Consider the following 54883-nt stretch of genomic DNA (forward strand, 5'->3'; position numbering starts at 1 on the left):
AGCGTTAGAATATGGCTTTTATGACCAAGCTCATTTTACAAAAGTCTTTAAAAATCACCGAAACATGACGCCGCTTCATTTTAGAAAAAGATATCATGTATATTCACATTACAAATAGCGATTGATAATTTCTTCAGCCTCTATATTCTTTGCTAAAATATTTAATGAATCAAAATTCAAATCTTCTGTAATTTCATGCGTTATAACGATTACGTCCATACCAGCATCTATTGCAGCTTGTGCACCATTTGTCGTGTCCTCTATTGCTAAACACTTTTCTGGATCTACTTTAAGATCATGTGCTGCATGAATATATAATTCTGGATTTGGCTTAACAAACGCAACATCTTCACGCCCTTTAATAACTTCGACATATTTATCTAATTCTAATCTTTGTACATTAGGCATAATATGCGCTTTATAACTACTAGTTGCGATACCCATTTTCTTATGATTTTGAATACCATAATCAATTAAATCTTTAACTACTGGTTTAATCGGTAAAGATTTCGTACCTTCATAATGATCTTCAAACATCTCTTCTAAAGCCTGTTTTGAACCTAAAGCGTTCAATATTTTATCATTTAATGCTTCTGATACTGATCCGATAGAAGCTTTATATTCATCTAAACTTATCTTTTCGTTATTCTTTTGTTCAATATGTTTATTTAAAGTGTTAAATAAATTAATTTCTGTATCTATTATTGTACCGTCAAAATCAAATATGATTGCATCGTACATGTTCATACACTCCATTCTAAAAAATAAGAGACTAGGACTATTCTTAATCCCGGTCTCTTATTCTGATTATAAATCTTCTGATTTAAGTGTCAATTCTAAACGATCGATAATGTTCTCTAATTGAATTAAACTAAGTGATTTTTCCTGTACAATGCTCTCTCTATTTGTTGCTAAATATTGCACGATATCATGTAATGGGATAATTGAGCCTTTTTGTGTCCCATTCTCTTCAATAATAAATAAGCCATCTGACTCATTTAAGTTTAATTCATCTTGTTTAACATTAGATAAATCATTCTTAAAATATACTGAACCATGAGGAAAATCTTGATGCTTTCTTTCTTCTAAAGAAATCACTGCATCATGTATATTCTCTTGATTTAAGCCATTGTAAAATTGATTAATAATTTGAGTACGATTATCGTGATCGTTGAATAATTTTAGGTTTGTTAACATAGTCATTCACCTCATCCCGTTGCTTATATTTTAACATCTTAAACTGAATATTTAGAGTATTTTATTATTACATTTTCAAGTCATTTATTACATATTTTTTTCGGTATTCACGAAAGCGTCAAAAATTGCGCCGTTTCCATATTGTAATTAATTTCAAAAAATAATAATGTTAAATAGAAGTTACATATTTATTGAAATAGAGGTTGAGAACATGAACAAAAGTTTTAATCCATTGAGACGGTTACATTTTTATGCGGCTTTCTTTATAACTCCTTTATTATTGACACTCTCACTTACTGGTATCGGTTATTTATTTTATACAAATGTAGAAAATAATATTTACCACGATGAATTTTTTAAAGATAGCACTACGAAAGGTCATCAATCATTAGATGATGCTATTCAAGAAATTAGAGATGTGTATAAAGGATACGACATTCAAAAAATTAGTATTATGGATGAGCCATACAATAACAGAGTTACAATCGGGAATGAAGATGGTGATTCACGCTATATTTTCTTGGATGAACATAACCAAAGAGTTGCAAATCAAAACGCTAAATATACATATTCCAATGTATTAAGAGAAACACATAGTTCTTTATTTGTTGGTGGTAGTTTTGTAAATTATTTAGTTGAGTTAGCAGCATGTTGGACAATTTTTATGATTATATCAGGTATTTATTTAACTTTTAAATCAAAAGCATTGAAACCAACTAAAAAGAAATCATCATTCTTATTTAATAGACGATTACACGCAATTATAGGACTTGTTATTGCAATTCCTATATTCATAATCGTTCTAACAGGCTTACCATGGTCAGCACTTATGGGTAAACAAATTAACCAATTTGCTGAAGATTATCCAAAGTTTGGCTATACAGCATTACAAGCTAACCCACCTGAATCAGAAGATAATGAATTACCATGGGCAACGCGTACTAAGGAGAAGCCTTCATCTAAAAAAGATCCACATGCCCAACATCACGGTTCTATGAGTAATGTGATTGGTGCAGATGGACAACAAAGTTTAGAAAATATTATCGCAAGTGCTGAAGAAAATGGTATTAAAAAGCCATTCTCTATCGTTTACCCTGCTGATGAAAAAGGTGTATTCACTGTTTCGAAAAGTAGTAATACAGGTGTTACAGGACTTGACGTTGCACCAAAAGAAGAAACAACAGCATATTTCGATCAATACTCAGGTAAACTATTAGATAAAGTAGATTATGATGATTATGGTATTATCGGTAAATGGTTCAGTTTCGGTATACCGTTACATGAAGGTCACCTATTTGGAACTGCAAATAAAATCATTAACCTATTAGTTTGTTTAGCCTTTATTAGTGGTATTACATTTGGTTTCTTATCATGGATGAAACGAAAGAAATCTAACTCATTTAGCGCACCAATAAGAACTAGTAATCAAGTTCCAATTGGACTTATTGTATTCTTAGTTATATTAGGAATCGTAATGCCATTATTCGGATTATCACTAATTCCAGTCGCTATTATTGAATTCTTCTTATGGAGACGTCATAATAGATTAAATACAGTGTAAATAAAAAGCATATCACGCATCTGAAATTAAATTCAGATGAAGCGTGATATGCTTATTTTATACAAATATTTAAATGCATTCATATATTCATTAAACTCAGCTATTAGCCTCGTCATAATCATTACAAACTGCTTCAAGTAAGTGTCTTAAATCATGATCATCCATATCATCTGGAACTCTAACTTTTATAAGATGATTTTTATCAGTAATAACATGAAAATAATGATGGTCATTTTCATATCCTTTTCCTAGTATTTGCATGAATAACATCCCCTTAGATATATATCAAACACTCATATACTAATAGTATCATACTTATTTAATTAATTTTAATATTTGAATTTCATAATAAATTATTTACAAGTTAGGTTCAGGATGTACATAAGACGAATATGCGCCTGCTTCTTTTAATTGATGTTCAACTAAATCACATATATCATGTGCTTCATCTAATGTTAAATCTTTATCTACAATGATCGTTACATCAAGAAATACACTATTACCATGATAACGCCCTTTTATAGATGGTACGTCTAATACGCCTTCTATATTTTCAATTTCTTCTATATAATTATTTAAATCTTTTTCATGAAAACCATCACTCAAAGTGAATATCGATTCTTTAAAAATCGTAAAACCTGTATAAACAATAATAAAGCCAAGAATGACAGCAAGAATAATATCAATTATAGGTAGACCAAACTGTGTAAATATAAGGCCAATACCGGTACCGATGCTGACTAACGCATCAGACAAATTATCTTTTGCTGCTGATTTAAGTGATGTACTTTTAGTCTTAATCGCTAACTTCCAATTAAATAAATATACTAAAATCATAATAATACCACTTATAAAACTGACCCATATTGTCAGTGTGCTAGGTTCACTATAGTCACCTTGAACTAACTGAGGAATGTTGTTAGAAATAACTTCTATCCCGACAAACATAATGATAAAAGATACAATTAAAGTTGTAATATTTTCAGTCTTCATATGTCCATAAGGATGATTCTTATCTGCAGGTTTGACTGAAATCTTCAGCCCTATCAGTACTGCCACAGAAACAAATATATCAGTTAAGTTGTTTAAACTATCCGCTTTTAATGCAGCTGAATTATAAGTTGTCCCTACTACATATTTCAAAATAGAAAGAATAATATAAGTAACCAAACTTATATATGCGCCACGTTGTGCAATTCTCAAATTATTTGCCATTTCTAACACTCCAATTTTTTCACTGAAATATGATTATATAACAAAATTTGAGACAAGTTAATGAATTAGTTATCGTAAAATAATATAAATTATTTCGCATATTTACGTTTTAGGCACACCTATATTTCAAGTACATATTCTCTTATAATATAATATTTATGTATCTAAAAATTTTTAATATAGTTCTTATGATATGTTTTACTATAGACCGCCTTGGTTACACTTCGACCGACTTTTGTAACGCCCTAGATTATTTCCTACGATTTGTCAACTACTACGTAGTAAAAAATATTTAAAATTGGCATCACTAAATAAGCCTTTATTATTTAATAATTTTTTCAATATGTTATGATTTAGATGAATATATTATCCGTGTGGAGACAAGTGATAATCATATTCTTTATTATTTATTACGAGATAATGAATGGTTTTAAGTAGTTTGTTAATGCAAGCTACTGATGCAGTCTTGTGGCCTTTGCCATTAGGCTGCTTTTTTAATTTGTAATAATAGTCGATAATATGATTTTTAAATAACCTTTGACCCAACAGAAAATTTTTAATGATTAAGTAAAATAATGATCTAGCATGTTTGTTTCCACGTTTGTTTATTTTATCTTTAAAATGCGTTTTACCAGACTGATATCTTTTTATATCAATACCTACATATGCATTCAATTGCTTATGAGAATCAAAGGATTTGATATCACCTAATTCGCCAATAATCATTATGGCAGTTAAATCACCAATGCCAGGAATAGATTTAATTATTTTAAATTCTTCAAATTCTTCAGCTAACATTAATAATCTTTGTTTTATAGAAGCATGCCGTTTCATTAGGCTTAATAAATCTTCAATCACATAAACTAATTTATCTGTTAAAAATGAATCTTTAGAAACAGAAGGATAACTGACCATAGAGAACTCTACGAGTTTATTTGCATATTGTGCTTTCTTTTTCTCTGATAGATTTTTTTCTGTACAACTATTAATTATCTTTTTTAGTTCTTCTATATCATTAGAATCAACAAAGTCCGGATGTGGGAACTTACTAGCTACTTGTAAAGCCAATTTTGAATATCTGTCCTTAAATAGGTTTTGTAATTCTGGAAAAGTCATATCTAGTAACTGAATCAATTGGTTTTTTAAGTAATTTTGTTGATTGTTAATTTCTTCATAGTATCTTGTCAGCTCTCTAATTTTTACATACTTTTCTTCCAATAAATTTCTAGAAGGTTTTTTGTTTATATTTTTAGCTAAAACAGCAAGTTTATGTGCATCAGATTTATCTGTTTTCCAGTTTCTTAAAGAATTAGTTAGTAATTTTGCCTCTAGAGGGTTAATTACACAAAACGAAATCTTATTAACGGTACAAAATTTCTCCAATACTTTTGAATATATACCAGTAGCTTCAAACAAGAAATATACTCCTGAGAAATTCTTTATATATTTCTTTAGTGAATCAAAACCATTATTATCATGGGTAATTTCAAATTCTTTAACAAATTCATTGTTTGAATAATGTGCAATAAAACTCTTTCCTTTTCCAACATCTATTCCAAAATATTCGATAAAAACCACTCCTAATCTTCTAATTTAAGAAGTTTTAACTTCACTGAACCTTACTTAGTTCATTTTCCTGTACACGATCTCAGTGGACCCAACATACTAAAATCGAATTCATAAGGAGAGTGAAGTTCTCCAGTTTTTATTACGGATTCTTTGACCCTAAAATCTATTCGGAGTACTTCTCTCTTCTACTATTTCATATTCTTAAAATAACTACCAACGGTAAGATAAAGAATATAAAAAAGTAGCGAAGCTCATCTGCCGTCGTAGATTACTTCGCTACTAATCTTAGTATGTTTTTCTAACCAAACTAAAATACAAAACTAAAAATACCCAACAAAGTTAGTTAACTTTGTTGGGTTCGATGACCTTCATACTTATAAAATACTTAATCCGCTTGCTTTAATATCTTTAGCGAATCCTTGTACTGTATCTACAGATAATTCATTAATATCTCTTCCGATGTTTGGTACTTTTGCTACTACATCTTTTGGACATGTAATGATATCTACGCCAATTTCGTCTGCTTGAATAACATTAAATAATTCACGGCAACTTGCCCATAATAATTTAACGCCTTCTTTACTATGACAAACTTTTTCTGATTCTTTCATTAATGGTAGTGGATCTACACCTGTATCAGCAATTCTACCTGCGAATACTGAAACATACGTTTCAACACCTGGTTTTATTGCTTCTACTATTTCTTTAACTTGTTCAATTGTATAAACAGCAGTGACATTAACTTTAACATCACTTTCTGATAATTTTTTAATTAAAGGAATCATTGATTCACCTTGTGTATTTACAACAGGAATTTTAACAAATACGTTTTCACCGTATTGTTTTAAGATTTCTGCTTCTTTAGCCATTGTTTCTATATCATCTGCAAATACTTCAAATGAAATTGAAGCATCTGGTATTGCTTTAACGACTTCTTCAGCAAATGTTTTATAATCCGTTACACCTGCTTTTTTCATTAAACTTGGATTTGTTGTAAAACCATCAACTTCTTTATTCTGATAGGCTTGTTTCATTTCTTCAATGTCCGCACCATCAGCAAAAACTTGTACTTTAAGATTACTCATGAATTTCATTCCTTTCTACATGTTGTGCATTTATCGTACCATAATTTGCAATCGCTTACTAAATTATTTGTTTAAAACGACAATATCCGAGTTATTATAAATGTATTTTGAAGTGCTTTATGGCATAATAAGAATAAATATAAATCAAATAATATTTTTTAAGTAATATAAATTGCTTAGGTGGTGTATTTTGATGGCTGATAATATAGAAACAATAAAGCATTTCAAACTATATACGACTGGTTCATTTTTAGGTGACGAAGCAGTCATCAATAATAGTCCTACGAGCCGAGTTGAACGGTACTATATTTTTTCCTACTATTTAGAAATTAATGATTTCAAAATACTCATAAATACAGGCTTTTCCGAACATGTTAAACCAAGTACGGATTTAAAAACTTTAAAATTATTTCGTAGACAAGACTATAAAGTGTACGAAACTTTACCAAGTCAATTGTTGAAAGATCAGATACATCCAGATGAGATCGATTATTGTATCATTACTAATTTTTCAAGTCATCATCTCGGTTATTTAAACGCGTTTAAAAATGCGACTATCATAACTTCAAGTGAAGCTTATCATGATTTTATTACACAACAATTTTCCAACAACAATAACCTTCAATTAAGCTTTCATGTTATGCCAGATAACTTTAAAGAACGCATTGAATTTGTAGAAGATTTTGTACAAACTGAGCACCCTATTTTGGGTAAAGGATATAAAGTCTTCAATCAAGATGCCTTAGTTAGTTTTGATTTGCCAGGAGCCATGCCAGGTCAATTTGGCTTAATGATGACATTCTCTAATTTAAAGATTTTTATGTGTAGCGATGCCGCATGGTGCCGTTCAAATATTCAAAAGAATGACCTTCCTACTAAAAGATTGTTGCGCAATGCATACAACGGCGAACTTTTCATTGAAACCCATTTAAAACTTATTGATTTAAAAGAAAATGCGAATACCTCTCTTTTCATCATTCCTAGTCATTGTAAAAAAATGGACGACTTTGAAGAAGTAATGAAATTATTAGATGCAATAAAATAATTTATATGATAACATAAACGATTATACGGAATTTTTGGAGGGCATCATGGATAAAGCTAAACGCTATTTTTATATATCAATTATACTTATTATTATTAGTTTATTTTTAAGTGCACAAAACCCACTTTTAGAAACGATGTTTGGATCTTTAGTTTCACTCGTACTAATAAGTAGTATATTAAACGGTATTTTATTATTAATTGCTGTCTTTACAATTGATAAGTCAATTAAATATCAAACTGGTAAACACTCAACACTATCAAAATTGAATAAACTATTACCAATTGTATTATTCATCGTCATTTTATATCATATTGTCGTTATAATAAGATTTTTCGGAATAATTTAAGGGAAACATAATGTTTCCTTTTTTTAATGAGGAGGTTTATTAAATGGTATATATAGCAATATTTTTAGGCGGTGCTATAGGTGGAGGGTTAAGATATTTAGTTTCGTTAATGATCACTAATGATGCTTTCCCGTTCTCCACATTAACAGTTAACGTAATCGGTGCACTTTTAATGGGTATATTCTCTACATATTTCATTAGCTATTTCAAAGCACATCCAAATCTTAAAAAATTAATAACATCAGGCTTCTTAGGTGCTTTAACAACATATTCATCTTTAAGTTTAGAAACAGTTGAGTTACTAGAACGTGGACATATATTCCTTGCAGGCACTTATTTACTCGTTAGTTTACTTCTCGGTTTCATATTTATTGCAATAGGTTATAGGAAAGGAAATGACCAAGCATGACGTTATTATATATTATGATAAGTTCAGGTATAGGTGCTCTTTGCAGAAATTTTGTGAATGAATTCTTCACTAAACTGTATACAAATCACTTCCCGGTAGCTACTCTAACTGTTAACGTAATCGGAAGCCTTATAATTGGATTTGCTGCACAATATTTAAATGATGATAGTTATTCATATGCAATAATTGCAATAGGCTTTTGCGGTGGATTTACAACATTCTCTACTCACTTTTTAGAAATATATGAACGATACATATTAAAATCATATAAAATGATGACTATTTATATCGTATCTACAGTCATACTATCAATCGGAGCATGTTATTTAGGTTATCACTTATAAAGGCTCTTACGTAAAAGGTTCATTTATATCTATGACAAAATTAAAAGGACTGATAAGAATAAATTTTTCTTATCAGTCCTTTTGTGATTATTATTGACCAGTAAAGACTTCTGGGTCTGGTCCGATTCTTTCGTCTTTATTTAAAGCATTTAATCTTGAAAGTTGATCTTCTGATAACTCAAAATCAAATACGTTTAAGTTTTCTTCGATTCTGGATGGTGTTACTGATTTAGGAATAACAACAATATTTTCATCAATATTCCATCTTATAATAACTTGAGCTGGTGTTTTACCTAACTCATTTGCAACTTCTTTTACAACTTTGTCTTCTAATATTTGTCCATTCATTAAAGGAGACCATGATTGTGCAACAATTTTTTGTGCTTCTAAATAAGTTCTTAATTCTTTTTGAGTTAAGTATGGGTGACATTCTATTTGATTAATAACTGGTTTAATAGAAGCTTCTTGTAATAATGATTCTAAATGATGTACGTGGAAGTTACTTACACCAATGTTTTTAATTTTGCCTTCATTATATAAGTCTTCCATAGCTTTCCATGTTTCTGTGATAAGGTCTTTATCTTGGGCAGGCCAATGAATTAAATATAGATCTACATAATCTAGACCTAATCTTTCTAAAGATGCTTCATATGCTGATTGAACATTCTCTCTTCCATAATCAGTCATCCAAAGTTTAGTTGTAATAAATAAATCTTCTCTATTTAATCCTGTTGCTTCTAATCCTTCTTTGATACCTTGTCCAACTTTTTCTTCATTGTGATAAGTTTGAGCTGTATCTATATGTCTATAACCACTAATAATAGCGTGTTTAACCGCTTCTCTACATTCATCGTTATTTTCTACTCTGAATGTTCCTAACCCTAAAGCTGGTATAGAATTGCCATTGTAAAACTCAATTATTTTCTGTGTCATTTTACTGCCTCCTAATTTTAGACGATACTTAAATTAAAATTGAAACAACTTTAGTTTCTAAATATGGTTCAATACCTTCTGAACCACCTTCTCTACCAAATCCACTTTCCTTCATTCCACCGAATGGAATATGAGCTGCACTTGGTCCGCCATCGTTCCAACCGATTACACCATAATCTAAGTTCTCATACAACTTTATACCATTACTATAGTTTTCAGTAAAGAAATATGCTGCCAAACCAAATGGTGTATCGTTTGCTTTTATAATCACTTCATCTAAATCTTTATAAGTTTGAATTGGTGCTACTGGTCCGAACGTTTCTTCTACCATGATTTTCATATCGTCTGAAACGTCAGATAGTACAGTTGGTGTGATAAAATAACCACCATCTTTATAACTATCTCCTCCAGTAATCACACGCGCGCCTTTACTTGTTGCATCTTCAATATGAGATTTAATTTTTTCAAAACCATCTGCATTAATAACAGGACCTATATCTGTTGATTCATCTTGTCCATCGCCTACTTTTAATTTACTAACTTCTGCTCTAAGCGCATCTTCAAATGCGTCTTTAATAGATTCATGTACGTAAATTCTATTTGCACATACACATGTCTGTCCTGCATTTCTAAATTTAGAAGCAATTGTTCCTTGAACTGCTTTATCTAAATCTGCATCTTCGTGAACAATCAATGGTGCATGACCACCTAATTCAAGTGTTACTTTCTTCAATGTTGAACTTGATTGTTCCATTAATTGCTTACCTACAGGTGTTGAACCTGTATAAGTAATTTTTGAAATTAAAGGATGCTTTGTGAAAATTGCACCGACGTCTTTACCTGAACCATTTACATATTGGATAACACTTTGATCAAACCCTGCTTCATGTGCAAGATCAACTAATTTCATAGTTGTAAGAGGTGTATCTTGTGCTGGCTTACATATAAATGTACACCCTGCTGCTAATGCTGGTGCTGCTTTTCTAGTCATCATTGCTGCTGGGAAGTTCCATGGTGTTATACTCGCGACAACGCCAACAGGTGCACGTGTAACAATAAGTCGTTTGTTATCAACATGTTCTGGAATGGTTCTTCCATAAGTACGTTTCGCTTCTTCAGCAAACCATAATATATAATCTGTCGCATATTTAACTTCGCCTAAAGCTTCTTTTAATGGTTTTCCACTCTCTTTTGTCATAATTAAAGCAATTTCTTCTTTATTTTCAAGAATCAATTCATACCATTTATATAACAATGCACTACATTCGTGAGCTGGTTTCTTTTTGTATGTTTGAAAAGCATCATGTGCATGTTCAATCTTGCTGTTAATATCTTCTTCCGTATTGTTTTTAATCGTTTCGATTACTTCACCAGTTGCAGGATTTTTAACTTCAAAATTTTCTTTTACCATACTTATAACCACCTTTTTTAGTATAAAAATAGCGCTACATAAAATGCAGCGCTTAGTTATTACGGGTTAAACTTTTCAATTTCATCCATAATTCTCTCAAGGTCTTCCACACTATATTGGAATCTACCATGGAATACAAATTTATTAAAGAAATGTTGAAGTTGTTTTTCACCAACTAACACTTTAATGTTAGGGTCTTGTGAATAATTACTGATAGTTGCTTCACTTACTTCATTTGGATGGAAATAAATAATTGGTGTCGGTGTATATTTAAGTTCTAACTGTCTTTGTAATTCTTCAGTTGTATTATCAACTTCTTTAACTTCATCAGTATATGAATGGAATGCTGCAGTTTTATTATTTGATTGTTTTTCAAGTAATAATGTTTGTTCTTTGTTTGGGTTTAAATCCAATGTTTCAAAGACTTGTCCTAATACTGGAAAATCACTAAACTGCTGTTCTGTAATACCGTGATAGATATGACCACTTACTAAATTAGAGTCAATTACATATATACCCGTTCTTGTTAAGACTAAATGATCAATTTGTCGAACTTTACCTAATGGATCTTTAGGTAAGAAGATATTTGCCATAATATGCATATCTTCAGGTCTAATTCTACGTTCATTAACAAGTTGGTCTCTTAACTCTAACAAGTGTCTATCAGTTATATATTCCCCTTCATTCTTAGAAAATAACTTTAATGAGTCAATTTCTCTTTCTTTTTGTGAAATTGCTTCTTGATGAGTTTCTTCTTGTTTCGTTAGAACCTTTTTATTTTCAACTCTTTCATGATCTAACTTTTCTTTATGTTCAGATTTAAGCGTCTCATTTTCTTTTTTATGAGCTTCTTGAATCTTATTCAAAGATTTTTGTTTCTGTTTTAATGAAACAAAGAATAATATAATAAATAGTATCGCAATAACGATCGCTGCGATTAATCCATAATGAATCGGTTCTAATTGACTCATAATTGTAGATCGCTCCCTTTCATATGTATTAATTCCATTATAGTAAAAATTACAAATAAATTCAGTATATATCATGAAATATATTGATAATATAACGTAATTTCTTATACTTCATACATTTGAGTAGTTAAACCACACTTTAATAGTAAATATTTTATAAAAATTCAGTTCATTATGAACAACTTGACTTAAACTTGTTCATAACGGGGCTCTTGTGAACACTTTCGCCCAAACTTGTTCATAACGAGGGTCTTGCGAACACTTCTGGCTAAACTTGTTCATAACGGGGGCGTTAGTTACAAAAGTCGCCTGAAGTGTTAATACTGATATCCTTATTTGCACTTCTTACCAAAACTGCTAATAACAACCCTACTTCCACCAAACCTAAAATAAAAACTCTGCATATATCCCGCAAGATTATATACAGAGCTTCATCATTTATTTTAATAAGTCTTTTAATAAATCTACTTTATCTAATTGTTCCCATGGTAATTGAACATCTGTTCTACCGAAGTGACCGTATGCTGCTGTCTTTTTGTAGATTGGTTGTCTTAAGTTCAACATTTGAATAATACCAGCTGGTCTTAAATCAAATACTTCTCTTATTTTTTCTACTAATACAGTTTCTTCTACTTTACCTGTACCAAAAGTATCTATTGAAATGGATACTGGTTGTGCTACGCCAATTGCATATGCTAATTGGACTTCACATTTATCTGCTAATCCACTTGCTACTATATTCTTAGCTACATATCTTGCTGCGTATGCTCCTGATCTATCTACTTTAGTAGGATCTTTACCACTGAAACATCCTCCGCCATGTCTTGCATAACCACCGTATGTATCTACGATGATTTTTCTACCTGTTAATCCAGCATCTCCTTGTGGTCCGCCGATTACGAATCTACCTGTTGGATTAATAAAGAATTTAGTTTCTTCATCTAATAATTCTGTAGGTACGATTGGATAGATAACATGATCTTTAATATCTTGTTGAATTTTTTCTAATTCAATTTTTTCATGATGTTGTGAAGAAATAACGATTGTATCAACTCTTACCGGTTTATCATTTTCGTCATATTCAACTGTTACTTGTGTCTTACCATCTGGACGTAAATATTCTAAAGTACCGTCTTTACGTACATCTGTTAACCTCTTCGCAAGTTGATGAGCTAAATAACCTGGCAAAGGCATGTATGTTTCAGTTTCATTTGTAGCAAAACCAAACATAAGACCTTGGTCACCTGCACCAATTGATTCTATTTCTCTATCTGATAAATCATCTCTATCTTCTAATGCGCAATCTACACCTTGTGCGATATCTGGTGATTGTTCATCAATAGCAGTTAAAATCGCCATCGTTTGGAAATCATAACCGTACTTCGCTCTTGTGTATCCTATATCTTTTACTGTTTGTCTAACTACTTTAGGGATATCTACATATGTTGAAGTAGAAATTTCACCTGCAATTAAAGCCATACCAGTTGTTACTGTTGTTTCACAAGCGACTCTTGCTTTAGGATCGCCTTTTAATAATTCATCCAAGATCGCATCGGAAATTTGGTCCGCAATTTTATCTGGATGCCCTTCTGTTACTGATTCTGATGTGAAGAGTCTTCTATTCTTTGACATAAAAAATCTCCTTTAAATAAAGTTGTACGGTCTCTTCCTCAGCGCAAATAAAAAGTGCCTTCTCTCAATAAAGATGTAGAGAGAAGGCACACTCGTCCATTCGCTCTTATCGTTCAGACAATATTGGTCTGCAAACGGTTTGGCACCTTTCTTTCATTAGAAAGAGGTTGCTGGGTTTCATTGGGTCCATGTCCCTCCACCACTCAGGATAAGAGAATCCGTCAGAAATGATAATACTAAAGTTTTCATAATATGTCAATGGAACGAAACACATTCAAATTTCTAAAAAAATTTTATAACAAATTTACTCATTAGTATAGACTATATATTTTAATGTGTTATACTAATTCCATGAAAATGCTTACAATATTAATATTAGACATGGGGGTCGTCATTTATGGCAATGCAGTCAATTACCGAATCAATCGAACTTTCAAACCTTTTAAAGAAGGACACTACACTACAACAACTTTCTAGAACTGAATTGTACAATCACATTCTAGAAGCAGGAGAAGGCGTATTAACAGAATCTGGCGCAATCAGAATGGAAACTGGTAAATACACAGGTCGCTCTCCTAAAGACAAATTTATCGTTAAAGAGGAAGATACTGAACAAGATATTGATTGGGGAACAATCAACCAACCTATCTCAGAAAGTAACTTTTTAAATTTATATGATCAAGTTATTGACTACTTAAACCAAAAATCACAACTTTATGTCTTTAATGGATATGCAGGTGCAGATGAATCATCACGTTTAGATTTACGTGTTATTAATGAGCTACCTTGGCATAATTTATTTGCACAGAACATGTTTATTCGCCCAGAAACTAAAGAAGAAGCACTTAATATCATCCCTAATTTCACTGTTATTAGTGCACCAGGATTTAAAGCTGATCCAGAAAAAGACGGCACAAATTCTGAAACATTCATTATTACTTCGTTCAAACACCGTGTCATACTAATTGGTGGTACTGAATACGCTGGTGAAATGAAAAAAGGTATATTCTCAGTTATGAACTACTTATTACCTAAAAAAGGTATTATGAGTATGCACTGTTCAGCAAACGTAGGTTATAACAAAGATGTAGCTTTATTCTTTGGTCTATCTGGTACAGGTAAAACAACTTTATCTGCAGATCCTAATAGAAAATTAATCGGAGACGATGAACATGGTTGGAACGAAAATGGTGTCTTCAATATTGAAGGTGGTTGCTACGCTAAAACAGTAAGTCTTAGCCGTGAAAAAGAACCACAAATTTACGATGCTATCCGTTATGGAACAGTTTTAGAAAATATTACCGTAAATCCTAATGGTTCAGTAGATTATGACGACACTTCATTAACTGAAAATACAAGAGCTGCATACCCAATTGATTTTATCGATAATATTATTACACCATCAATAGCTGGTCACCCAAATACTATTATCTTCTTAACTGCAGATGCATTTGGCGTATTACCACCTATTTCTAAATTAGATAAATCACAAGCTATGTACCATTTCTTAAGTGGTTTCACTTCTAAGTTAGCAGGTACAGAAAGAGGCGTAACAAGTCCTCAACCAGTATTCTCAACATGTTTCGGTTCACCTTTCTTACCATTACATGCGACTGAATACGCTGAATTACTTGGTAAATTAATCGATGAACATAATGTAGACGTTTATCTTGTAAACACTGGTTGGACTGGTGGCGAATACGGTGTAGGTTCAAGAATGGACTTGAAACATACACGTTCAATGATTCGTCGTGCAATTAGTGGAGAAATTAAGAATTCAGAATTTGTTAAAGATGAAATCTTTGGTCTTAATATTCCGAAATATGTACCAGGTGTACCTTCAGAAATATTATATCCACGTAATTCTTGGGTATCTTCTGAAGCATATGACGAAAAAGCAAAATTACTTGCTAAGAACTTCAAAGAAAACTTCAGTAAATTCGGTGAGTCTTCTGAGCATATTCAAGAAGAAGGCGGATTCACATATAATCGCTTATAAAATACTTAAAGAGCTTGGGCCTTATTGGTCCAAGCTCTTTTCACATTTATACATCCATTCTTTAATTTGTAACAATGTTTGCTTTTCTATTTCTGGCCTTAAAACATGGCCTTCTCCACATAAATAGATTGTTTGATGATCTACCGCTTCTTGCTTTAAATGTTCTTCTAGATGATATGCCATATTAATATTAACTTGCTTATCTTCATCTCCATGAACGATTAATATAGGTGGACTATCTTTATGAATAGATTGCAATGCATTTCTACGTGCATACGCTTCATATTGTTTTTTAGGATGTCCAACCATTCTTTTTAACATCCCTCTTAGATCAATTCGTTCTTCATACATCATCAATAAATCTGAAACCCCACCCCATATAATATAACTCGTTGCTTTCACTTTTTGATACGTAAGTAAGCCTTGAATACCACCTCTAGAGAATCCAAGCATATGAACAGGAACATTTGGGTAATGTGACTTTAATATTTCGATACCTTTTATAACATCATGAAGGTCATCACCACAAAATTCATCTCTACCTTCACTACCGTTACTACCTCTGTAATAAGGTGCAAAGACAAGTGTATACTTATCTTTAAATTGCGCCATACGACCTGGTCTCACTCTACCTACTTGTCCTTTACCACCACGTAAATATACAACGATGCGATTAACACGTTTATTAGGTGTCATCAACATGCCTCTAACTTTCAATCCATCCACTTCATATATCACTTCTTCAGTTAGATGATGATTAAAGAAAACTGGCATTTTTTTCTTACTGTAGAAATCCAAGTTTATACACCCTTTCAACGCATTTTAATATTGCTGTATCTTTTAAAAGAAAACTCTTCTCTTCTTCAGGTATATCATTGATTTCTTTAGCAATAACGGGTCCATAAGTTTCGAAATATGCCTTATTGCTATCCATTGATTCTACTTCAATAAAATAGACATCTTTATTAAACGGGATTGTATCATGTACAGTATATGAAGCTATAAACGTTATATTTTTAGCAATCGCGCCTGTTTCTTCATATAATTCACGCTGAACAGCCTCTTTATTCGTTTCATTTGGTTCAACTTTCCCACCTGGAAATTCAATACCTCTTATCTTATGATGCGTTAACACATATTCATTATTAAAAATAGGAATACCTAGAACATGTTTCGCATTTTGTTGATCTGTTGGACATTTATATGCTAAATCAACATCCAATCCATTTGGATCTTTGTAGCGCATGATACACGACCTCTTTCTTCATTTATGATAAACTGTATATACATATTATTAGGAAGGTAGAAGATATTGAAAAAGTTAACCTTAACGACCTTAGTATTAACAATTACTCTTATTCTAGCAAGTTGTAGTCCGGAAGGTCAAAATAAATTTGATGATAGTAGCGATGCTATCGAAGCTTTTCAAAAAAATATTAAAAAGGTAGATTCACATTCGATTAAATCTAGTAACGAAACAACAGTTGATTTTCAAGATAAAAAAACAACGCTTAAACAACTGTCACATGGCCGAACAAACCACCATGATAAACTTGCATTTAATGTCGAACAAGAAAGTAATACAAAACAATTTCCAGTGCATAATAAAAGTGTTTGGATTGATTCAAACGAAATCAAATCCTCTCCTAAATCTAAATATTTAAATTATCATGCAAAGAATGCCGAAATAGATTATTATCAAAAAATTGGACAAGATTGGTTCGATTTAACGACTTTTAATCAAAGTTTACTTAAACCTATTGAAGACGATGTCACTTTAGAAAACGATACCCTTTCATATGAAGGTACAGGAAAAGTTATGTCATATCTCTATCAACTAGGGTTTAGTCAATCACCACTGGCAGATCAAGCATCTTTAAGCAATATTAACGACTTAAAAATTAAAAGTGGTAAGTTTAAACTTACATTCCAAAAAGACAAAACATTACCAAAAACGTTAACCTTTAACATTAAAGCAACAGGAAAAATTAAAAATGAAACGATTAACATCCATATGAAACAGACAACAGATTTCTATAAATTCAATTCCACTGATGTTAAACCATACCAGAACTTAACGAAAAACAATTATAAATAGGAGCATTGCTATGAAAAAAGTATTTATTAAATTAATACGCCTTTATCAACGATATATATCCCCACTGACACCACCAACATGCAGGTTCCAACCTACATGTTCTAACTATGCTGTTGAAGCTATTTCAGAATATGGGGTTATAAAAGGGACATGGTTAGGTACGAAACGTATCTTAAAATGCCATCCATTTCATCCAGGCGGCTACGATCCTGTCCCACCTAAAAAAGATTCATAAAATTCATTAAAAGGCATATGCGCTAAAAACTTAGCACATATGCCTTTTATTTTGTTAATTTATCTTTATCAACTATTGGTGGTACATATTTAATGAGATGACCATTAGTCTTTGCGTTATCAACAACGAAATCTTCTGTGAAATAATAATCACTTGGCGTCACATCACTCGGATAAGAACTATGCTGTGCTAAGTATGCAGTGAAGTAACTACTAAGTCCAAATTCATACATTCCACCTATGACATATTTAAGTTGATGTTCGCGGCAATATTCTATAATATCAAGTGCTTTATCTATACCTCCAACACGTGATGGTTTAATCACAACACCATCGATAAGATGTTGCTGATTAAATTGAATAATTTGCTCTAAATTCAGAGCACTTTCATCAATAAATACCGGTAACTCAAGCGTATTAACATGCTCTATATAGTCCTCATATTTAGAAAATGGCTGCTCAATATATATAAATTGTTCATCTTTAAATGTATTTAATAAAGACACATGTTCATGATTTAACACACCATTTGCATCAATCGCTCTTTGTATTTGTGGATAATGTTCTGTTAAAAATTCTATATCTTGATTAACTTCTTCATGCCATTTTAATTTAATTCTCGTTGGTAATTCACCATTATATTGTTTGAAATATTGTTCAATATTTTGATTAATTGTTGCACCATATGCTACTTCAATCGGCTTTAACTCAAGGAATTTTTGAAAGAATATCATAGACATAACACTACGTGCATTCGGGTATTCACTGAGTTCATCTATTAATTCACAACATAATGGATAGCTATTGAAATCAACAAATTCATGTTTTTCAAACCATTTTATTAAAGTTTCTTCAACTTTATTTATTGTCTCGAAATGATACCAGTCACTATTAAACGCATTGCATTCACCATAATACGTAGACCCATTCATGTCTTGCCATTCTACAATTAATGCTTCTCGTTCAATTAATTCTACTAAAGGTGTTCGTATCGGTACTCTGAAAGGTGCTTTGAATCTATAGAAATGCAAACTATTTTTTCTCATTCATGACCCACGCCTTTACTTTATATCTTGAAAGTTTACCTGTTGAAGTTCTTGGTATTTCGTTTATTTTATAAAAGTATTTTGGGTGTTTATACTTTGCTAAGTTTGAATTGAGTATATTTTTAAATGTATCATCTTGGATAGTCTGTTCCGCTTCATACACTAATGCAGGTACTTGCCCCCACTTTTCATCATCAACTGGTACAACAACACAATTTTGAACGCCCGGATGATTCAATATCACATGTTCAATTTCAAATGGATAAATATTTTCTCCACCACTAATGATTAAATCTTTTCTTCTATCATAAATATATACATAACCAGCATCATCTATTGACCCAACATCACCGGTTTTAAAATAACCATCTTCAAATGTATCTGAATTCTGACTACCTGTTAAATAACCATTCATCACACTTCCACCATATACAGCGACTTCCCCATGTCCTTCTTCATTTTGATTTAAAATTTTGAGGCTTACATTTGAAGGTACTTTCCCTACTGTGCTTGGTGCTTCACGTAACATCTCTGGACTAGCTGTCACAAACTGAGAGCATGTTTCAGTCATACCAAACGAATTATATATCGGTAATTGATAGTCTAACGCTTTATTAATCATCGTTTCAGATAACTTTGCGCCGCCTAACAATATTTTTTCTAATTGATATGGTTGTGTTAACTCATCTTGCATCAACCATTGTAATGTTTGAGGCACTAATGAAATATGTGTGATGTTATCATTTTTAATTAAATGCATTACGCGATTTACATCAAATTTCGGTTCTAAAATAAGTGTAAAACCTTCTAATAAACTACGTATTAACACACTTAAACCTGAAATGTGGTAAATCGGTAAGACGGACAACCATCTCGTTGATTCATCATAGCCGAGACTTTCTTTGCAACCCATTGCACTAAAATAATGATTTGAAAAAGTTTGTGGTACAGCTTTTGCAGGACCAGTTGTACCAGAAGTAAACATAATCGTCGCAATATCATCCATATCAAACGTAAAATCATAATCCTCATCTTTACTGTCTTCCAAATAAATCTCCTCAATATCAATACAATTTTGCTTGATATTTAAAGGTTTATACGTAAAGACCGTTTGAACGCCAATACTGTCCAATTGTTGTTCAATTTCAACTGGTGTTAACTTTGTATTAATCATAACCACTTCTACATTTGCTAACCAAGCTGCAATGATAAGTGATGCATGTTTAATATCATTCTTGATATATAATCCAACTCTTTTCAATTGAAGTTGTTTAATGTAATGTGCTTTATTTTTAGAATCATTAATTAGTTGTTCATAAGTTAATTCAACATCACCTTGTTGAATTGCAATTTTATGTGGTGCACGTAACACCTGTTGTTCAATCCAATGTTTCATCGTTTGGACCTCCTTATACCATTATTCATTATAACGATATTTTTGAATTTAAACATAAAAAATGCTTTATAATATCAAAAAACCTAGGCGATCAATTCACCTAGGTTTCCATCATATTAGATTTCTTCTTTTTCTCTTCTTTGCGTAACAAATCGTTCAAGTAATAAGAAGACAAGTCCTATAATTGTTAAGAATGGCGAGACTAAAGCTAGATCCTTAACTTCTAATTGACTCACTACGATACCACCGATGAATGCACCAAGCGCATTACCGATGTTAAATGCAGATTGGTTCATCGTACTAGCAAGCATTGGTGCATCTTGCGAAATGACCATACTTTTAAATTGTAATGATGGGCTCATACTAAAGCCAATCAAACCAAATACAAAAATACCGACAACCATTAGCAAGCTATAGTTTTGAATAAAGTACATCATAAAGATATATATTGGGAAGACGATAAATATCGTATTCAGTGCTTTATTTAAATTCCAGTCTGCTAATTTTCCACCAAGAATATTACCAAATGTTACACCAACACCGAATATTATAAGGACAAATGAAATCCAGCGTTCTTCTATATGTGAAACATTAATTAATATTTGAGAAATATACGTGAAATAAGCAAATACACTACTGAATCCGAATAGTGTTACACCTAGTGTCAGCCAAAAGTTTAACATCTTTTAATATACTCAATTCATTTTTAATTGAAATCGGTTGTGTATCTTTTTGATTAGGTACAAATCGAATAATACCTATTAACGTTAATAGTCCTAGAAAACTAATAATAATAAATGTCATTTTCCAGCCAAATATTTGCCCTACAAATGTTCCAAATGGTACACCAATGATGTTACTCAATGTCAATCCCATAAACATTAACGCCATTGCACTTGCTCTTTTGTGAGGCGGTACCATACTTGCTGCTAGTATTGAACCTATCCCAAAGAATGAACCGTGTGCTAAAGCGGCAATAATTCTACTTAACATAAGTGAACCATAATTAGGTGCAATACCACCTATCCCGTTACCTATTATAAAAATAGCCATTAATAAGACGAGTAAATTTTTTCGAGGTAATTTATAAGTCGCTAACACTACAATCGGTCCGCCAATTGCAACACTCAATGCATAACCTGTAATCAATTGACCTGCGTCGGATACGGTTACATCAAGATCTCTTGCAATATTAGGTAACAAACCCATGATTACAAATTCAGTCATACCTATCGCAAAAGCACCAAGGCTTAGTATCCAAATCGCTAAAGGATATTTTTTCATGTCTCAACGCTCCTTTAATCTTATTATTTTAATCAGATTTATCCATATTAGTACTTTTGCTATGTAATTACAAGAGTTTTTTTGAATTTTGTATATAAAAAACCTGAGAAATTAAATTCTCAGATTTTTAAACGTTTTCATTATTGAGTTTGTATCCAACCTATTCCAATCGTGCCATATCCTGTATGGACAGATGCTACTGGAACTAACGGTTCGACATATACATTAACATCTTTATTTAAAGTTAAAATGCGCTCTTTCCATACATGTGCTTCTTGCTCATTTCCTGCATGTAACACACCAATGTTTGTAACACCTTTATCAATAATTTCTTTAATATGTGTGATTAAATAAGCTTCTATTTTCTTATTGCCTCTAGACTTAAGTTCTAAGTCGATTGTACTATTCTCTAATTTCAATAGTAATTTAATATGAAGTAAACTACTTAATAAATATTTGCTGTTCGATACTCTTCCACTATTCTTTATTTGTTGTAAGTTTCGTGGCAACAAATATAATTCACTTGTATGCTTAACTTCTTCTAACTTATTAACGATTTCTTCAAATGAATAGTCCTCGTCATAAAGTTTTCTACCATACTCGACTAATTCTTTTTGAGGAAAGCTACCTGTACCACTATCAATTACATGAATTTCCATAGGGAACGATTGTGCAGTTGATAGCGATGATGCGTATGTGCCAGATAAAGTACTAGAAGGATGAACCGCAATAACATGCGTATAACCTCCTTCTTGTATTTGCTCATACGTCTCAATAAAATCTTGAGGTGTAGGTTGAGCCGTTTTAGCACCATTACCATTTTCTTTTAACATATCAAAAAATAACTTTGAACTTTCAAATTCTGAATCCTTATAAGGTTTGTCATTAATAATTGTAGATAAAGAAACGACAAATAAATCTTTATCATCCATATTTTGATCAATATAAGTTGTTGTATCAATTAACCACGCTAATTTCATTACTTCCTCCATTGTATATACAATAAATGCATTCACTTTATAACTAAGTATTTTTAACCTAACTTAATTAATAACATATAATCAATATTGAAACAATTAAAAACAGAACTGATAAGTTAAAGCAATCATATAATAAATACCGCAAATATCATTCTAGTATAATAAATAGACAAATATATAGAAAACACAATACCTTTACACCAATGAATAGAATTTCAATACTATAATGTTTCTTGAAATTTATTATTAAAATATACTATTACAAAGATAAATACGTTTATTAAATAATGATAATACGCTATACGTATTTAATCTTCATATGCTATCATTTTAATATTGATAACGAGTTAGGAGTCATAACAATGAGCTTATTAAAAACAGAACTACAAGAGAAAGATTATCCAATCATACATTTAAAATTATAATTTAAATTCACGTCATATTTAATTATCTCTTAAATATCATAAATCCAACAACCATATCTATGAGCATGCTTATAGAACCCGTAGGCGCCTCAATATTAGCAATATTTATCTTGAAAGAATACTTAGGATACGTACAAATACTAGGTATCATTATCGTACTCGTAGGCGTGTATTTCTTCCTAAAAGCACAGAAAACTGAAGTGACGTGAACATATTTAAAGGCTAGGACTTATGTAAAAAGTCCTAGCCTTTGTTTTGCCCATATATCGTAACAAGGTTACAATTAAGTATATTAATATCTACCTAAATATAAAGGAATGGTACACATGTCCAAATACACTTTAGACAGTACATTTTTATACATGGCTCTTATGACTTTGCCATTAATTTTTATAATGCCTGTAATGTTTAGTGTTCCACTTGTTTTATTAATTTTCAGCATTAAAAAGAAAGAAGACTGACATGGTTTTTATAAATACGCCTGTTCACTAGCGTTATATGATTAGAAAGGGTGAAATAAAATTGAAAGCTAAAAAAATGGATAAAATGTTGTTTCAATCTAAATTCCCTGAAGTTGAGGTCTTACTTGAATCTGAAACATCAACAAAGATTGATAAAGAGTATGTTATAGGTTCAATATTTGTGACAATACAAGAAATTATATTAGTGCAGCATAAAGCGAATTTAACTTTTCAAATCCCATGGTCAGAGGTTGTTTCTTTAGATACAATAGAAAACTTTATTTCAAATAAATTAATTTTAGATTATGGCGAAAATCGAATGTTAACTTTTTCTTTTACATCGAGTGATCCAGTTCATGCAATTCAAGTATTTTACAAAACTTTAAATCTAGTAAGAGAGATTAATCATTTTAACAATGATGAGATAAAAGCACTTCAATATAAAAATGAGCAATTGCTTAAAGAAAATTTTCAATTAAGAAATGAAATCATTAAATTAAACGAAGAGAATCGCGCGCTTCTTGATAATATGCATAATCAAAAATCTTATACACCACCCTACCGTGCGTCAAGAAGGACGTATAATCGTTCGAATAATTCAATGGATTTAAGTTATACAAAAGTACGAAAATTAACAGATTCTTTTATCGTTCTAGATTTCGAAACGACAGGTTTAAAATATAACGAAAACGAAATTATTCAGTGCGGCATTATTGAATATGAAGATGGAAAAATCATTAATGAATATAATGAATACTTCAAACCAAGTAAACCAATAAGTAAAAGAATAGAAAAAATCACAGGTATTACAAATGAGTTTTTAGAAGATAAACCTAGTTTAGGATAGGATAAATTAGTGGAATTATATAATATCATTAGAAGAAGAACGATAGTTACACATAACGCACCATTCGATATGAAGTTCTTACTCTACCAACTCCAAATCAATAATATTGAACATGAGAAATTGAGAGTTATCGACACACTCACTTTTTCAAGAAAACTAATCAGAGAAACACCTAATCATAAATTGCAAACATTAAAAGAACATTTCAATTTAGACGATGGCGAATCACATAACGCAATTAATGATTGTAGAGCTACAGGGAACTTACTATTACTATTGATGAGTAGACAGTGATTATAACAGTAGTAGTATATAAGAAGTGTTTTGGAATTAAAATAAAGTCTTATTGAATTCCGATACTTTAAATTTAATTTCTTTAAGTTTCGCCTTATAAGTTATTGATAAGTCGTCAAATTTTTTTGAAGTAACAATATCTTTAGAATAAACAGTGGATTGTTTGTGTGTTCTAACATAGCAAACTTCTTTATCGATGCTATGCAGACCTGGACATTCAAGCAATCCAATATTTACATCATAAACAGGATGTAAATTCATTTTATTAGATACAGTAGATATTGGTAACATCGTTAAATCACATTCAAAGTAATCTTTTTCAGCACCAATGATTAATACTGGCCGTAACTTATACCCTTTTTTATTTGTATTTAAATCAAAATATGGAAAACTTGCATATACTATTTTATTAATTAAATCACGAGGAGTATTAACTAAATCCAAGATGAACTTCCTCCTCATTTAAATCTTCAAATTCATCTATGTACATATCATAAACATGATCGTATAGCCTAACGCATTTAGCATCTTCGATTATATCCTCTGGTGTTATTTCTCTATTCCCTATCTCATTATTGTTTAAGTTAATTCTACTTTTTTTCCAACATTGATGTGAACCCAAATATTTGAACTAAACAAATCAAAATATTGGGGTGCATTCTAATGAGGAAAAAATATGAATTTAAATTCAAACTAAAACTTGTAAAAGAATATTTAGAAGGACATCAAAGTTATAGAACAATTGCTTTAAAATATGGTATTTCAAGTTGGTCTGTCCTTCGGATTTGGGTCAATCAATATAAAGAGTTTGGAGAAGAAGGTTTAGAAATAAAAAGTAGAAATACTGTTTATACTAGCGAATTTAAATTATCTGTTTTAAAATTTAGACAAGAAAATATGTTGTCTTATCAAGATACTGCGAATCACTTTAGAATTATTAATCCTATTATCATTGCCAATTGGCAACATCAATTTGATGAAAAGTGTCGTCTTGATATAGATAATAAACAAAAGGGACGATCTCACACTATGACTAAAAAACGATCTGAATCAGATAATAAAAATTTACCTTTAAATGAAAATGAACGTGAAGAACTTGAAAGACTTAGAAATGAAAATGAGACGTTAAAGGCAGGTATAGCTTATCAAAAAAAGTTACAAGCCTTGACCGACATTTACGGAAGCAAAAATCAGAAATAGTAAAGGTCATTAAGGAACTAAATGAAACATATAATATACGATTAAGTATCTTATTTAAAGTCGCTCAAATAGCTAAATCTGTATACTATTATTGGATAAATAAATTTAGTAAAGCTGATAAAGATGAAACATTGATTCAAGTAATAAAAGAAATATGTGAAGAATCAAACCATACCTATGGTTATCGTCGTGTTACACAAGCACTAAGAAATAGAGGTCTTATCGTAAATCATAAAAAAGTACTAAGAATTATGAAAGAACATAATCTAACTTGTACAAAGTTCACACATAGAGGTCGTAAGTATCGTTCCTTTAAAGGTAAAGTTGGTAAAGTAGCTCAAAATATATTAAATCGTAGATTTAAAACAAGTCTCCCATTTCAAAAAGTCGTAACAGATATTACAGAGTTCAAATTAATGAATGGTCAGAAATTATATTTATCACCTTTTATGGACTTATATAGTTCAGAGATTATCAGCTTTAAAATCTCAAGTCGTCCTACATTAGATATAGTCATCAATCCATTAAAAGAAATGATAAAGCGTCGTCCAAACCTAGATCATCGTTTAACGATTCATTCAGATCAAGGCTGGCATTATCAACATTCACAATACACTAGATTATTAAAAGACCATAAAATATTTCAGAGTATGTCTAGAAAAGGTAATTGTCTAGATAATTCAGTTATGGAAAACTTTTTTGGGTTACTTAAACAAGAAATGTATTATGGCCAAGAATTTAAAGATTTTCAGGACCTTGAACAAGCTATTCATCGATATATCGATTTTTATAATAACGAAAGAATCAAATCAAAATTAAAAGGCTTATCTCCCAAAAATTACAGGAGACAAACCTTTGAAATAATATACTAATTAAGGTTTAGATTTTTGGGTTCAGTACACATTTTTCATGATGGGATAGTTCTCTTAGATACCAACCAGAATACATGCCATATTGAGAGATAACATTATTAATTACATATTTTTCAGTATCATTTAATTTATCAGTATCGCTTGGTTCATACATTTCATCTAAATAATAGCTTAATTTAGGTATAACCGGACCAAATTTCCACCCTTCGATTCTGTCATTAAAAAGAACCTCACCCGTTAATGCTAAAGACTCTCTTTGTGCAAAATAAATTAACTTTTGCAGTTTTAATTCGTTATTTTCAAACTTAGTACCAGTTTTAAGTTCATATGAGTATATAAGGTAATTAGCAACATCTTTTACATCTGCCATTAAAATCACTCCTATCTCATTTATAATAAAAATATTTTAGCCGGAAGGTTTGTTTAAGTTAAAATAGCAATGCTACTAATATAGTGATAATCATAGATAAGAGACTTAATATAATTGGTATACTTATACCTATCCAGAAACGTTTTGATGTAACTTTATTTTCGTTTATTTCATTTTTTATTTCGGAAACAGCATTTTTTATTTCTCCTGATAAAACGTCTTTAGTTAAAGAAATTTTATCATTGATTGCATCGAATCTATTATTCATATTTATTTCATGCTGCTGAAATTCTCGTCTTGTAATATATTCACTATTCATAAAATCACCTCCTTATATACTCCCACTACCTAGTTTAATTAAGTATATATTACAAGATAATCAAATTGAGTACAATATAGAATGTTAAAATTAACAAACTCTAATTTATAATATAGTAATCCCCTTCTTTTCCTCAGTTTGAAAAGCGGTATATGAATGCATTAACTAACTCGAATTAGCCATATATAGTTAGCACGTTGGCATAAGATCAGATTATTAAAATATATCAATTACTTAGGAATTTATTCGCAAATTCTAAATGAACATAAAAAAAGCAAGTGTCAAAAAGTAAGAGAATTTTTCTCTAGACACTTTTTTGACACTTGCTCATATGGATTAACTTACCAATTGCAAGAAAACCCAGCAATATCAACGTCTTGGATTAGTTGATTATTAAGGTACAAACGGAGAGTGAGGGAAACAATAAATCACATATGTACTGTACTTACAAAGTTTTTGTGACAAGATAGTGTCTTTTAAACTTATTTATACATTTCTAATTGCTCGGTTTGTTTTGTTATTCTTCATTCGTTTTTTAAGTATATTAAATAATATAATTCTAAAAATCAATTATTTAATTTTAAGAAAATAACGTAGAACATCACTAATATTACAAAACCAATTAGAATCATTAACATAGATAAATAAAAGTTGAAATCATTTATTATATAACCCATCGCAATAAAAACTGTTCCAAACACTAAGCAAATCAAAAAAACATAAGCTATTTTATTTTTATTTTCTACCTTAACTTTTTTATGATCAATTGATGCAATAATTTTCAGATTCCTTGTGTATGATAAATAGATAGCTAACAATAGCGAAACGAGAATACACATTAAAGCAATTACTATATCAAGCATAATCTTTTAACCCTCTCAACAATTAAATTAACATACTAGCCTTATGTTAATTGATCAATTTTTCAAATTATGCTATAAGACCGAGATACAAAATATGAATTTGGTTTCACAACATTAATTTACAATAAATTTTGTTATAATTCAACACAAAAAAGGAATTTCATACATTTTATTATATTATTTAGACCTTTAATTGTCTTTTTAAATTATTTAGATTCATTAGAATCAGAGTATTATTTATTTCACTTTTAACTAAAATAGTTTAACTTTTCTTATAAAGCTTTTTAACAGCTATACAAGAAGTAGACTTTACACCAAATACATATGCTGCTCCTTTAGCTCTAAGTCTATAAGCTTTTCTGTATTTTTTGTTTTTAGCAATACTTAATGCAGATAAAACAAATGGATAATCACATTTGCATTTTCCCCATCCATGTTTCGCGTAACATTCATCATGTTTCTTACACGCAGCGTCTAACCTATCTTTAGGTTTTCCTCCTAGATTTCCTTTACCACAATATCTACCATGATACATAGGAAATGTTTTTGACGTGTATTTCTCTTGGTTATCAAAAGCATTATAACTTAATGATATTTCTTTAACTAATAATTTTTCATCAGCAGTCAAATTATCTTTCAACATTAACGATTCATTTGGATATTTATGACCAAAATCATTTTGACTTATGTATTTTTCATATTTACCCATTTCATTTATATCTTCTATTTCTTCATTATAAAGATTTTGATCTTTGAGTATTTTTTCATTACTCACGTCTGTTTCTTCAGCTTGTACACTTTCAAAAGTAAATGAAACCATGATTAAAACTGCTAAAGTAATAACAAATATTTTATTAAGCATTTTCATATGCATTCTCCTTATCAATTAAATTACAAAAAATAAAAGAAATATTATAAAAGGTATTAAAAACAAAATGTTTGCAATATTTATCACAAACCAAATTAAGGCTGTATATCTAACTTTTTCTATTTTTGAAAAAACAAAGCCTAGTGATATCACACCAGCTATTATAGAAGTGACTCCAAAAAATATTAAAAGATCTGCAAAATCATTTTTGTTTAAGTAAATATAAAATATGCCAACTATAAAGACTAAATAGTTAATTATATTTACTGAATAAATTGTTTTAAGCATTATTTTAGCAACCCCCTTTTTTACAGTATATACCAATTATCCAAAATGTGTATATAGTCAACAATAAATAATTTGAATTTTTACATAAAAAAATAACCCCATCACACAAAGTGACAGAGCTAGTTTTGGAGTTTTTTTAATATGGAAATTTAGCACTATTCAAGTGCTTATATATAGTAATACTACATATTTATAGTTTAATCAAATAAAATACACCCCACATGGTACTGCACCCCTAAAGTTAGAGTAAAAAAACTAACTTTAGGGGGTGTTTTAATATGACAAAATATAGTGATGAATTTAAGTTGAAAGTTGTAAGAGATTATCTAGATGGCCATTATGGTTATCGAAAATTAGCTAAAAAATATAATATACCTGATAAAATTATTATACGAACATGGGTAAAAGCCTTTCAATCATTCGGTGTAGATGGCATTAAAAAGAAACAGAAAAAGACAGTTTATTCTGTTACATTCAAAATAAATGTATTAAACTATATGAAAAGAACAGGCGATTCCTTCCAAGATACAGCGATTAAATTTGGCCTAAATACCCCATCTATTATTGTGCGATGGAAAAAGATATATGACAAAGAAGGTGTGGAAGGACTCGAAAAGCCGAAAGGACGACCTCCCATGAAAAAGAAGAAACAGAAGAAATCTAATCAAAACCTATCACGAGAAAAAGAGTTAGAGCTAGAAAATGAAAATCTTCGATTAGAGAATGCTTATTTAAAAAAGTTGAACGCTTTTCGAGAGAATCCGAGTGCCTTTCTAGAAAAGCACAAGCAGCAGTGGCATTCGAACTCAAAGAAGAAGGATTCAAATTAAAAGATATCTTAGTAAAGGTTGGTATACCAGAAGCAACCTATCATTACCATGCCAAACAATTACAAAAGGAAGATTTAGATAAAGGTTGGAAGAAAAAGATCATTGAACTTTTTCAAAAACACAACGGTAAATACGGCTATCGTCGTATATATTTAGCTTTGAGAAATCAAGGTTATCTCATTAACCATAAGAAAGTACAACGAATTATGCGAGAACTAGGATTAAAATGTCAAAAATTCACACGTAAATCACGCTATCAATCATACAAAGGTACAGTTGGTAAAGTGGCTGAAAATCGCTTGAATCGTAGATTCCATACATCTATTCGACTTCAAAAATTAGTGACAGATATCACTGAATTTAAATGTGCTGAAGAACAAAAATTATATCTCAGCCCTATTATGGATTTATACAATGGGGAAATCATTTCTTATGGTATATCCAGAAGACCAACATTAGACTTAGTACTTCAATCATTGGATAAAGCAGTTACAATCATTAAGCATGAAGCACCATATCGTACGACGATACATTCTGATCAAGGTTGGCATTATCAGCATAATGCATGGATTAGAAGATTATCGGAACAAAGGATTTATCAAAGTATGTCACGTAAAGCGACGTGTGCGGATAATGCTTCTATGGAGAATTTCTTTGGCATCATGAAGCAGGAAATGTATCATGGAGAAGAACTTGTTAACTATGAAACATTAAAAAGAAGAATTGAGGATTACATCTATTGGTATAACAATGAACGTTTGAAATTAAAATTGGCTGGACGAAGTTCAGTACAATACCGAACTCAATCCAGCCAATTAATAGCATAATGGAAACTCTAACTTTGGGGGGTCACTACCCTCAATGGCTTTTTTTACTTGAACCATACTGTGATTTAGTATTTTTATGTTTTAAATGATTGTTGTGCATGTTGTAAATAGTGATGCATAATACTACAAACATGAACGCAATAGTTAACAATGTAACTCCACTCATAATTTCTCCCCCTCCTTTGCTGCCATAATAATTAGTGCTAAAACGATTACTACAAATATTGTCGCTGCGATTAACATTCATAATCACTCCTATTATTGATACAAAGTATAGTGACTTTTTCTTTCTCTAGTTTTATATTTTCTGCTATATAACCAATTATTGATATTGACAACATTATAATTACTAAATTGTCCAACACTTCCCAATAATGACCTTGCTTAATTTTCAAAACTATAGTTATGATATTCAAAACCATTAAGACGTACATTCCTGTCTTGGTGAACTCTCTCATTCAACATCTCCCCATTCCTGTGAACCACGGCTCGTTATCTTTGTATGCTTGTGTTTCTTCGTAATCGACAGGTGCTGACATATCACTTGCGTAACTTTCGACGTCTATACTATCTTGCACGCTAGCATACTTATATGATCGTTTGATGAATGTGTATAGTGCGATGATGGATATCGTTAATATGATTAGGTATAGTTTCATAAGTTAGTCCTCCTTGATAATGCTGATTGATTCAATCTCACTGATTTTTAGTAAAGCAAATTCATCATAGTTAGCTATACATCTGATGTAGTCATTTTCGGTATTTTCCAGATGATTTACAAAATCATCTATACTTGCGTACCAATCTAAAAAATAATGTTCTCTTGATTTACTTATAATACGTAATTTCATAAGTTAGTCCTCCATAAATGACGACAGTGGTATAGGGCATCTATCGTTCATAATATCTTCTAGTAAATGTTGAGCATCAAATTGGCTTATATATCCTTCATTGTGCAAATCGTATATACAATCGTGAATAACTCCAAAATTAAAATTTTTGATGTTATCGTTTAATTTATTTACTATTTCTTCTAGTCTGTTCATAAGTTAGTCCTCCTTATTACTAGCAAATGACATTCTAATTTTTAATCTGTTCATTACATGGTATAGCGTAGTATTTAAGAATATTTCAAATTCTTCTCTATTTTCTTCAATAAAATCAAGTATTTCTTCTTCTGTTTCTTCATCAAATTCACTTAGGATATCCCAAATATCTATATCATGTTTACTACTTTCTAAAACTTTAACGATTGTTTTTATATCTATCTTTTGCATGCCTTATTCCTCCCCCAGTAAGTGTTCATCTTGATATATATTTCCTAATACAGTTAAATAATTTTCTGCTGTAATACGATAAAGTTCGAATTGTTCTGTCGTTCCTTCCATATCTATCCCAAAACAAGCTTTATCTTCACGCCAAACTACAACTCCTATTGCAGAGAATCTTTTATCATAAGGATTTTTAAATTTAACAATATACCCCTCATAAATTTCCTTACCATTTTTATCTTTAAGTCCGGTTGATTGCATTAATACTCCTACATTAAAGTCCCAGTTGGCAATGTCGTCATTCATTTCTGGAAGAATACATTCTACTTGTTCATTTAAGAAATCTATACCTACCACTTCGTAAATTTTGTTTAATTTTATATTATAAAATCTATACTTTGTTATCATTTCCCCATCACTCCCTATTCAGTATTTCTCGTACCTTATCTAAAATATCTGGGTGACTTTCGCCACCCTTAATATCCACTTGATCCAAAACCGTTTGTTCCTCTTTCGCTTTCACTTTCAAACTCCTCTACAACATTTACTTCTGGTGTAACGATTGGTACGATAACCAACTGCGCTATTTTGTCGCCTTTGTTGATTTTGTATGTTTCTCCTATAGTGCTATTAGTATCAGTAATTTTTTCGCCTTTAACATTTAAATAATCTCAAAAACCAAAATGACCAGTTGCTACATTCCTTTGACTATCATTCTTAATATTCACTTTCATATGTCCGTTATATCCTGCGTCAATCTTGCCTGTTTCAACAACTAAATGCGTCTTACTACTTACACCACTTCTTGATGTTAAAAGTCCCACATAGCCCTCTGGAATATCGACTGCTATATCTGTAGCAAGTAGTATTTTTTCTTGTGGCTCAATAACTGTTGTTTCTGCTGCGTATATATCAAGTCCAGCACTCACACCGTATGCCCTAGTTGGTATTGTTGCGTTGTCTGATAGTAATTTGATGTTTAGATTGTTCATACCAAGTTTTACAAATTCATAATTCGCTTCAGATGTACCATTTTTACTTTTTATAATATGTTGTTTCATTTACTCACGCTCCAATAATTGATTAAATATATCTTCGCTGATTTCTACTTCAACTAAGTTACAATATTTAAACCATTCACTAGGTCTATAATTATTTATTGCGTTTTCTCCAAAAGTTTTAATTAGAAAATCTGCTTGTGCTTTTTCTTGTTCTAAGTAGAACTCTTTACATTTATCTTTGTCCGGCTTACTACCGTCTATATTTGCGAATAACAACGTTTCTTCTAGATCAGTTGTTTCTCCTGGGTAATTTGCTATATATGTTCCAGGTTTATCTTTGAATTCAAATGCTAATGCTGGATATTTTTTCATGTTATTTGTCCTCCATATACTCTTTTTTGTTAATCAGATGACTTACTTCTCTTCCAAATGGTTTAGCATCTAATAAAGCAATAAGTCCTCCACTATCCCTTTTTGATTAAGTGTAATAGCTGTTTCTTAATTTCTTAATCTCATCAAACGCTTTTGCTTTATCTACAACTTCATCTACCATATTCCAAATATCATCAGTAGTATCTCTATCACTCATTGTTAAACCAAATCTCATAGCATCAATAAAATCGTCATAATCATATGGCATTTCTGTCCTCCAATTCATCCTCAATCAAATCTATGCATTGTTCAGCACTCGTCGACAAATCATTTGCGTACTTGTTAGAAATGATTTTTATACGGTCAAACGCTTCTGCTTTTGCGTAGACTAATTTGAGTTCATCAACCGCTCTAGTTTCTTCTTTAGAGTCGATACCTTCTGTAAATAATTTATGTTCAATTAAATGAGTTATCCATCTTTCGTGTTCATACGCCATAGTCACTCACGCTCCTTAATGTAATCAATTAACTTAATAATGTAATAAACTGCGTATAAAGTTATACCTGACCAAAATAAAAGAAGCGCAATTAAAAAAGTAATTGTTATATGAACTTGTTCATACATCTAATCACGCTCCTTTAACAAATTCTTGAGTAAGCGTATCTCTTTATTTTTTTGATGTAATAACAAATTCGCGAAAAATACATGCAATAATAATAGTGTTGATAATATTGTTACAGTCATTACTTCTCACGCTCCATATCATTTATATATCCGACTAAACTTTTATATCTCCACTCGCTAGGGTTGTTTTCTTCTTTGAGTCTGATGAAATGCGTAAGTCTCTTATATTTCTCACTCAACCTTTCATACATTGGTTTGTATGTTTTAATCGCATCAAGATGTATTTCTATTGCTGCCTTTTCTTCCCTCAACTTCTCCACATCTTTGATAAGCGAGTCACGTTCACGCTTATATTTAATACTTTCTGCGACTGCTCCTTTTAATCCAGCTGTTAATTTGTTGTGTGCTGTTTTGTATTGATCACGTTCTTTTTTAATTTCTTCATACATCATCAGTAACTCTACTTGGTCCTTACTACCTTCCATCTACTCCACCAGCTTTCTCGCATATTCGCATACAGTATCTTCACTCAATCCATTACCGTACACTTGATACATGTTTTCAAATTCACTTACAGAATTGTTTTTATTTATATATTCGCAAAAACCATTTTGTAATTTCTTCTGCGTTTTTGCTGAAGTACCTTTTATGCAATCACGACTAATGTAATGAACAAACTTCACAACTAAATCTAATTTGGTTTTACAATCTTTCACTATAAAATAACTGTTAGAATTTAGGTCTAATATAAGTTCGCCCTTGTAATTTATAAAACTACCTCTAAAGTGCCTCATCATGTTAAATACTTCGTTATTCATCTACTCCACCAACCCTTTCTCTTTAGTCCAGATAAGAGTTAATGAGAGATCTTCATTAAGGAAATAGAAAGCGATTGAAGATTTACGAACCACTTCGTTAATTGCTGTGCGCTCATGTAGTGTTGCATAACCTGAACACCCATCGTTCGCGATTTCAAGTATCTTTGGTAAAACTGTGTCCTCTGTGATTTCTTCTTCAATCTCGACTTCAAGAATATCTTTACTAATTGGTATCGTTTTGTTGTTTAGTGGTTCTAATTTTATATTTTGATCATATTTTTCTTCGCTTCTATAACCTGCAGTAATTTCAATAACCTCTGCATTATCTATTAAAAATTGTGCATATTCTTTTTTATTCATTCGCTTTTTCATTTTTATTGTTGGCATGTTTTAGTCCTCCTAAAATAAATTCAATTGTTCCCCTTCGATTAAATCTTGAACATATGGCTTTCCAGTACTTTTAAAATACTCGTGCATTTCTTCTTTCGAATTAAACACTACAAAGCCGATATCATCTCTAAACACTTCAATGGTTTCTACCTGTCCCGTATCAAATAGACGGACATAGATGTTGTTATTGTTCCCACCGTTTTTATAACCTTTAACTATTTGATCCATTTGCTCGTCATTGCAGTATTTAAATTTTTTCATTCCAACATACTCCAAATATCGATTTGACCGCCTGCGACCGGTTCGTCATCATGTTCAACTACATAATCTTTATGAGTGAATCCATGATGTATAATGAGATTTCCTTTGTTATCAGCTATGCGGTAAATATCAACTGCGTCCTTATTTACACGCCATTCTGTGATTTCTCCTACCTGGTCCTTACCTACCTCAAAACAACTTTTATCGTCATAAATTTTTGTGATCATATTTACCAACTCCCACAACAGTCATTGAATAACTGTTTAGCATAATCGCCAAACTCTGTTTTCTGAGGGTACTTCTTTAGCCATGGCTTAGGCTTCGAATAATCTTTCTTCGGCTTTTTTGATTTATATTCTTCTGCTGCAATTACATTTTTATTTCTATTATGATTTCTTACAGGATATGATCTAGCTTTACTTGCAGACCAGCCATAGCGTAAACGTTGATAAAAAGCATCCATACTAATACCATTAGATTCAGCTATTTCAATGTCTCTTTTTTCATAATCATATTTTTTATTCACCTTTCACACTCTCCGTTTGGTCATTTAGTTTATTTAAACTCTTTCTGTTTGATATCAATCTTTGCTTTTCAACTGACATCGTTACTCTGATTTCATTTTCTGTGGTCATTCCGATGTATAAGATAAAGCCATATACATCGTTTTTTCTTAAAAACCACTGCAAAGCATCTGTATCGTTTATATAATGTCCAGATTGCTTAATACTTGCTATAAACGTTTGAAATTGCTCAATTAACGGACGTTTTAACTTATAGTTTTGTTTAACTGCATCTGATAACCTGAAAATCGGTTTTGTTGTCATTTTTGCACCTCGTATCGAATAAATGATATGTTCTAAAAATTAAAAAGGTAAATCATCGTCATTTAAATCATTGCCATTGTTGAATGGATTATTTTGTTGGTCATATTTCGCTTTATTTTGCCCCTGTTGGACGTTTTGGTTATTTGGGATATAGTTGTTACCCTTTTGATAACTCATTCCATTTTGATATGAATTTGAGCCATTTTGTCTATCTTTAGGCTCTAGGAATTGAACGTTATCGCAAACAACTTCAGTGACAAATACTTTTTGCCCTTCTTTGTTTTCATAACTTCTCGTTTGAAGTCGTCCAACTATCCCTGCTAACTTACCTTTAGATAAATATCGATTAACGTTTAATGCTTGTTTTCTAAATACAATGCAATTTATGAAGTCAGCGTCTCGCTCACCTTGCTGATTAGTAAACGTTCGATTGACTGCTAAAGTGAAGTTTCCTACTTCAACGCCACTCGGAGTAGTTCTAATTTCAGGATTTTTTGTAAGGCGCCCAACAAGGGTTACAGAATTGATCATATTGTTGCTACCTCCATTGGTTTATTAATTATGATTGCTGGTGTTGTTCTTTGCTTATGTTCTTGTATGGCTAACTCTCGTTGTATTTTTTCTTGATTATCGCCATACCATTTGAAAAATAATCTTGCCCTTTTCTCACTACAATTTAATCGTTCCATAATGTCTTCAACTGTTATTGGAATCATTTAATTTCCTCCCGTTAATTACTTTAGACTTCTAAACCCTTTCATTCGGTAATCATCACCCTCCAATGTAATACCAGTGGTGTTAGACATTAACCGACTAAATAATCTTTGCTGGTCTTTTGTTTTCGTTAGTTCTTTGACTGATAGATTAGTTGTTATAATGTTGTGCTTACCTACTCTACTTTCAGCAATTTGAAATAGTTTTGACATACCGTAATCTGTAACGTTCATGCCATAATCATCAAACACCATTAAATCAACTTGACTTATTGCTCTTTCTAAATCTGATTCTGAATACTCACTATTTTTATCAAATGTAGACCTAAACTTTGATATCAATTCTGATAAGTTAATGAATAATACAGAATAGTTCTTGTCCTTTACTTCTTTTAAAATCGACATTGCTAAATGTGATTTACCTAATCCAAAAGAACCTTGTAATAACAGTGATTGTTTATTTTCTAGAGTGAATGATTCTGCATATCGCTTGCATAGTGCCTTTGCTTTCTCTTGGCTTTCATTTTCAGGAATAAAACCTTCGAATGTTGCGCTCTTTGTTTCCTCGTTTTCACTTGAAAATTTAAGTATTCGATTAACTTCTTTTTGTTTTTGTTGGTATTTGAAGTTTCTTGACATTTCTTTACCATGTTCAATCATTTCGCAGTCACAACCTAACTTAATTGAATAACCACTTTTGAATTGATATTCTTCATATTCTCGACCACATTTTTCACATCTAGCTTTTTTAATTAATTTAGGCTGTGTTTTATGTTCTAATTTATTTGCTAATTTAGGATTAAATAAGTCATTCATCTAATCACCTCAATTATTCATATATTTAAGATATGGATTGTCTTCATCAGATATCTTTTCTTGCTTACTTCGTTTGTTACTTCTTGCTGAAATATCATCCAATGTTTTAATGCCATCGTTATGCCATGATTTAAGTATTGAGTTAACATAGTTCCAAGTTATTACGTTATTGTTTACTGCTTCTTTCATAGCTGCGATAACTATTTCATTTCCGTATTCTTTGAAGTCATCTATCCAAGCACTAATTTGATCTGCAATATATGGCTTAAGTACGCCAAAACCATTAGCTTGGTAAAAGTCAAACGGCGACTGCTTACTACTACTGTCATTCTTAGTATTGTTATTATTAGTTAAATCATTATTAGTACTATTATTATTAGTAGTGTTCGATTCTCCTACGTAGGTTTTTCCTACGTTGGATTTTCCTACGTTGGATAATCGCATGTGGGTTGGATGTTCAAAAACTGAATACTCATATTCTTTTAAACGCCCCTTATCGTCACGTTTCCTCGTTCTTCGTATATAACCAATTTCTTCAAGCTCTTTTATGCCACTTTTTAAACTACTCAGCCCATCACTAGTATGTTTTACTAATTCAGTTTCATATACTTGCCAATCATCTGGACGGCTAAGTAAATACAATAATATTCCTTTAGCTTTCCAACTGATTGTATCGTCGTGTATAAATTCTTTATGAACAGTTACAAAATTACCTGACTCTTTATAAACTCGAAATGTTGCCATTTTAATTTCCCTTTCTTTAACGTGTTGAGAGTATATTCAAAATTATAGACGCAAGACACATCAGAATAACTAAAATCGTTTTTATCGTTTCCCATTCCATATTTAAATTAAGTCATTCCTTTCTTTTAATAAAGGCAAGAATAAACCTGCCTAATTATTATTTACTATCTTCTTTGCTTTCTTCTTGTTGCTCATTTAGCTCTTCATAATCTGTAATATCAATGACAGTTGACATATCTTCATCAATTTCATTTTTAATAGTGCTATCAGAATTAACAGCTTTATTCATTTCAATTGATTTTGGAGCATACTTTAATACTTCCTTCAGAACTGTTTTCTTAGCCATTGCGTCATAATTTGTTTTCCATGGTGATGTCCATCCTTTTTGGACTGCTTGACTAAATTCTTTAGCATGTTTATCAACGCGTTCTCTAGTCCAATAAACAAAGTCATATCCACCATTTTTAAGATGATATACAGCATAATATCCAATTGGTTCTCCTTCTGGCTCTTGTGACGGTACATGTTCAAGATTTTTAAATAGTCCGTATTGATAATTAAACTCGTCATTTGGATATACTTCGTGTGAATATATAGCCTTGTATTGACCACTTCTTGTTGCTAAATCAATTAACCCTTTATAACTAAGTTGGAATTGAACTTTGCCAGCGTATGGTATTAAATGTGCTTGTCCTAATCCTGTATTTGGTTCAACACCAAGTTGTGATGCTTGCATAAGAGCACCAATAAAACTCATTTGATCGCATTCAAGTAATTTAGGTGTTGAACTAACTGCGGTCATAGCGATACGCGCCATTCTGTCAGCATCCATATATTTAGGAAGTGCTCTTTGTATCTCTGGACCCATTTTGATTAATAAGTCATTCAATTGAGTTTTAGGTGATTTGTTTTGCACCTCATTTTTCTTTCTACTTGCTACTTGATTTTTAATTGATTCGTTAGTTGCCATTTTATTTTTCCTCCATTAATTTAATATTTTTTAAACTTGTAAAAACAATATCTTCTATGCCATCTACTTGAAGTGATACACGCATACTTGGTTCTCTGTATTCATTAATGTTAATAACTGTAGCTTTAAATAAATGACCAAAAGCATTTACAAAATGTACTCTTTGGTTCTTCTTAATTTCAAATTCTTCCACCATAGTTGTCCTCCTAGCCTTTAACTTCTTTTATTCTCATAACTCTACTTTCTGTTGTTCTAGTGTATTGTTCGTCAAGCTCAGGATATTCTTCTTTAAATTTCTTTCTATCAAACCTAGATGGTTTTTGAGGTTTCCATGAAACTTGGTAATTCTGTGAAATACCAAATTGATTTTCTCCTAACTTATTTTTTATTTGATTTTCATATTTAGCTTTTTGTTCCTTTAACTCTTTTTCTTCTTCTTTAATTTGATTAAGTGCTTTTATTATCATTTCATCGTTTTTATCTAAAACTGCTTGAGTTTCAACACTATCTTGATATTTAAATTTCATAAATTCTGTTGTTGCAGCACTACCGTCTACTGGTGGTATATCGTCACCCAAGATATAATTTTCCCAAAAATATTTTTCTTCTTGAATGATGATATTAATTAACTCCTCATCTCGTTCTATTTCTTTCCAAATAAATTTATTACCACCAATTAATACTGCAATATAGCCTTTTTCATAACCTGTTACCGCCATATAATGTTGTACTTGAGCTATATAACTGTCCGGTATTTCATCCTCTTTCCAAGCTTCCTTGTTATACTCAGATGTTGTTTTGCATTCTAATACAGCTTTTTCTCCAACTACTGCTCGATCAATATTTGCTAGCATAAAATTATATTTTGGATGTCTAAACATCTTGTTTACTTTTCTAACTTTTTTACCAGTTCTTTCAGTGAATTCTTTAGCAACTACATCTTCAAGAACATTGCCCCAATCAATATAATTCGTTATCAATTTCTTGTTTAAGTTCTGGTTGAGTTTTCTCAAAATATAATTGAATTGGCGATTTCCATTTATTAATACCAAGAATAGTTCCTGCGTCTGAACCACCAATTCCAGTTTGCCTAAGCTTCAACCATTCTTTTCTGCTCATATCTTTTGTACTAACATCTTCTTGTAAAATTCTTTCTGATATTTGTCCCATAAACTATACTCCAATGTTATAATGTAGATATATTTCTTTTGTCATGCGCCTATCTCTCTGGCGCATTTTTTATTCCTCATATTCCAAATGGCACCAAGGATTGACTTTGTCATACTCATCTTGTCTGCGTTCCAGTTCCAATGTATGGATTGCTTCTTCATGTGCTGGATCATAAGTACAATGTTCCATATAAATTTCCCCTTTCATCATTTTCAGTCGAATAAATCATGGTTCCAATTTCTACTGGTCAAGTAGTTATATAATCTTTCATTTTCGGTCGTATTTTCTAACAAATAATCATTAAGCATTGCTACTATGTTTTCTTTTTGAGTTTCATAGTCATCTGCAGATGTAAAACAAGCTGAGACTACTGTTCTCTCAGTTCTATTACATTTGATTTTCATATCAATATAATCACCGTAATAAATAGTTTCTTTCTCAAACCAAAAACCTTGTAATTCAAAATTTGAGCTCCTACGTTCTCCAACTTCTAACATTTTGATCCCTCCTTTAAATTTCATCATTTTTTAAACCATTGAATATATGGTCAAACATTTCAAAAAACAATATTGTTACTAGCCAAAACATTAAGGAATGTTCAATAGGTGTTACTGAAAAACTTGCTATGATAAAGAATTCAATTACTATGATTAAAGTAAGTAACGGATATTTTAAAATGTTCATTTAATACCTCCTATATTCTTCGTTCCATTTTCAATTTCTGTTTGTGAGCTTTAGCAACTTCTCTAGGGTTTTGCTTAATGTGTTCGCAAGTTTTATTTAGAAACATTTGACCTTGAAATAATACGTCTTTACATTCAGACATCGTTTCCAATACAATCTCTCTTTCTTCTCTATTCATAAACTCTGGTCTTTTCAAAAAATCACAATTTTCTAATGCAGCTATAGCTTCTTGCATTTCTTTTATTAGTTGCTGTTTAACTAAACCTGGATGGTCATAATAAACATGGTCACTATGTGCTGGTGTTGAAAGACCGTTTGAAAATTCATTCAATACATCTGTTACAAATACTCCATCATTACTATTTGTTGCAAATGACCTATAAGTATCAGAAGATATTGCTCTTTGTCCCTTTCTCATCATCGACATATTACTTTTTGTAGTAAATGCTAGGTCAGCTAATTTTTGCTGTGTCATACCTGTTCTCTCTATTTGTTTTGTAATTACTGATTCCATTTTTAAAACCTTCTCTCTTTTTTTATATTTCTTTTGTCATATTGTTTGGTTAACTGTTCCATCTTTAAAGTTCACAAAGCATGGTGTAATATATAGTTATCATCATTTGGTCGAATAAATGATGTGTTCTAAAAATCTCAATTTGGTCGTTGAGTGTAACTGGACTAGGTTTGGTCACCTAGTTCAGTTATTTTTTATGCTTCTTTAAGATTGAGTTCTAGTTGATATACTGTGTCGTAGGACGGTTGCCATTGTTCAATGAATTTAACAGCTTCTTCATAACGTCCTCTTGGAATGCTGTTATAAGTTGGTACTTGGAAAATTTTCTTTATACTTCTATAAATTTCTGCAAACAATTTTTTAGAAGTTTCTTTGTAATATCCATTGAATTTATTCCTAACGATCTCTGCTACTTTACGAGCAACTAATTGTTGAATATGTTTTGCTTGTCCATGCATTATTGGATAGCTTTCTTCTATAGCAGTTACTCTTTCATCTAATTCTGTATTTCCTTGAGCTATCAATTGAATTTGTTCAGATGTTGTTAAAGGTTTAATTTGATATGAACCAGTTTTTCTTAATGCTGGTAAAACATCGTCAAACACCCATTCTTCAAATTGTTCTGCTTGTGGAAGCTTTGATTTAGTAATAAGTCTGTATAAATTTCCTTCGTCAATAAACTTTTTGTTTTGAATACCACCATTTGAAAGGACCTCGCGTTTCACGACCCCCTTTGATTTAGTATGTCTGTTAATGGCATCATGAGGATTTGAGTAACCTAAAATTTCAGCTACTTTAATTGCTGGGAACCACTCTTTACCTTCTATTGTTAAGATTTCTAAATTTCCAAAACTTGAATTTTCAAATACTTGAACTGTGTTTGTCATTTAAATGACCTCCTAAATTTGTTATAGATTTATTATTTTGATTTGGCACAATTAAATTAATTTATATTGAAAGTGTGGTGAGAAAATATGACTGAAAAAGAGCTTTGGGATTTACTTCAAAATATTGATAATCATTTAAGTGATGTAGTGTATTCCAACGAAAATATTGCTAAAAGATTAGAACCATTTAAAGATAAGGACGGTAATGTTGATTACATAAATGGTCTAAATTTTTGTATAAGTGAATCTAGAATTTACTCACAAAATTTAATTGCAGACGTCCTTATTCGTTCAGGTTTAATAGATAAAATGGATTCAGGACAAAATGACTAAATATATTTATACTTATTTAATCCATTTTGTTTATTAGCAATATCACAAGATTTAATTGATATATCGTTATTCTTTTCTTTAGCACTCCTAATCTCCTCCGCCAAGATGATGATTAGGAGTGTTATTTTAATTAGTTTTAACTTGCTCATTATTCAGTACTCCTTTCTATAATTTCTTCATAATATTCATCAATGAATTTAAGCATCTTTCTTCTATGGAATCTGTATTGACCGTTTTTTCCTTCAGGGAATTGACTGAACTTTTCAATCTTCCTTCTAAAATATGGTTTATCTATAACATTCTTTTTGACCCATGTTCGATCTCTTTGAAATTCTTCACAAACTTCTTTCATAGTCATTGCTATGGCTTGTCTTTCAACTAACTGTTCATGTTCAACTTTTTTAATCAGTACATAATCGGGTGGTATATTAATTGTTGCTTGAATTGTTTGAGGCATCCTTATTCCTCCTTTTCTTTTGTTGACGTCCTATTACAACGTTTAGTCTTGGCAATGACTATTAAATGTATTTAAGCGTGGCTCATATCCTCATATCGTCGCTCACTCTCGCTCTTAAACGCTCTAGTAGGACGTCAACATGTTTGTTTTAAGTTCTGTCTTACTTATTCGGTTTAATTAAGTACAATAAAGTTATCTCCTATTGAAAGGAGGTGAAAATATGAAATATCGAATTACACACATTAGGTTAAGTGATAGCTTCGGAAGTAATACTGAAAAAATAACTCATGTAAAAATTGCTAACACTACAATCGAATCTGTAAAAGATATGGTAAATTATCTAGATAAAAGCATTAAATACTTTTATACAAAATCTAACGGTTCAGAAGCTGAAGTAGAATCAGTTCATCCTTTAGACAGAGATCCTTATATTCGTACAAAAGATAATGATTCTATTTCTGATAATTTATTAAATTTTCCAAAATTTAGTTAAGATATCTTTTATCGAGTAACTCTTGCTCTCGTTTAGGCGAGGGCATTTTATATTTAAAAGTTGTCTCTACAATGATGTAATCTTTATCTTCTGATTCTCCCGTATTAAAATGTCTCCATTCAATAGGTTCAATAGTTTCATTTTTTAATATATCTTCTAATTTATTTTTAAATTTCATATTCTTTCTCCTTTTTAGTGAACTGACTGGTCTATCATGTTCACAACTTAATAGATATAATTAATTTGTATTGGTCGAATAAATCAAGTGTTCTGAAAAGTTCTCGTATTGAGTACATAGTCATCAAAAAAAATAGACCAGTTTAAGTTATAGATTTTACCTAACTCAATTGCAATTGGAACTGGTAGTTTTCTTCTGCCTTGCTCGTATCCAATGTATGTTGATTTAGGTATATTAAGTAAGTTTGCTACATCTTTTTGAGTCATTTCATTTTGCAATCTTATTTGTTTGAGTTTACTCATTTTCCACCACCTCCTTGTTCTCAAATTGAGTACGACTCATTGTGAGTACACAACCAACAATAATATTCTCTTTTTGAGAACTTTCAAGATTAATCTTTATTTTGTACTCATTTTGCGTATAATTCAATGTATAGAGGTGATTACTTTGTTAGGTTCGAACCTAAAACAATTACGTAAATCTAAAAAACTCACACAAGATGAAGTTTCTAAAAAAATAGGTGTCGCTAAAAATACTTATTCTGGATATGAAAGAAATATAAGAACACCAGATATTTCAATACAATATAAATTAGCTGATCTATTTAACGTTACATTAGATGAATTACACGGTAGAACTACTAAAGAACCAACTAATATTGAAGATGATATTGAAGTGTTAATGTTTGAAGATAAAGAAGGATGGGATGAACTCCCAAAAGAAAAACGCAAACAAATTCTACAAGAATTATCAGACTTAGCTGATTTCTATATAGAAAAAGAAAAACGCGCTAAAGATGAGAAATAGAATAGTGTATAAACTAACAATCTAGTTAGTTTATATTTTTTAAACTATTTTTAAATCGCACTTTATTGATAGACAAACGTTTATAATTGCTTTTAATAAAAGAGTGCTAAATAAAAAAATATAATTATAATGGATAAACACATATGCTGAACTTTATGGAAACATAAAGAAGCCACCGATAAAAAACGGTGGCGATAACACAATTGAGCAACGGAACTGCTACAAAAGTTTCAGAGATTTTAGGCAAAGCAATTGCACCAGCTGGTTCTTATAAACTAATTAGCGAAGGGAATGGTTCAACTATCAAGAATCTAACATCTTTAGGAAATACATTCTCTCGTTCAACAGTACCAACTTCTAGCCTAGGAATTTCAACATTAAGCAAGTCGTTTACTGGTAATTTATTGCCCAACTGTATAGTAATATATAGTATGCATCGGGTGAATTCGAAGAAAACCTAAGTCTAATTTAAAGATATGGCAACTTTGAGCTAAGCTAACAAACTCAGTAAAAGTAGTTAGAAAGTGCAATGCATAGTCATTGAGTATGAGAACAATAATATGACCACGAGCGCCCGATATCCCTTTTATTATAACAATTAAATTTTTAAAGATAAATGTATATAGAAATGACTATAAAAGATAGTAACAAATAATTTACATATATAAGGAGAGGTAATATGGATAATCAACAAGAAGTAAGTAAAAAAAGTAACAAGAAAAAATGGATTTGGGGATGTGGTGGCTGTTTAGGAGTTTTCTTGATCTTAGCTATAGTGTTTGGTGCTTGTAGTGCTGTATTCGTTAACAGCGTTGATGAAGAAGTAAATGGTACCAAAGAAGAACAAAAGAAAAATAAAGAGACATCTAAGAAAAGATATAAAGTTGGTGACGATGTTACTATCAAAGACGTACAGTTTAAATTAGTAGATGCATACTATACAGATGAAAGAAATGAATTTGCGGATGTAGAAGCTGATAAAGTCTTAGTTGTAGATATGGAAATTAAAAACAACGGAGATGAAGATATTCCTGTGGGAACTGATGTAAAAGCTTATGCTGATGGAAAGCAATTAGAGAGTTACCCAGTAGATGATGAATTAATTGATGGTTTATCACCAGGTAGAAGTATACAAGGAAAGACTGGATTTGCTATTACGGGGAATCCTAAGAAACTAGAATTAGAATTCAGTCCATTTTCTGATTTCAGTGGAACAAAAGCAGTATACGACTTAGAACCATAACACAATAGTAAATAATTTAGCTGACCACTAAAAATGGCCAGCTTTTATTACAAATCAAAACCGAACATACGTTCTTTAAATAAGGGGAGTTTATCATGAAAATAGCAGAAATAGTAAACGACATAACAGAAAATGTAGTATTTGATAAATATGATTTAAACATTGATTATTTAAGTACAGCGTACGGAATATTAATACATTATAACGATGTTACAAGTTTATATATGAAAAAAGAAACAAAGATATTATAAGTATTAAAAAAGATACAAAAATAAATATGTGGAAATCATTCACTCATGAACTTGGTCATATGTTCCTACATTATACAAATCAAAGGTGTTCGCATCCTATGTTCAACGAAAAACAGGAAGCAGAAGCTGAAACCTTCTCCCTCCTCATGAGAATGCCCGAGAGAATAATAGTTGATAATAAACTATGGACAGTAGATCAAGTAATACAATATTTTAACGTATCATATGAAGATGCATATTTAAGAATGGAATTATTAGCAAACAGAACTAAAACTAACCGTTTAGTTGGTATTAATTCGTACAGTAATTAAAACTAAAGGAGTTGGTAGTAATGAAAACTATAAAAAGAAATAATAAATGGCAGTACGATTTTGGTTACGAAGGAATAAGATATAGGAAAGGTGGATTTAAAACTAAAAAAGAAGCAATTCAAGCTGGAAATGAAAGATATAACTTATTATTTAAAGGATACAAAGTAAACGATCAACTCCCCTTCACAAAATATTATCACGATTGGGTAAAAGTTAATATTGAAGGTCGAGTATCTGACAAAACATATAATAGATATTTAGCTTCTATTCAAGTATTTGAAGAAAAATTTGGAGACCTACCTCTCAATAAATTAACACAATTAAAATATAGGGAATTATTGAAAGAATACGGTGAAGGTAAATACTTAAATACTACAAGAGACGGAAGAACTCAAATTAAAAATGAAGGAAGAACCACAAATAGTGTTCAGAAATTACATTATAACCTACGTACAGTTATTAAGGATGCATTATTAGAAGGTTTAATTTATAGAGACCCTACTATTGGTGCAAAACCCAAAGGTATTAAATCAGCTAAATTAGAAGAAGAAAAGTATATTACAATTACACAACTAAATGAATTAAAACAATATGTTTCTGAAAGAAAGGAATTATCTCACCTATTCTTATACATCTTAATTATTACAGGCGGTAGATTTTCTGAAGTTCAAAAACTCCAATATTCTCATTTAAAACAAGAAGATAATAAAATACATTTACCAGGTACAAAAACTGATGCTGCACCTAGAACTATACCAATTTCTAATAAGGATATGACATTTATCAATAATTTTCTACAAGAACGTGAAATGAATTCTAATAACTATATATTCCATACTGGCATAGGTCTGATAACTAATGCGTCTGTTACAAAAGTTTATAAAAATTTTTGTTTAAAAAATAAAATCGGTAATCGTACATTACATTCTATAAGACATACACACTGTTCTATGTTAATACATGAAGGCGTATCTATTTATTATATAAGTAAGAGATTAGGACATACTTCCATTAATACTACTCTTTCAATATACAGTCATTTATTAGAAGAAACTGAAAAACAAGAAGATGAAAAAATAATAGAAATTTTAGAACGCTTCTAACCTTAGAGCGAGTATGTATCTCGCTTATTTTACGTCACCATTTACGTCACAAATCAGTAATTTTTTCCAAAAATTAGAATGATTTTATATTCTAGTGTCGTATCAGTGTCGTAATTATTCAAAATAGATATTAACGAATATTATCCATAATAAAAAGAAACCCCGTAATTACGGGGTTTCATCTAATATAGTTGTCTTGGAAAATAACTAATATTAAGGTACAAACGGAGAGTGAGGGATTCGAACCCTCGAGACGCTTGTGGCGCCTACACACTTTCCAGGCGTGCTCCTTCGGCCAACTCGGACAACTCTCCACAAACAAAAAAATCAGAAGCGATATTTCACCTCTGATTATATGACCCCTACGGGATTCGAACCCGTGTTACCGCCGTGAAAGGGCGGTGTCTTAACCGCTTGACCAAGGGGCCTTATGGCTCCACAGGTAGGACTCGAACCTACGACCGATCGGTTAACAGCCGATAGCTCTACCACTGAGCTACTGTGGAATAATAATGGAGCGGGTGATCGGAATCGAACCGACAACATCAGCTTGGAAGGCTGAGGTTTTACCACTAAACTACACCCGCTTAAGTAAATAATATATATGGGGCGACTGATGGGAATCGAACCCACGAATGTCGGAACCACAATCCGATGCGTTAACCACTTCGCCACAATCGCCATACTTGTTTAAAAAAGTATGGCTCAGGACGGAATCGAACCGCCGACACAAGGATTTTCAGTCCTTTGCTCTACCGACTGAGCTACTGAGCCAAAATATAAATGGCGGTCCCGACGGGAATCGAACCCGCGATCTCCTGCGTGACAGGCAGGCATGTTAACCGCTACACCACGGGACCATCATTAAAAAGTATTGCGGGAGGCGGATTTGAACCACCGACCTTCGGGTTATGAGCCCGACGAGCTACCGAACTGCTCCATCCCGCGCTAATAATAAGTAATTTGGCTACCTTATTAATATAACACATTCATTAATATTATGTCAATAAAATTTTAATAAATTTTTATTGAAAATGGTGACCCCTACGGGATTCGAACCCGTGTTACCGCCGTGAAAGGGCGGTGTCTTAACCGCTTGACCAAGGGGCCTCTAATTGAGAACTACTTAAGTATATATAGAAATATAAAGAACGTCAATGCTATTTTTTTACTTTTCTTAATAAAAAATTTGAACTTTTAACATCTATGTGACAATTGTCACTAAATGGAGAAATAATCATTCAAAACACCCTCTTTTTTATCTTCTAAAGTGTCATTTATTCATGATTTTTACAGAAAAAAATGAACATAAAGTAGTTTTTTCGAAGTCATTGTGAAAAAGATGAATTAAAATTCCACATTTTTAATAAAATATGCATTAAGTTATATAGACATCTCTATGTTGCTTGTTTACTCAGTCTTGCAATTTATAGCCGCTCTATGTTGCTTGTTTGGGGTGTCTTGCAACATACGGAGCTCCTATTTATCTTATTCCGTCAATTTTGATAAATACAAGGCCGTTATTTATCTTGTTTCACCAGTCTTGATAAATACAGTCCTCTTATTTACCTTGTTTGCTCAGTCTTGCAACATTCAGCCTCTCAACATTGCTTGTTACGCTCCACTTGCAACATTCAGTCCTCCAACATTGCTTGTCACGCTCGACTTGCAATATTCAGCCTCCCCCTCCAACAAAAAAACAGAAATTCTAATGTTAAATTAGAATTTCTGTTCCTTTTCCATCCACTTCCGCACACTAACTACTATCCACTAACTACTTTCTACTATCTACTTCAAATACTCTATCATCTTGTCACTAGCGTTCTTAGCCATTTGTACACAGTCTGGTAATCCGACTGCATCAAATGAAGCGCCTGTTATGATTAGATTATGATAATTTTGATCGATATGTTCTTGTATATCTCGAATACGATCGATATGACCGACTTCATATTGAGGCATGCTGTGTGGTAATTTCATTACGATAAAGAATTCTGGTTCTCCTTTGATCGTCATGATTTTATTCAAATCATTTAGAGCAACTTGTTTCAATTGTTCTTCGTCTTTATGATGAATAATATTTGAGCCTGGTTTACCTACATACGCTCTTAATAAGACTTTTCCTTCTGGTGTTGTATGTGGCCATTTTTTGTTTGTCCAAGTACATGCTGTGATGGCTGTATCACTAGTTCTTGCGATTACAAATCCAGTTCCATCTTTATCATTCACGACTTGGTCTTTATCAAATGCCATAACAACTGTTGCAACACTTGTTGAAGGCATATAGTTAAAGTAATCTAATTTAAGGTCACCTTCAAACCATTTAACGAAATGTTGGTGTGGTATTGTAACGATTACACCATCATATTCATGCTCTTCATTATTTACAGTCAAAATTGTTTTATTATCTTTTTCTACTAAATTTTGAACTGGAGCGTTTAAATGTATTTGAACGCCTTTATCTTCAAGACTCTCACGTAATGTTTGAATGAATGATTCAAGGCCATGTCTAAATTGCTTAAATTGACCTTTTGGTTTGACTGTTACTTTTTTATCGGCATTATTTTTAGCTTTTTGAGCTATCATACCTTTTATTAAGCCGCCTTCTTTTTCTTCTTGTTCTTTAAAATGAGGAAATGTTGTTTTTAAGCTTAATTTATCGATATTTGCACCATAAATACCTGCCATTAAAGGTTCGATTAAGTTTTCTAATACTTCATCACCTAATCTTTGTCTAAAGAAATGACCGATTGATATATCTGTATGCATCGGTTTAACAGGTAAGAAATAATCTAATCCTGCTCTTAATTTAGCTGCTGGCGAAATCAATTGTGTCTTAAGAAATGGTTTAATTTCTGTCGGTATACCCATAATCGAACCGCCTGGTATTGGATATAACTTATTATGACTGTAAATATATGATTGCCCTGTTTTATTTGTTACTAAATCATCAGCAATCCCAATTTCTTCAGCCAATTCTGTCATAATTGTCTTTCTACCTAAGTAAGATTCTGGCCCTAGTTCAATTGTATAACCATCTTTACGATAAGTTTTGATTTTGCCGCCTACTCTGTCTGATTGTTCATATACATCAATTTCTGCATCTGGATAATCTCTTCTTAAATAATGGGCAGCAGATAACCCAGTTATCCCTGCCCCTATTATTGCAATTCGTTTTGACATACTTAACACTTCTTTCTTATTCGAATATCGAATTAGAATTTTTTCTTAATTGCTGATACCATTGCTTCTATAAATTTAGGATCAATATTTGGCATTGGTGGTCTGTGATATTTCACGCCTAATTCATCACAAACAACTTTACATTCATAGTCGTTATCATATAACACTTCTAAATGTTCACATACAAATCCTACTGGTGTATATATAAAGTGTTTATAGCCATGTTCATTATATAAATCTCTCGTTAAATCTTGAACATCTGGTCCTAACCAAGGTTCTCCAGTTTGACCTTCTGATTGCCAACCTACTGATACATGTTTAATGTTAGATTCTTCACTTAAAATTTTAGCAGTTTCTTCTAGTTGATCAGGATATGGGTCATTTGCTTTTTTAATTTTTTCAGGCAAACTATGCGCAGAAACGATTAATACTGTTTCATCATGACTTTCTTCTGGAATCGTTTGTAATGTTTCATCAATCATGTTTGTCCAGTAAGAAATGAATGCTGGTTCATTGTAAAATTGCTCAACGTGATGCATTGAAATGCCGTATTTATCAGCTTCTTCTTGAGCACGTTTATTATAACTTCCAACTGAGAAATTAGAATAATGTGGTGCTAATACAATCGTAACCGCTTCTTCAATACCATCATTATGCATTTGTTCTACTGCATCTTCAATAAATGGATGAATATGTTTTAAACCAATGTACAATTTAAATTCAACATCTTCATATGCTTCATTTAATGCGCCAAGTAAACTTTCTGCTTGTTTCTCTGTTGTACCTGCTAATGGTGAAATACCACCAATCGCTTTATAACGTCCTTTTAAGTCTTCAATTTGCTCATCAGATGGCTTACGACCATGTCTAATGTGTGTATAATATGGTACAATGTCACTTTCTTTATAAGGTGTACCATATGCCATAACTAAAAGTCCCACTTTTTTATTCATCTTCTATACTCCCTTTAATAAAATTAAGCTGTTTAATAACCTATCTTTGTTGTGATTTATATTTTGCTGAATAATCATGCACAAACTGAGCAACTCTTCTCAATGTATCAGGTTGTACTTCAGGAAAGACACCGTGTCCAAGATTAAAGATATAATTATGGTCTACTAAACCTTGATCCAATATTTGAACGAGTCTTTGTTCAATAACTTCCCATGGTGCTAGTAAAATAGCTGGATCTAAGTTTCCTTGCAACGTCTTAGTAATACCTTTTTCCCTAGCTTCTTTGATTTGTAAGCGCCAATCTAGCCCGATGACATCAACCGGTAATTGATTCCATTCTTCTATTAAATGGCTAGCTCCAACACCAAATGTTGTAACAGGTACGTTTTTTTCTTTAATCGCTGCAAAAATTTTATTCATAGATGGTCTAATGAAATAATGATAATCTTCAGCATTTAACGCACCTACCCATGAATCGAATACTTGAATCATCTTACATCCAGCTTCAATTTGAGCATGTGTATAGCGAATTGCCATATCAGCTAATGTATCCATTAATTTAAACCAAGCTTCTGGCTGTTTATACATAAACGCTTTAGTCTTATTATAATTTTTAGATGGTCCACCTTCAATCATATAGCTCGCTAGCGTGAATGGTGCGCCAGTAAATCCTATTAATGGTACGTTTAGTTGTTCTTCTGTTAAAAGTTTAATCGTATCTAAGACATATTTTACGTCTTCTTCAGGATTTATTTGACCTAATCGATTAATATCAGAAATGTCTTTAATAGGGTTATGTATAACAGGTCCTATTCCAGATTTAATTTCTACATCTACACCAATTCCAGTTAAAGGTGTCATAATATCTTTATATAAAATTGCAGCATCAGTATTATATTGATCTACTGGTAATTTTGTAACATATGCACAAAGTTCTGGTTGATGTGTAATTTCAAATAATGAATACTTTTCTTTAATTTTTCTATATTCAGGCTGTGATCTACCTGCTTGCCTCATAAACCAAACTGGTGTATGAGTTGTTTTTTCTCCCTTTGCTGCTTTTAAAATTGTATCGTTAAACGGTACACTCATTTATTTCACCTCATTATAATCATTACAATCTATTTTAACATATTCTATTATAAAGACATCTATGTGTACAAAAATTCATAAATTATACAAAAGATTTCATGAATTGGTTGATTTTAGCGCTTACATGTTTATAATCTAATTAAAGAGATATAGGAGGTATATCATTATGAAATGTTATATAACAACAGGTACGTATCATTTTCTGCATAGTATAATGAAGAAACATCCAGATGAAGATATTCATCATTATACGAGACAAGATACGACAGTACTTATTCATGAAACAAATGGTGATACAGTATTTGCACAACCAAGAGAATATCAAATATTAGAATCAAAAGGTGCTTTTATCAATCATGAATTTATAGCAGCAAGCTACATTCCTGTATCTGATGAAATGCAACATCGATTCGAAAATCATTATGTAGATATCGACAGTCAATTTGACAATTTCGAAGGGTTCGAATCATTTAGATTACTTAAACCTCGAAAAGGCGATACTTATATGATATTAGTTGGTTTTGATTCAAACGAATTATATGAAGATTTCACAAAATCATCTTTCTATGCGGAATATTTCTCTAGAGATGCTACTCGTAAATTCTCAGGTGCTGAACAATATTCAACAGCAAATTATACAAAGTATTGGTATAGACCTGAAGAAGATGAAGAAGCTGAAAATGAAGAAGCATAATTATAAAATAAAAAGAAGAAATGATTCTCACTGAGTCATTTCTTCTTTTTTAATTGTTATTAATCTCTAAGTAACTCTTGATGTTTTTTAATTTTCTTAATGGAAGAATCTATTGTTAACCAACCAACAATGAAGAATAATATAACGAAATAAATCGCTGTAACAAATTTCAATATATATATGATTGATAAAATAATACCTAAGACAATCATGATATTAATTAAAAATTGATGATAGCCTTTAACTACTTGTCCTTCACTTACCGGCCATACTTGTGGCCACAATCCGTATGCTTGTTGTTTATAAAATTGAGATAATTGTAATATCAACAAGTACATGATTAAAGCACCTAATATGGCTGATATAACTGGCTGATCAATCCACCAAATTAATACAAGTCCGATAATCAATAATCTTAATACGATAAAGAATGCATCTTTCCCTCTTGCAAAACTTCTTACAAATAAGAATTTATACATATAATTTTGATTAAATTTCT

The 54883-nt window shown here is 31.3% G+C and carries 76 protein-coding genes, 9 tRNA genes, 4 pseudogenes and 1 riboswitch (2 of these 90 only partly in view); of the genes and pseudogenes, 23 read left to right on the plus strand and 66 right to left on the minus strand.

Features of this window, described 5'->3' with window-relative positions; all coding sequences use genetic code 11:
- Positions 1-118, plus strand: the end of a protein-coding gene (locus tag MUA60_RS09510) for a helix-turn-helix domain-containing protein (protein WP_262648050.1). The gene continues 554 nt to the left of window position 1, outside the view; only the last 118 of its 672 coding nucleotides appear in the window; its start codon lies beyond the left edge, outside the window; it ends in the stop codon at positions 116-118.
- Here the strand turns inward: MUA60_RS09510 and MUA60_RS09515 are convergent.
- On the minus strand, positions 109-741 hold the full coding sequence (locus MUA60_RS09515) for an HAD family hydrolase (RefSeq protein ID WP_262648051.1): 633 nt from the start codon (positions 739-741) through the stop codon (positions 109-111). The genes MUA60_RS09510 and MUA60_RS09515 overlap by 10 nt on opposite strands.
- 66 nt (positions 742-807) lie before the next feature.
- Complete coding sequence (locus tag MUA60_RS09520; RefSeq protein ID WP_262648052.1) at positions 808-1203, minus strand: hypothetical protein; 396 nt, start codon at positions 1201-1203, stop codon at positions 808-810.
- 205 nt (positions 1204-1408) lie between these two features.
- Between MUA60_RS09520 and MUA60_RS09525 the strand changes: the two genes are divergently transcribed.
- Complete coding sequence (locus MUA60_RS09525; RefSeq protein WP_262648053.1) at positions 1409-2758, plus strand: PepSY-associated TM helix domain-containing protein; 1350 nt, start codon at positions 1409-1411, stop codon at positions 2756-2758.
- 96 nt (positions 2759-2854) lie between these two features.
- On the opposite strand, the gene MUA60_RS09530 is transcribed toward MUA60_RS09525, so the two are convergent.
- The 4 genes from MUA60_RS09530 to MUA60_RS09545 form a co-directional block, all read right to left on the minus strand.
- A complete protein-coding gene (locus tag MUA60_RS09530; RefSeq protein WP_162841912.1) occupies positions 2855-3019 on the minus strand; it encodes a hypothetical protein in 165 nt (54 codons plus the stop codon).
- 96 nt (positions 3020-3115) lie between these two features.
- Positions 3116-3973, minus strand: a complete 858-nt coding sequence (locus MUA60_RS09535; RefSeq protein WP_262648054.1) for a cation diffusion facilitator family transporter — start codon at positions 3971-3973, stop codon at positions 3116-3118.
- Between the two features lie 366 nt (positions 3974-4339).
- Complete coding sequence (locus MUA60_RS09540; protein WP_262648055.1) at positions 4340-5551, minus strand: IS110 family RNA-guided transposase; 1212 nt, start codon at positions 5549-5551, stop codon at positions 4340-4342.
- Positions 5552-5916: 365 nt separating this feature from the next.
- On the minus strand, positions 5917-6627 hold the full coding sequence (locus tag MUA60_RS09545) for a transaldolase (protein WP_262648056.1): 711 nt from the start codon (positions 6625-6627) through the stop codon (positions 5917-5919).
- A 193-nt stretch (positions 6628-6820) separates the two neighbouring features.
- Here MUA60_RS09545 and MUA60_RS09550 point away from each other — a divergent pair, with 193 nt between their 5' ends.
- From MUA60_RS09550 to MUA60_RS09565, 4 genes are read left to right on the plus strand one after another with little or no spacing between them, the layout of a single operon-like run.
- The gene (locus MUA60_RS09550) at positions 6821-7672 is read left to right on the plus strand and encodes an MBL fold metallo-hydrolase (RefSeq protein ID WP_262648057.1); all 852 of its coding nucleotides are present in this window, start codon (positions 6821-6823) and stop codon (positions 7670-7672) included.
- Between the two features lie 46 nt (positions 7673-7718).
- Positions 7719-8021: a hypothetical protein gene (locus MUA60_RS09555; protein ID WP_262648058.1), complete on the plus strand. Its 303-nt coding sequence runs from the start codon at positions 7719-7721 to the stop codon at positions 8019-8021.
- 43 nt (positions 8022-8064) lie between these two features.
- Positions 8065-8430 carry a fluoride efflux transporter CrcB gene (gene crcB / locus MUA60_RS09560; protein ID WP_262648059.1) on the plus strand — a complete coding sequence of 122 codons (366 nt, stop codon included), beginning with the start codon at positions 8065-8067 and terminating at the stop codon, positions 8428-8430.
- Positions 8427-8774: a fluoride efflux transporter FluC gene (locus MUA60_RS09565; RefSeq protein ID WP_262648060.1), complete on the plus strand. Its 348-nt coding sequence runs from the start codon at positions 8427-8429 to the stop codon at positions 8772-8774. The genes crcB and MUA60_RS09565 overlap by 4 nt, the downstream gene beginning before the upstream one ends.
- Positions 8775-8864: 90 nt before the next feature.
- Here the strand turns inward: MUA60_RS09565 and MUA60_RS09570 are convergent, their stop codons facing one another.
- The 4 genes from MUA60_RS09570 to metK all read right to left on the minus strand — a co-directional run bounded on the left by MUA60_RS09570 (position 8865) and on the right by metK (position 13721).
- A complete protein-coding gene (locus MUA60_RS09570) occupies positions 8865-9707 on the minus strand; it encodes an aldo/keto reductase (RefSeq protein WP_262648061.1) in 843 nt (280 codons plus the stop codon).
- Positions 9708-9735: 28 nt separating this feature from the next.
- On the minus strand, positions 9736-11118 hold the full coding sequence (locus MUA60_RS09575; protein ID WP_262648062.1) for an NAD-dependent succinate-semialdehyde dehydrogenase: 1383 nt from the start codon (positions 11116-11118) through the stop codon (positions 9736-9738).
- Between the two features lie 59 nt (positions 11119-11177).
- Positions 11178-12089, minus strand: coding sequence for a nuclease-related domain-containing protein (locus MUA60_RS09580; protein ID WP_037589699.1), 912 nt, complete (start codon positions 12087-12089; stop codon positions 11178-11180).
- 438 nt (positions 12090-12527) lie between these two features.
- On the minus strand, positions 12528-13721 hold the full coding sequence (gene metK, locus MUA60_RS09585) for a methionine adenosyltransferase (protein WP_262648063.1): 1194 nt from the start codon (positions 13719-13721) through the stop codon (positions 12528-12530).
- A gap of 103 nt (positions 13722-13824) precedes the next feature.
- A riboswitch (SAM riboswitch) is annotated at positions 13825-13936 on the minus strand.
- A gap of 182 nt (positions 13937-14118) precedes the next feature.
- Here metK and pckA point away from each other — a divergent pair.
- Positions 14119-15720, plus strand: a complete 1602-nt coding sequence (gene pckA, locus MUA60_RS09590; protein WP_262648064.1) for a phosphoenolpyruvate carboxykinase (ATP) — start codon at positions 14119-14121, stop codon at positions 15718-15720.
- A 21-nt stretch (positions 15721-15741) separates the two neighbouring features.
- Here pckA and MUA60_RS09595 read toward each other — a convergent pair whose 3' ends face one another.
- On the minus strand, positions 15742-16518 hold the full coding sequence (locus MUA60_RS09595; RefSeq protein ID WP_262648065.1) for an alpha/beta hydrolase family protein: 777 nt from the start codon (positions 16516-16518) through the stop codon (positions 15742-15744).
- Positions 16502-16966: an RNA deprotection pyrophosphohydrolase gene (gene ytkD / locus MUA60_RS09600; RefSeq protein WP_037589701.1), complete on the minus strand. Its 465-nt coding sequence runs from the start codon at positions 16964-16966 to the stop codon at positions 16502-16504. Before ytkD ends, MUA60_RS09595 begins: the two co-directional genes overlap by 17 nt.
- Before the next feature lie 66 nt (positions 16967-17032).
- Here ytkD and MUA60_RS09605 point away from each other — a divergent pair, with 66 nt between their 5' ends.
- Positions 17033-17818, plus strand: coding sequence for a hypothetical protein (locus tag MUA60_RS09605; protein WP_262648066.1), 786 nt, complete (start codon positions 17033-17035; stop codon positions 17816-17818).
- A gap of 10 nt (positions 17819-17828) precedes the next feature.
- Entirely contained in the window at positions 17829-18053 is a 225-nt protein-coding gene (gene yidD, locus MUA60_RS09610; RefSeq protein WP_025905546.1) for a membrane protein insertion efficiency factor YidD, read from the plus strand.
- Positions 18054-18099: 46 nt separating this feature from the next.
- On the opposite strand, the gene menC is transcribed toward yidD, so the two are convergent.
- From menC to MUA60_RS09630, 4 genes and pseudogenes are all read right to left on the minus strand, one after another.
- On the minus strand, positions 18100-19098 hold the full coding sequence (menC, locus tag MUA60_RS09615) for an o-succinylbenzoate synthase (RefSeq protein ID WP_262648067.1): 999 nt from the start codon (positions 19096-19098) through the stop codon (positions 18100-18102).
- Positions 19085-20494, minus strand: a complete 1410-nt coding sequence (gene menE / locus MUA60_RS09620) for an o-succinylbenzoate--CoA ligase (RefSeq protein ID WP_262648068.1) — start codon at positions 20492-20494, stop codon at positions 19085-19087. The genes menC and menE overlap by 14 nt, the downstream gene beginning before the upstream one ends.
- Positions 20495-20610: 116 nt before the next feature.
- Positions 20611-21778, minus strand: a pseudogene (locus MUA60_RS09625) (MFS transporter).
- A gap of 140 nt (positions 21779-21918) precedes the next feature.
- Positions 21919-22758, minus strand: coding sequence for a DegV family protein (locus MUA60_RS09630; protein WP_262648069.1), 840 nt, complete (start codon positions 22756-22758; stop codon positions 21919-21921).
- 433 nt (positions 22759-23191) lie between these two features.
- Between MUA60_RS09630 and MUA60_RS09635 the strand changes: the two are divergent.
- Together MUA60_RS09635 and MUA60_RS09640 are read left to right on the plus strand one after the other, a co-directional pair.
- Positions 23192-23392 (plus strand): annotated as a pseudogene (locus MUA60_RS09635) (EamA family transporter); the annotation flags it as partial.
- Positions 23393-24245: 853 nt separating this feature from the next.
- Positions 24246-24785, plus strand: a pseudogene (locus MUA60_RS09640) (3'-5' exonuclease).
- 36 nt (positions 24786-24821) lie between these two features.
- Here MUA60_RS09640 and MUA60_RS09645 read toward each other — a convergent pair.
- Positions 24822-25229 (minus strand): hypothetical protein, encoded by a 408-nt coding sequence (locus tag MUA60_RS09645; protein ID WP_262648070.1) that lies wholly within the window; start codon positions 25227-25229, stop codon positions 24822-24824.
- A gap of 219 nt (positions 25230-25448) precedes the next feature.
- On the opposite strand from MUA60_RS09645, the gene MUA60_RS09650 reads away from it, so the two are divergent.
- Complete coding sequence (locus tag MUA60_RS09650) at positions 25449-25985, plus strand: transposase (protein ID WP_262647822.1); 537 nt, start codon at positions 25449-25451, stop codon at positions 25983-25985.
- 8 nt (positions 25986-25993) lie between these two features.
- Positions 25994-26857, plus strand: coding sequence for an IS3 family transposase (locus MUA60_RS09655; protein WP_262650532.1), 864 nt, complete (start codon positions 25994-25996; stop codon positions 26855-26857).
- A gap of 7 nt (positions 26858-26864) precedes the next feature.
- Here the strand turns inward: MUA60_RS09655 and MUA60_RS09660 are convergent, their stop codons facing one another.
- From MUA60_RS09660 to MUA60_RS09675, 4 genes are all read right to left on the minus strand, one after another.
- A complete protein-coding gene (locus tag MUA60_RS09660; protein WP_262648071.1) occupies positions 26865-27227 on the minus strand; it encodes a Panacea domain-containing protein in 363 nt (120 codons plus the stop codon).
- A 58-nt stretch (positions 27228-27285) separates the two neighbouring features.
- Positions 27286-27546, minus strand: a complete 261-nt coding sequence (locus tag MUA60_RS09665) for a hypothetical protein (RefSeq protein ID WP_262648072.1) — start codon at positions 27544-27546, stop codon at positions 27286-27288.
- 1125 nt (positions 27547-28671) lie between these two features.
- On the minus strand, positions 28672-29277 hold the full coding sequence (locus tag MUA60_RS09670) for a phospholipase A2 family protein (protein WP_262648073.1): 606 nt from the start codon (positions 29275-29277) through the stop codon (positions 28672-28674).
- Between the two features lie 18 nt (positions 29278-29295).
- Positions 29296-29565: a hypothetical protein gene (locus MUA60_RS09675; RefSeq protein WP_262648074.1), complete on the minus strand. Its 270-nt coding sequence runs from the start codon at positions 29563-29565 to the stop codon at positions 29296-29298.
- Between the two features lie 278 nt (positions 29566-29843).
- Between MUA60_RS09675 and MUA60_RS09680 the strand changes: the two genes are divergently transcribed.
- Together MUA60_RS09680 and MUA60_RS09685 are read left to right on the plus strand one after the other, a co-directional pair.
- Positions 29844-30395 (plus strand): helix-turn-helix domain-containing protein, encoded by a 552-nt coding sequence (locus MUA60_RS09680; RefSeq protein ID WP_025907016.1) that lies wholly within the window; start codon positions 29844-29846, stop codon positions 30393-30395.
- Complete coding sequence (locus tag MUA60_RS09685; protein ID WP_262648075.1) at positions 30359-31222, plus strand: IS3 family transposase; 864 nt, start codon at positions 30359-30361, stop codon at positions 31220-31222. The genes MUA60_RS09680 and MUA60_RS09685 overlap by 37 nt, the downstream gene beginning before the upstream one ends.
- 31 nt (positions 31223-31253) lie before the next feature.
- Here MUA60_RS09685 and MUA60_RS09690 read toward each other — a convergent pair whose 3' ends face one another.
- The 29 genes and pseudogenes from MUA60_RS09690 to MUA60_RS09825 form a co-directional block, all read right to left on the minus strand.
- A complete protein-coding gene (locus tag MUA60_RS09690; protein ID WP_262648076.1) occupies positions 31254-31388 on the minus strand; it encodes a hypothetical protein in 135 nt (44 codons plus the stop codon).
- Positions 31389-31680: 292 nt separating this feature from the next.
- A complete protein-coding gene (locus MUA60_RS09695) occupies positions 31681-31881 on the minus strand; it encodes a hypothetical protein (protein ID WP_262648077.1) in 201 nt (66 codons plus the stop codon).
- Between the two features lie 3 nt (positions 31882-31884).
- A complete protein-coding gene (locus tag MUA60_RS09700) occupies positions 31885-32073 on the minus strand; it encodes a hypothetical protein (RefSeq protein WP_262648078.1) in 189 nt (62 codons plus the stop codon).
- A gap of 3 nt (positions 32074-32076) precedes the next feature.
- A complete protein-coding gene (locus MUA60_RS09705; protein ID WP_262648079.1) occupies positions 32077-32268 on the minus strand; it encodes a hypothetical protein in 192 nt (63 codons plus the stop codon).
- A gap of 3 nt (positions 32269-32271) precedes the next feature.
- Positions 32272-32499, minus strand: a complete 228-nt coding sequence (locus MUA60_RS09710; protein WP_262648080.1) for a hypothetical protein — start codon at positions 32497-32499, stop codon at positions 32272-32274.
- A 3-nt stretch (positions 32500-32502) separates the two neighbouring features.
- The gene (locus MUA60_RS09715) at positions 32503-32901 is read right to left on the minus strand and encodes a YopX family protein (protein WP_262648081.1); all 399 of its coding nucleotides are present in this window, start codon (positions 32899-32901) and stop codon (positions 32503-32505) included.
- A 68-nt stretch (positions 32902-32969) separates the two neighbouring features.
- Positions 32970-33485, minus strand: a pseudogene (locus MUA60_RS09720) (dUTP pyrophosphatase).
- Positions 33486-33554: 69 nt separating this feature from the next.
- Positions 33555-33866, minus strand: a complete 312-nt coding sequence (locus MUA60_RS09725) for a hypothetical protein (RefSeq protein ID WP_262648082.1) — start codon at positions 33864-33866, stop codon at positions 33555-33557.
- Between the two features lie 106 nt (positions 33867-33972).
- Complete coding sequence (locus tag MUA60_RS09730) at positions 33973-34134, minus strand: hypothetical protein (RefSeq protein ID WP_262648083.1); 162 nt, start codon at positions 34132-34134, stop codon at positions 33973-33975.
- Positions 34124-34363 (minus strand): hypothetical protein, encoded by a 240-nt coding sequence (locus tag MUA60_RS09735; protein ID WP_262648084.1) that lies wholly within the window; start codon positions 34361-34363, stop codon positions 34124-34126. The genes MUA60_RS09730 and MUA60_RS09735 overlap by 11 nt, the downstream gene beginning before the upstream one ends.
- Positions 34364-34610: 247 nt before the next feature.
- Positions 34611-34976 carry a hypothetical protein gene (locus MUA60_RS09740; RefSeq protein ID WP_262648085.1) on the minus strand — a complete coding sequence of 122 codons (366 nt, stop codon included), beginning with the start codon at positions 34974-34976 and terminating at the stop codon, positions 34611-34613.
- Positions 34977-35309, minus strand: a complete 333-nt coding sequence (locus tag MUA60_RS09745; RefSeq protein WP_262648086.1) for a hypothetical protein — start codon at positions 35307-35309, stop codon at positions 34977-34979.
- Positions 35310-35696, minus strand: coding sequence for a hypothetical protein (locus tag MUA60_RS09750; protein ID WP_262648087.1), 387 nt, complete (start codon positions 35694-35696; stop codon positions 35310-35312).
- A 12-nt stretch (positions 35697-35708) separates the two neighbouring features.
- Entirely contained in the window at positions 35709-35960 is a 252-nt protein-coding gene (locus MUA60_RS09755; protein ID WP_262648088.1) for a hypothetical protein, read from the minus strand.
- On the minus strand, positions 35957-36187 hold the full coding sequence (locus MUA60_RS09760; protein WP_262648089.1) for a hypothetical protein: 231 nt from the start codon (positions 36185-36187) through the stop codon (positions 35957-35959). The genes MUA60_RS09755 and MUA60_RS09760 overlap by 4 nt, the downstream gene beginning before the upstream one ends.
- A gap of 2 nt (positions 36188-36189) precedes the next feature.
- Positions 36190-36486 (minus strand): hypothetical protein, encoded by a 297-nt coding sequence (locus tag MUA60_RS09765; protein ID WP_119650123.1) that lies wholly within the window; start codon positions 36484-36486, stop codon positions 36190-36192.
- The gene (locus MUA60_RS09770) at positions 36479-36787 is read right to left on the minus strand and encodes a hypothetical protein (protein WP_262648090.1); all 309 of its coding nucleotides are present in this window, start codon (positions 36785-36787) and stop codon (positions 36479-36481) included. The genes MUA60_RS09765 and MUA60_RS09770 overlap by 8 nt, the downstream gene beginning before the upstream one ends.
- Before the next feature lie 39 nt (positions 36788-36826).
- The gene (locus tag MUA60_RS09775) at positions 36827-37318 is read right to left on the minus strand and encodes a single-stranded DNA-binding protein (protein ID WP_262648091.1); all 492 of its coding nucleotides are present in this window, start codon (positions 37316-37318) and stop codon (positions 36827-36829) included.
- Positions 37315-37503 carry a hypothetical protein gene (locus MUA60_RS09780; RefSeq protein WP_262648092.1) on the minus strand — a complete coding sequence of 63 codons (189 nt, stop codon included), beginning with the start codon at positions 37501-37503 and terminating at the stop codon, positions 37315-37317. Before MUA60_RS09780 ends, MUA60_RS09775 begins: the two co-directional genes overlap by 4 nt.
- 18 nt (positions 37504-37521) lie before the next feature.
- Positions 37522-38316 carry an ATP-binding protein gene (locus MUA60_RS09785; protein ID WP_262648093.1) on the minus strand — a complete coding sequence of 265 codons (795 nt, stop codon included), beginning with the start codon at positions 38314-38316 and terminating at the stop codon, positions 37522-37524.
- A gap of 9 nt (positions 38317-38325) precedes the next feature.
- Positions 38326-39060 (minus strand): DnaD domain protein, encoded by a 735-nt coding sequence (locus tag MUA60_RS09790; protein WP_262648094.1) that lies wholly within the window; start codon positions 39058-39060, stop codon positions 38326-38328.
- A gap of 157 nt (positions 39061-39217) precedes the next feature.
- Positions 39218-40030, minus strand: coding sequence for a recombinase RecT (locus MUA60_RS09795; protein WP_262648095.1), 813 nt, complete (start codon positions 40028-40030; stop codon positions 39218-39220).
- 1 nt (position 40031) lies between these two features.
- Complete coding sequence (locus MUA60_RS09800) at positions 40032-40226, minus strand: hypothetical protein (protein ID WP_070373197.1); 195 nt, start codon at positions 40224-40226, stop codon at positions 40032-40034.
- 10 nt (positions 40227-40236) lie between these two features.
- Positions 40237-41010, minus strand: coding sequence for a YqaJ viral recombinase family nuclease (locus MUA60_RS09805; protein ID WP_316964755.1), 774 nt, complete (start codon positions 41008-41010; stop codon positions 40237-40239).
- Complete coding sequence (locus tag MUA60_RS15460) at positions 40991-41200, minus strand: YqaJ viral recombinase family protein (RefSeq protein ID WP_316964756.1); 210 nt, start codon at positions 41198-41200, stop codon at positions 40991-40993. The genes MUA60_RS09805 and MUA60_RS15460 overlap by 20 nt, the downstream gene beginning before the upstream one ends.
- A gap of 212 nt (positions 41201-41412) precedes the next feature.
- Entirely contained in the window at positions 41413-41697 is a 285-nt protein-coding gene (locus MUA60_RS09810; protein ID WP_262648096.1) for a hypothetical protein, read from the minus strand.
- Positions 41698-41710: 13 nt separating this feature from the next.
- On the minus strand, positions 41711-41884 hold the full coding sequence (locus MUA60_RS09815) for a hypothetical protein (protein WP_262648097.1): 174 nt from the start codon (positions 41882-41884) through the stop codon (positions 41711-41713).
- A 10-nt stretch (positions 41885-41894) separates the two neighbouring features.
- Positions 41895-42398, minus strand: a complete 504-nt coding sequence (locus tag MUA60_RS09820; RefSeq protein ID WP_262648098.1) for a hypothetical protein — start codon at positions 42396-42398, stop codon at positions 41895-41897.
- Positions 42399-42592: 194 nt separating this feature from the next.
- Entirely contained in the window at positions 42593-43285 is a 693-nt protein-coding gene (locus tag MUA60_RS09825) for a BRO family protein (RefSeq protein WP_262648099.1), read from the minus strand.
- Positions 43286-43372: 87 nt separating this feature from the next.
- On the opposite strand from MUA60_RS09825, the gene MUA60_RS09830 reads away from it, so the two are divergent.
- Complete coding sequence (locus MUA60_RS09830; RefSeq protein ID WP_262648100.1) at positions 43373-43618, plus strand: hypothetical protein; 246 nt, start codon at positions 43373-43375, stop codon at positions 43616-43618.
- A gap of 148 nt (positions 43619-43766) precedes the next feature.
- On the opposite strand, the gene MUA60_RS09835 is transcribed toward MUA60_RS09830, so the two are convergent.
- The gene (locus tag MUA60_RS09835; RefSeq protein ID WP_262648101.1) at positions 43767-44075 is read right to left on the minus strand and encodes a DUF771 domain-containing protein; all 309 of its coding nucleotides are present in this window, start codon (positions 44073-44075) and stop codon (positions 43767-43769) included.
- 220 nt (positions 44076-44295) lie between these two features.
- Here MUA60_RS09835 and MUA60_RS09840 point away from each other — a divergent pair, with 220 nt between their 5' ends.
- Positions 44296-44568, plus strand: a complete 273-nt coding sequence (locus MUA60_RS09840; RefSeq protein WP_262648102.1) for a DUF3892 domain-containing protein — start codon at positions 44296-44298, stop codon at positions 44566-44568.
- Here the strand turns inward: MUA60_RS09840 and MUA60_RS09845 are convergent.
- Together MUA60_RS09845 and MUA60_RS09850 are read right to left on the minus strand one after the other, a co-directional pair.
- Positions 44561-44746, minus strand: a complete 186-nt coding sequence (locus MUA60_RS09845; RefSeq protein WP_262648103.1) for a hypothetical protein — start codon at positions 44744-44746, stop codon at positions 44561-44563. The genes MUA60_RS09840 and MUA60_RS09845 overlap by 8 nt on opposite strands.
- 83 nt (positions 44747-44829) lie before the next feature.
- Positions 44830-45048 carry a helix-turn-helix transcriptional regulator gene (locus tag MUA60_RS09850; protein ID WP_262648104.1) on the minus strand — a complete coding sequence of 73 codons (219 nt, stop codon included), beginning with the start codon at positions 45046-45048 and terminating at the stop codon, positions 44830-44832.
- A 145-nt stretch (positions 45049-45193) separates the two neighbouring features.
- On the opposite strand from MUA60_RS09850, the gene MUA60_RS09855 reads away from it, so the two are divergent.
- The 5 genes from MUA60_RS09855 (at position 45194) to MUA60_RS09875 (ending at position 48461) form a co-directional block, all read left to right on the plus strand.
- A complete protein-coding gene (locus MUA60_RS09855) occupies positions 45194-45553 on the plus strand; it encodes a helix-turn-helix domain-containing protein (protein WP_262648105.1) in 360 nt (119 codons plus the stop codon).
- Positions 45554-46232: 679 nt separating this feature from the next.
- Positions 46233-46796 carry a DUF4352 domain-containing protein gene (locus MUA60_RS09860; protein WP_262648106.1) on the plus strand — a complete coding sequence of 188 codons (564 nt, stop codon included), beginning with the start codon at positions 46233-46235 and terminating at the stop codon, positions 46794-46796.
- A gap of 95 nt (positions 46797-46891) precedes the next feature.
- Positions 46892-47047, plus strand: coding sequence for a hypothetical protein (locus MUA60_RS09865; RefSeq protein WP_262648107.1), 156 nt, complete (start codon positions 46892-46894; stop codon positions 47045-47047).
- Between the two features lie 26 nt (positions 47048-47073).
- Positions 47074-47358, plus strand: a complete 285-nt coding sequence (locus tag MUA60_RS09870; RefSeq protein WP_394812721.1) for an ImmA/IrrE family metallo-endopeptidase — start codon at positions 47074-47076, stop codon at positions 47356-47358.
- Between the two features lie 20 nt (positions 47359-47378).
- The gene (locus MUA60_RS09875; RefSeq protein ID WP_262648108.1) at positions 47379-48461 is read left to right on the plus strand and encodes a tyrosine-type recombinase/integrase; all 1083 of its coding nucleotides are present in this window, start codon (positions 47379-47381) and stop codon (positions 48459-48461) included.
- 225 nt (positions 48462-48686) lie between these two features.
- Here MUA60_RS09875 and MUA60_RS09880 read toward each other — a convergent pair.
- The 12 genes from MUA60_RS09880 to hemE all read right to left on the minus strand — a co-directional run bounded on the left by MUA60_RS09880 (position 48687) and on the right by hemE (position 53690).
- Positions 48687-48775: transfer RNA gene (locus tag MUA60_RS09880), tRNA-Ser, on the minus strand.
- Positions 48776-48817: 42 nt separating this feature from the next.
- Positions 48818-48889: transfer RNA gene (locus tag MUA60_RS09885), tRNA-Glu, on the minus strand.
- 3 nt (positions 48890-48892) lie between these two features.
- Positions 48893-48967 (minus strand) — tRNA-Asn (locus tag MUA60_RS09890).
- A gap of 7 nt (positions 48968-48974) precedes the next feature.
- Positions 48975-49048, minus strand: a tRNA-Gly gene (locus tag MUA60_RS09895).
- An 18-nt stretch (positions 49049-49066) separates the two neighbouring features.
- Positions 49067-49142, minus strand: a tRNA-His gene (locus MUA60_RS09900).
- 20 nt (positions 49143-49162) lie between these two features.
- A tRNA-Phe gene (locus MUA60_RS09905) sits at positions 49163-49235 on the minus strand.
- A gap of 10 nt (positions 49236-49245) precedes the next feature.
- Positions 49246-49321 (minus strand) — tRNA-Asp (locus MUA60_RS09910).
- A 14-nt stretch (positions 49322-49335) separates the two neighbouring features.
- Positions 49336-49409: transfer RNA gene (locus MUA60_RS09915), tRNA-Met, on the minus strand.
- 87 nt (positions 49410-49496) lie between these two features.
- Positions 49497-49571: transfer RNA gene (locus MUA60_RS09920), tRNA-Glu, on the minus strand.
- Positions 49572-50249: 678 nt separating this feature from the next.
- Complete coding sequence (hemY, locus tag MUA60_RS09925; RefSeq protein ID WP_262648109.1) at positions 50250-51644, minus strand: protoporphyrinogen oxidase; 1395 nt, start codon at positions 51642-51644, stop codon at positions 50250-50252.
- Between the two features lie 32 nt (positions 51645-51676).
- Positions 51677-52597: a ferrochelatase gene (gene hemH / locus MUA60_RS09930; protein WP_025904824.1), complete on the minus strand. Its 921-nt coding sequence runs from the start codon at positions 52595-52597 to the stop codon at positions 51677-51679.
- 40 nt (positions 52598-52637) lie between these two features.
- On the minus strand, positions 52638-53690 hold the full coding sequence (gene hemE, locus MUA60_RS09935) for a uroporphyrinogen decarboxylase (RefSeq protein ID WP_262648110.1): 1053 nt from the start codon (positions 53688-53690) through the stop codon (positions 52638-52640).
- Between the two features lie 166 nt (positions 53691-53856).
- Here hemE and MUA60_RS09940 point away from each other — a divergent pair, with 166 nt between their 5' ends.
- On the plus strand, positions 53857-54384 hold the full coding sequence (locus MUA60_RS09940; RefSeq protein WP_262648111.1) for an antibiotic biosynthesis monooxygenase family protein: 528 nt from the start codon (positions 53857-53859) through the stop codon (positions 54382-54384).
- A gap of 59 nt (positions 54385-54443) precedes the next feature.
- Here MUA60_RS09940 and ecsB read toward each other — a convergent pair whose 3' ends face one another.
- Positions 54444-54883, minus strand: partial view of an ABC transporter permease EcsB gene (ecsB, locus tag MUA60_RS09945; protein WP_262648112.1) — the 3' end only. Its footprint extends 781 nt past the window's final position; the window shows 440 of its 1221 coding nt (coding positions 782-1221); the start codon falls outside the window, past its right edge; it ends in the stop codon at positions 54444-54446.

The sequence above is a fragment of the Mammaliicoccus sciuri genome, assembly GCF_025561425.1.
Classification (GTDB): domain Bacteria; phylum Bacillota; class Bacilli; order Staphylococcales; family Staphylococcaceae; genus Mammaliicoccus; species Mammaliicoccus sciuri_A.

Coding starts and splice junctions, on each gene's coding strand:
- MUA60_RS09870 (WP_394812721.1), top strand. CDS start 47,074: ATGTGGAAATCATTCACTCATGAACTTGGTCATATGTTCCTACATTAT.
- MUA60_RS09775 (WP_262648091.1), bottom strand. CDS start 37,318: ATGATCAATTCTGTAACCCTTGTTGGGCGCCTTACAAAAAATCCTGAA.
- MUA60_RS09750 (WP_262648087.1), bottom strand. CDS start 35,696: ATGCCAACAATAAAAATGAAAAAGCGAATGAATAAAAAAGAATATGCA.
- MUA60_RS09865 (WP_262648107.1), top strand. CDS start 46,892: ATGAAAATAGCAGAAATAGTAAACGACATAACAGAAAATGTAGTATTT.
- hemY (WP_262648109.1), bottom strand. CDS start 51,644: ATGTCAAAACGAATTGCAATAATAGGGGCAGGGATAACTGGGTTATCT.
- MUA60_RS09940 (WP_262648111.1), top strand. CDS start 53,857: ATGAAATGTTATATAACAACAGGTACGTATCATTTTCTGCATAGTATA.
- MUA60_RS09760 (WP_262648089.1), bottom strand. CDS start 36,187: ATGATCACAAAAATTTATGACGATAAAAGTTGTTTTGAGGTAGGTAAG.
- MUA60_RS09535 (WP_262648054.1), bottom strand. CDS start 3,973: ATGGCAAATAATTTGAGAATTGCACAACGTGGCGCATATATAAGTTTG.
- MUA60_RS09790 (WP_262648094.1), bottom strand. CDS start 39,060: ATGGCAACATTTCGAGTTTATAAAGAGTCAGGTAATTTTGTAACTGTT.
- MUA60_RS09580 (WP_037589699.1), bottom strand. CDS start 12,089: ATGAGTCAATTAGAACCGATTCATTATGGATTAATCGCAGCGATCGTT.
- MUA60_RS09725 (WP_262648082.1), bottom strand. CDS start 33,866: ATGAAAAAATATCCAGCATTAGCATTTGAATTCAAAGATAAACCTGGA.
- MUA60_RS09700 (WP_262648078.1), bottom strand. CDS start 32,073: ATGAAATTACGTATTATAAGTAAATCAAGAGAACATTATTTTTTAGAT.
- MUA60_RS09875 (WP_262648108.1), top strand. CDS start 47,379: ATGAAAACTATAAAAAGAAATAATAAATGGCAGTACGATTTTGGTTAC.
- MUA60_RS09690 (WP_262648076.1), bottom strand. CDS start 31,388: ATGAGTGGAGTTACATTGTTAACTATTGCGTTCATGTTTGTAGTATTA.
- MUA60_RS09555 (WP_262648058.1), top strand. CDS start 7,719: ATGGATAAAGCTAAACGCTATTTTTATATATCAATTATACTTATTATT.
- MUA60_RS09840 (WP_262648102.1), top strand. CDS start 44,296: ATGAAATATCGAATTACACACATTAGGTTAAGTGATAGCTTCGGAAGT.
- yidD (WP_025905546.1), top strand. CDS start 17,829: ATGAAAAAAGTATTTATTAAATTAATACGCCTTTATCAACGATATATA.
- MUA60_RS09565 (WP_262648060.1), top strand. CDS start 8,427: ATGACGTTATTATATATTATGATAAGTTCAGGTATAGGTGCTCTTTGC.
- MUA60_RS09695 (WP_262648077.1), bottom strand. CDS start 31,881: ATGAAACTATACCTAATCATATTAACGATATCCATCATCGCACTATAC.
- MUA60_RS09785 (WP_262648093.1), bottom strand. CDS start 38,316: ATGAATGACTTATTTAATCCTAAATTAGCAAATAAATTAGAACATAAA.
- MUA60_RS09530 (WP_162841912.1), bottom strand. CDS start 3,019: ATGCAAATACTAGGAAAAGGATATGAAAATGACCATCATTATTTTCAT.
- MUA60_RS09800 (WP_070373197.1), bottom strand. CDS start 40,226: ATGGTGGAAGAATTTGAAATTAAGAAGAACCAAAGAGTACATTTTGTA.
- MUA60_RS09550 (WP_262648057.1), top strand. CDS start 6,821: ATGGCTGATAATATAGAAACAATAAAGCATTTCAAACTATATACGACT.
- menE (WP_262648068.1), bottom strand. CDS start 20,494: ATGAAACATTGGATTGAACAACAGGTGTTACGTGCACCACATAAAATT.
- MUA60_RS09515 (WP_262648051.1), bottom strand. CDS start 741: ATGTACGATGCAATCATATTTGATTTTGACGGTACAATAATAGATACA.
- MUA60_RS09845 (WP_262648103.1), bottom strand. CDS start 44,746: ATGAAATTTAAAAATAAATTAGAAGATATATTAAAAAATGAAACTATT.
- MUA60_RS09815 (WP_262648097.1), bottom strand. CDS start 41,884: ATGAACATTTTAAAATATCCGTTACTTACTTTAATCATAGTAATTGAA.
- MUA60_RS09835 (WP_262648101.1), bottom strand. CDS start 44,075: ATGCCTCAAACAATTCAAGCAACAATTAATATACCACCCGATTATGTA.
- MUA60_RS09730 (WP_262648083.1), bottom strand. CDS start 34,134: ATGCCATATGATTATGACGATTTTATTGATGCTATGAGATTTGGTTTA.
- MUA60_RS09795 (WP_262648095.1), bottom strand. CDS start 40,030: ATGGCAACTAACGAATCAATTAAAAATCAAGTAGCAAGTAGAAAGAAA.
- hemH (WP_025904824.1), bottom strand. CDS start 52,597: ATGAATAAAAAAGTGGGACTTTTAGTTATGGCATATGGTACACCTTAT.
- MUA60_RS09820 (WP_262648098.1), bottom strand. CDS start 42,398: ATGGAATCAGTAATTACAAAACAAATAGAGAGAACAGGTATGACACAG.
- MUA60_RS15460 (WP_316964756.1), bottom strand. CDS start 41,200: ATGGGACAAATATCAGAAAGAATTTTACAAGAAGATGTTAGTACAAAA.
- MUA60_RS09740 (WP_262648085.1), bottom strand. CDS start 34,976: ATGGAAGGTAGTAAGGACCAAGTAGAGTTACTGATGATGTATGAAGAA.
- ytkD (WP_037589701.1), bottom strand. CDS start 16,966: ATGCGCTACAAAGATCCAAATGGATTGGATGTTGATTTAGCATATAAA.
- MUA60_RS09660 (WP_262648071.1), bottom strand. CDS start 27,227: ATGGCAGATGTAAAAGATGTTGCTAATTACCTTATATACTCATATGAA.
- MUA60_RS09575 (WP_262648062.1), bottom strand. CDS start 11,118: ATGGTAAAAGAAAATTTTGAAGTTAAAAATCCTGCAACTGGTGAAGTA.
- MUA60_RS09735 (WP_262648084.1), bottom strand. CDS start 34,363: ATGGCGTATGAACACGAAAGATGGATAACTCATTTAATTGAACATAAA.
- MUA60_RS09680 (WP_025907016.1), top strand. CDS start 29,844: ATGACAAAATATAGTGATGAATTTAAGTTGAAAGTTGTAAGAGATTAT.
- MUA60_RS09860 (WP_262648106.1), top strand. CDS start 46,233: ATGGATAATCAACAAGAAGTAAGTAAAAAAAGTAACAAGAAAAAATGG.
- MUA60_RS09755 (WP_262648088.1), bottom strand. CDS start 35,960: ATGAAAAAATTTAAATACTGCAATGACGAGCAAATGGATCAAATAGTT.
- MUA60_RS09545 (WP_262648056.1), bottom strand. CDS start 6,627: ATGAGTAATCTTAAAGTACAAGTTTTTGCTGATGGTGCGGACATTGAA.
- MUA60_RS09770 (WP_262648090.1), bottom strand. CDS start 36,787: ATGACAACAAAACCGATTTTCAGGTTATCAGATGCAGTTAAACAAAAC.
- MUA60_RS09780 (WP_262648092.1), bottom strand. CDS start 37,503: ATGATTCCAATAACAGTTGAAGACATTATGGAACGATTAAATTGTAGT.
- MUA60_RS09715 (WP_262648081.1), bottom strand. CDS start 32,901: ATGATAACAAAGTATAGATTTTATAATATAAAATTAAACAAAATTTAC.
- MUA60_RS09650 (WP_262647822.1), top strand. CDS start 25,449: ATGAGGAAAAAATATGAATTTAAATTCAAACTAAAACTTGTAAAAGAA.
- MUA60_RS09675 (WP_262648074.1), bottom strand. CDS start 29,565: ATGCTTAAAACAATTTATTCAGTAAATATAATTAACTATTTAGTCTTT.
- MUA60_RS09810 (WP_262648096.1), bottom strand. CDS start 41,697: ATGTTAGAAGTTGGAGAACGTAGGAGCTCAAATTTTGAATTACAAGGT.
- MUA60_RS09850 (WP_262648104.1), bottom strand. CDS start 45,048: ATGAGTAAACTCAAACAAATAAGATTGCAAAATGAAATGACTCAAAAA.
- MUA60_RS09670 (WP_262648073.1), bottom strand. CDS start 29,277: ATGAAAATGCTTAATAAAATATTTGTTATTACTTTAGCAGTTTTAATC.
- MUA60_RS09525 (WP_262648053.1), top strand. CDS start 1,409: ATGAACAAAAGTTTTAATCCATTGAGACGGTTACATTTTTATGCGGCT.
- MUA60_RS09630 (WP_262648069.1), bottom strand. CDS start 22,758: ATGAAATTAGCGTGGTTAATTGATACAACAACTTATATTGATCAAAAT.
- MUA60_RS09830 (WP_262648100.1), top strand. CDS start 43,373: ATGACTGAAAAAGAGCTTTGGGATTTACTTCAAAATATTGATAATCAT.
- hemE (WP_262648110.1), bottom strand. CDS start 53,690: ATGAGTGTACCGTTTAACGATACAATTTTAAAAGCAGCAAAGGGAGAA.
- MUA60_RS09705 (WP_262648079.1), bottom strand. CDS start 32,268: ATGAACAGACTAGAAGAAATAGTAAATAAATTAAACGATAACATCAAA.
- MUA60_RS09570 (WP_262648061.1), bottom strand. CDS start 9,707: ATGACACAGAAAATAATTGAGTTTTACAATGGCAATTCTATACCAGCT.
- MUA60_RS09520 (WP_262648052.1), bottom strand. CDS start 1,203: ATGACTATGTTAACAAACCTAAAATTATTCAACGATCACGATAATCGT.
- metK (WP_262648063.1), bottom strand. CDS start 13,721: ATGTCAAAGAATAGAAGACTCTTCACATCAGAATCAGTAACAGAAGGG.
- MUA60_RS09825 (WP_262648099.1), bottom strand. CDS start 43,285: ATGACAAACACAGTTCAAGTATTTGAAAATTCAAGTTTTGGAAATTTA.
- pckA (WP_262648064.1), top strand. CDS start 14,119: ATGGCAATGCAGTCAATTACCGAATCAATCGAACTTTCAAACCTTTTA.
- MUA60_RS09710 (WP_262648080.1), bottom strand. CDS start 32,499: ATGCAAAAGATAGATATAAAAACAATCGTTAAAGTTTTAGAAAGTAGT.
- menC (WP_262648067.1), bottom strand. CDS start 19,098: ATGAGAAAAAATAGTTTGCATTTCTATAGATTCAAAGCACCTTTCAGA.
- crcB (WP_262648059.1), top strand. CDS start 8,065: ATGGTATATATAGCAATATTTTTAGGCGGTGCTATAGGTGGAGGGTTA.
- MUA60_RS09665 (WP_262648072.1), bottom strand. CDS start 27,546: ATGAATAGTGAATATATTACAAGACGAGAATTTCAGCAGCATGAAATA.
- MUA60_RS09745 (WP_262648086.1), bottom strand. CDS start 35,309: ATGAATAACGAAGTATTTAACATGATGAGGCACTTTAGAGGTAGTTTT.